At 62.9% G+C, this 57,671-nt stretch carries 47 protein-coding genes and 5 tRNA genes (2 of these 52 running past the window's edge); 26 read left to right on the top strand and 26 right to left on the bottom strand.

Annotation, left to right across the window (positions count from 1 at the left end):
* Positions 1 to 2,003, top strand: partial view of an alpha-glucan family phosphorylase gene (gene glgP / locus FEZ60_RS19115; RefSeq protein ID WP_033232719.1) — the 3' portion only. The gene continues 598 nt to the left of window position 1, outside the view; only the last 2,003 of its 2,601 coding nucleotides appear in the window; its start codon lies off the left edge, out of view; its stop codon occupies positions 2,001 to 2,003.
* Positions 2,004 to 2,052: 49 nt separating this feature from the next.
* Here the strand turns inward: glgP and FEZ60_RS19110 are convergent, their stop codons facing one another.
* Genes FEZ60_RS19110 through FEZ60_RS19100 form a run of 3 tightly spaced genes read right to left on the bottom strand, consistent with a single transcriptional unit; the run spans position 2,053 to position 6,068 of the window.
* Positions 2,053 to 4,101, bottom strand: a complete 2,049-nt coding sequence (locus tag FEZ60_RS19110; protein WP_033232721.1) for an ATP-dependent DNA helicase — start codon at positions 4,099 to 4,101, stop codon at positions 2,053 to 2,055.
* Positions 4,102 to 4,110: 9 nt separating this feature from the next.
* The gene (locus FEZ60_RS19105) at positions 4,111 to 4,725 is read right to left on the bottom strand and encodes an isochorismatase family protein (RefSeq protein WP_045066890.1); all 615 of its coding nucleotides are present in this window, start codon (positions 4,723 to 4,725) and stop codon (positions 4,111 to 4,113) included.
* The gene (locus FEZ60_RS19100; protein ID WP_033232725.1) at positions 4,725 to 6,068 is read right to left on the bottom strand and encodes a nicotinate phosphoribosyltransferase; all 1,344 of its coding nucleotides are present in this window, start codon (positions 6,066 to 6,068) and stop codon (positions 4,725 to 4,727) included. Before FEZ60_RS19100 ends, FEZ60_RS19105 begins: the two co-directional genes overlap by 1 nt.
* Positions 6,069 to 6,132: 64 nt before the next feature.
* On the opposite strand from FEZ60_RS19100, the gene clpS reads away from it, so the two are divergent.
* From clpS to rdgB, 7 genes are all read left to right on the top strand, one after another.
* Complete coding sequence (clpS, locus tag FEZ60_RS19095) at positions 6,133 to 6,462, top strand: ATP-dependent Clp protease adapter ClpS (protein ID WP_033232727.1); 330 nt, start codon at positions 6,133 to 6,135, stop codon at positions 6,460 to 6,462.
* Between the two features lie 53 nt (positions 6,463 to 6,515).
* Complete coding sequence (locus tag FEZ60_RS19090) at positions 6,516 to 7,106, top strand: DUF2017 domain-containing protein (protein WP_172936736.1); 591 nt, start codon at positions 6,516 to 6,518, stop codon at positions 7,104 to 7,106.
* A complete protein-coding gene (locus FEZ60_RS19085) occupies positions 7,103 to 8,170 on the top strand; it encodes a P1 family peptidase (protein WP_095885871.1) in 1,068 nt (355 codons plus the stop codon). Before FEZ60_RS19090 ends, FEZ60_RS19085 begins: the two co-directional genes overlap by 4 nt.
* A 55-nt stretch (positions 8,171 to 8,225) precedes the next feature.
* Entirely contained in the window at positions 8,226 to 8,885 is a 660-nt protein-coding gene (locus FEZ60_RS19080; protein WP_033232731.1) for a rhomboid family intramembrane serine protease, read from the top strand.
* A gap of 96 nt (positions 8,886 to 8,981) precedes the next feature.
* Positions 8,982 to 9,740, top strand: coding sequence for a cyclic nucleotide-degrading phosphodiesterase (locus FEZ60_RS19075; protein ID WP_045066892.1), 759 nt, complete (start codon positions 8,982 to 8,984; stop codon positions 9,738 to 9,740).
* 35 nt (positions 9,741 to 9,775) lie between these two features.
* Positions 9,776 to 10,561, top strand: coding sequence for a ribonuclease PH (rph, locus tag FEZ60_RS19070; RefSeq protein WP_033232735.1), 786 nt, complete (start codon positions 9,776 to 9,778; stop codon positions 10,559 to 10,561).
* A gap of 3 nt (positions 10,562 to 10,564) precedes the next feature.
* Positions 10,565 to 11,173: an RdgB/HAM1 family non-canonical purine NTP pyrophosphatase gene (gene rdgB / locus FEZ60_RS19065; protein WP_033232736.1), complete on the top strand. Its 609-nt coding sequence runs from the start codon at positions 10,565 to 10,567 to the stop codon at positions 11,171 to 11,173.
* Between the two features lie 62 nt (positions 11,174 to 11,235).
* Here rdgB and FEZ60_RS19060 read toward each other — a convergent pair whose 3' ends face one another.
* The 4 genes from FEZ60_RS19060 to FEZ60_RS19045 all read right to left on the bottom strand — a co-directional run bounded on the left by FEZ60_RS19060 (position 11,236) and on the right by FEZ60_RS19045 (position 12,990).
* On the bottom strand, positions 11,236 to 11,631 hold the full coding sequence (locus FEZ60_RS19060; RefSeq protein WP_033232737.1) for a DUF3817 domain-containing protein: 396 nt from the start codon (positions 11,629 to 11,631) through the stop codon (positions 11,236 to 11,238).
* A complete protein-coding gene (locus FEZ60_RS19055; protein ID WP_033233158.1) occupies positions 11,628 to 12,035 on the bottom strand; it encodes a glucitol operon activator in 408 nt (135 codons plus the stop codon). The genes FEZ60_RS19060 and FEZ60_RS19055 overlap by 4 nt, the downstream gene beginning before the upstream one ends.
* A 134-nt stretch (positions 12,036 to 12,169) precedes the next feature.
* Positions 12,170 to 12,251 (bottom strand) — tRNA-Leu (locus FEZ60_RS19050).
* A gap of 49 nt (positions 12,252 to 12,300) precedes the next feature.
* A complete protein-coding gene (locus FEZ60_RS19045) occupies positions 12,301 to 12,990 on the bottom strand; it encodes a hypothetical protein (protein ID WP_172936735.1) in 690 nt (229 codons plus the stop codon).
* A gap of 418 nt (positions 12,991 to 13,408) precedes the next feature.
* Between FEZ60_RS19045 and FEZ60_RS19040 the strand changes: the two genes are divergently transcribed.
* Positions 13,409 to 22,714, top strand: coding sequence for a type I polyketide synthase (locus FEZ60_RS19040; RefSeq protein ID WP_172936734.1), 9,306 nt, complete (start codon positions 13,409 to 13,411; stop codon positions 22,712 to 22,714).
* A gap of 11 nt (positions 22,715 to 22,725) precedes the next feature.
* Positions 22,726 to 23,118 (top strand): holo-ACP synthase, encoded by a 393-nt coding sequence (locus tag FEZ60_RS19035; RefSeq protein ID WP_033232742.1) that lies wholly within the window; start codon positions 22,726 to 22,728, stop codon positions 23,116 to 23,118.
* A 13-nt stretch (positions 23,119 to 23,131) separates the two neighbouring features.
* On the opposite strand, the gene FEZ60_RS19030 is transcribed toward FEZ60_RS19035, so the two are convergent.
* Positions 23,132 to 23,854, bottom strand: coding sequence for a TetR family transcriptional regulator (locus FEZ60_RS19030; protein ID WP_033232744.1), 723 nt, complete (start codon positions 23,852 to 23,854; stop codon positions 23,132 to 23,134).
* A 199-nt stretch (positions 23,855 to 24,053) separates the two neighbouring features.
* Here FEZ60_RS19030 and FEZ60_RS19025 point away from each other — a divergent pair, with 199 nt between their 5' ends.
* Positions 24,054 to 25,421 (top strand): dipeptidase, encoded by a 1,368-nt coding sequence (locus tag FEZ60_RS19025; protein WP_172936733.1) that lies wholly within the window; start codon positions 24,054 to 24,056, stop codon positions 25,419 to 25,421.
* Here the strand turns inward: FEZ60_RS19025 and bcp are convergent.
* Positions 25,418 to 25,891, bottom strand: coding sequence for a thioredoxin-dependent thiol peroxidase (bcp, locus tag FEZ60_RS19020; RefSeq protein WP_033232748.1), 474 nt, complete (start codon positions 25,889 to 25,891; stop codon positions 25,418 to 25,420). The two genes, FEZ60_RS19025 and bcp, sit on opposite strands and share 4 nt — an antisense overlap.
* A gap of 151 nt (positions 25,892 to 26,042) precedes the next feature.
* On the opposite strand from bcp, the gene FEZ60_RS19015 reads away from it, so the two are divergent.
* The gene (locus tag FEZ60_RS19015) at positions 26,043 to 26,264 is read left to right on the top strand and encodes a DUF3618 domain-containing protein (RefSeq protein ID WP_033232750.1); all 222 of its coding nucleotides are present in this window, start codon (positions 26,043 to 26,045) and stop codon (positions 26,262 to 26,264) included.
* Between the two features lie 64 nt (positions 26,265 to 26,328).
* Here FEZ60_RS19015 and FEZ60_RS19010 read toward each other — a convergent pair.
* The 3 genes from FEZ60_RS19010 to FEZ60_RS19000 all read right to left on the bottom strand — a co-directional run bounded on the left by FEZ60_RS19010 (position 26,329) and on the right by FEZ60_RS19000 (position 28,084).
* Positions 26,329 to 26,401 (bottom strand) — tRNA-Lys (locus FEZ60_RS19010).
* 93 nt (positions 26,402 to 26,494) lie between these two features.
* On the bottom strand, positions 26,495 to 27,916 hold the full coding sequence (locus FEZ60_RS19005; RefSeq protein WP_172936732.1) for an amidase: 1,422 nt from the start codon (positions 27,914 to 27,916) through the stop codon (positions 26,495 to 26,497).
* A gap of 95 nt (positions 27,917 to 28,011) precedes the next feature.
* Positions 28,012 to 28,084, bottom strand: a tRNA-Lys gene (locus FEZ60_RS19000).
* 246 nt (positions 28,085 to 28,330) lie between these two features.
* Between FEZ60_RS19000 and FEZ60_RS18995 the strand changes: the two genes are divergently transcribed.
* The gene (locus tag FEZ60_RS18995) at positions 28,331 to 29,566 is read left to right on the top strand and encodes an Ig-like domain-containing protein (RefSeq protein ID WP_230590052.1); all 1,236 of its coding nucleotides are present in this window, start codon (positions 28,331 to 28,333) and stop codon (positions 29,564 to 29,566) included.
* Between the two features lie 137 nt (positions 29,567 to 29,703).
* On the opposite strand, the gene FEZ60_RS18990 is transcribed toward FEZ60_RS18995, so the two are convergent.
* A tRNA-His gene (locus tag FEZ60_RS18990) sits at positions 29,704 to 29,776 on the bottom strand.
* Between the two features lie 84 nt (positions 29,777 to 29,860).
* On the bottom strand, positions 29,861 to 30,460 hold the full coding sequence (gene orn / locus FEZ60_RS18985) for an oligoribonuclease (protein WP_072782550.1): 600 nt from the start codon (positions 30,458 to 30,460) through the stop codon (positions 29,861 to 29,863).
* Positions 30,461 to 30,559: 99 nt separating this feature from the next.
* Here orn and FEZ60_RS18980 point away from each other — a divergent pair, with 99 nt between their 5' ends.
* Entirely contained in the window at positions 30,560 to 32,305 is a 1,746-nt protein-coding gene (locus tag FEZ60_RS18980; protein ID WP_033232756.1) for a helicase HerA-like domain-containing protein, read from the top strand.
* A gap of 20 nt (positions 32,306 to 32,325) precedes the next feature.
* Here FEZ60_RS18980 and lysA read toward each other — a convergent pair whose 3' ends face one another.
* The 5 genes from lysA to FEZ60_RS18955 form a co-directional block, all read right to left on the bottom strand.
* Complete coding sequence (lysA, locus tag FEZ60_RS18975; RefSeq protein ID WP_033232758.1) at positions 32,326 to 33,669, bottom strand: diaminopimelate decarboxylase; 1,344 nt, start codon at positions 33,667 to 33,669, stop codon at positions 32,326 to 32,328.
* 124 nt (positions 33,670 to 33,793) lie between these two features.
* A complete protein-coding gene (locus FEZ60_RS18970) occupies positions 33,794 to 34,231 on the bottom strand; it encodes a hypothetical protein (RefSeq protein ID WP_172936731.1) in 438 nt (145 codons plus the stop codon).
* Positions 34,232 to 34,357: 126 nt separating this feature from the next.
* Positions 34,358 to 35,161, bottom strand: a complete 804-nt coding sequence (gene cmrA, locus FEZ60_RS18965; protein WP_033232762.1) for a mycolate reductase — start codon at positions 35,159 to 35,161, stop codon at positions 34,358 to 34,360.
* A gap of 19 nt (positions 35,162 to 35,180) precedes the next feature.
* Complete coding sequence (locus FEZ60_RS18960; protein WP_172936730.1) at positions 35,181 to 37,211, bottom strand: NADPH-dependent 2,4-dienoyl-CoA reductase; 2,031 nt, start codon at positions 37,209 to 37,211, stop codon at positions 35,181 to 35,183.
* The gene (locus tag FEZ60_RS18955; protein WP_045066905.1) at positions 37,208 to 37,804 is read right to left on the bottom strand and encodes a PadR family transcriptional regulator; all 597 of its coding nucleotides are present in this window, start codon (positions 37,802 to 37,804) and stop codon (positions 37,208 to 37,210) included. Before FEZ60_RS18955 ends, FEZ60_RS18960 begins: the two co-directional genes overlap by 4 nt.
* A 98-nt stretch (positions 37,805 to 37,902) precedes the next feature.
* Here FEZ60_RS18955 and FEZ60_RS18950 point away from each other — a divergent pair, with 98 nt between their 5' ends.
* Positions 37,903 to 39,264 (top strand): MFS transporter, encoded by a 1,362-nt coding sequence (locus FEZ60_RS18950; RefSeq protein WP_172936729.1) that lies wholly within the window; start codon positions 37,903 to 37,905, stop codon positions 39,262 to 39,264.
* Here the strand turns inward: FEZ60_RS18950 and FEZ60_RS18945 are convergent.
* The 3 genes from FEZ60_RS18945 to FEZ60_RS18935 all read right to left on the bottom strand — a co-directional run bounded on the left by FEZ60_RS18945 (position 39,254) and on the right by FEZ60_RS18935 (position 42,331).
* A complete protein-coding gene (locus FEZ60_RS18945; RefSeq protein ID WP_045066907.1) occupies positions 39,254 to 40,075 on the bottom strand; it encodes a thioesterase family protein in 822 nt (273 codons plus the stop codon). The genes FEZ60_RS18950 and FEZ60_RS18945 overlap by 11 nt on opposite strands.
* 84 nt (positions 40,076 to 40,159) lie before the next feature.
* Positions 40,160 to 40,999, bottom strand: coding sequence for an alpha/beta hydrolase (locus FEZ60_RS18940; protein WP_033232769.1), 840 nt, complete (start codon positions 40,997 to 40,999; stop codon positions 40,160 to 40,162).
* 111 nt (positions 41,000 to 41,110) lie between these two features.
* Complete coding sequence (locus FEZ60_RS18935) at positions 41,111 to 42,331, bottom strand: FAD-dependent oxidoreductase (protein ID WP_116102813.1); 1,221 nt, start codon at positions 42,329 to 42,331, stop codon at positions 41,111 to 41,113.
* 160 nt (positions 42,332 to 42,491) lie between these two features.
* On the opposite strand from FEZ60_RS18935, the gene FEZ60_RS18930 reads away from it, so the two are divergent.
* Entirely contained in the window at positions 42,492 to 42,845 is a 354-nt protein-coding gene (locus FEZ60_RS18930) for a VOC family protein (protein WP_116102814.1), read from the top strand.
* Positions 42,846 to 42,891: 46 nt separating this feature from the next.
* Here the strand turns inward: FEZ60_RS18930 and FEZ60_RS18925 are convergent, their stop codons facing one another.
* On the bottom strand, positions 42,892 to 43,524 hold the full coding sequence (locus FEZ60_RS18925; RefSeq protein ID WP_239654703.1) for a TetR family transcriptional regulator: 633 nt from the start codon (positions 43,522 to 43,524) through the stop codon (positions 42,892 to 42,894).
* Between the two features lie 156 nt (positions 43,525 to 43,680).
* Here FEZ60_RS18925 and FEZ60_RS18920 point away from each other — a divergent pair, with 156 nt between their 5' ends.
* Genes FEZ60_RS18920 through FEZ60_RS18910 form a run of 3 tightly spaced genes read left to right on the top strand, consistent with a single transcriptional unit; the run spans position 43,681 to position 46,209 of the window.
* Positions 43,681 to 44,784: a ferredoxin reductase gene (locus FEZ60_RS18920; RefSeq protein ID WP_116102816.1), complete on the top strand. Its 1,104-nt coding sequence runs from the start codon at positions 43,681 to 43,683 to the stop codon at positions 44,782 to 44,784.
* A gap of 31 nt (positions 44,785 to 44,815) precedes the next feature.
* Positions 44,816 to 45,988: an acyl-CoA desaturase gene (locus FEZ60_RS18915; RefSeq protein WP_172936728.1), complete on the top strand. Its 1,173-nt coding sequence runs from the start codon at positions 44,816 to 44,818 to the stop codon at positions 45,986 to 45,988.
* A 14-nt stretch (positions 45,989 to 46,002) separates the two neighbouring features.
* Entirely contained in the window at positions 46,003 to 46,209 is a 207-nt protein-coding gene (locus FEZ60_RS18910) for a hypothetical protein (protein WP_033232783.1), read from the top strand.
* Positions 46,210 to 46,305: 96 nt separating this feature from the next.
* On the opposite strand, the gene gdhA is transcribed toward FEZ60_RS18910, so the two are convergent.
* Complete coding sequence (gene gdhA / locus FEZ60_RS18905; RefSeq protein WP_033232785.1) at positions 46,306 to 47,649, bottom strand: NADP-specific glutamate dehydrogenase; 1,344 nt, start codon at positions 47,647 to 47,649, stop codon at positions 46,306 to 46,308.
* A gap of 217 nt (positions 47,650 to 47,866) precedes the next feature.
* On the opposite strand from gdhA, the gene FEZ60_RS18900 reads away from it, so the two are divergent.
* Entirely contained in the window at positions 47,867 to 49,216 is a 1,350-nt protein-coding gene (locus tag FEZ60_RS18900; RefSeq protein WP_172936727.1) for a DUF4185 domain-containing protein, read from the top strand.
* Positions 49,217 to 49,290: 74 nt separating this feature from the next.
* Here the strand turns inward: FEZ60_RS18900 and FEZ60_RS18895 are convergent, their stop codons facing one another.
* Positions 49,291 to 51,468, bottom strand: a complete 2,178-nt coding sequence (locus tag FEZ60_RS18895; RefSeq protein ID WP_033232790.1) for a glutamine synthetase III — start codon at positions 51,466 to 51,468, stop codon at positions 49,291 to 49,293.
* A 138-nt stretch (positions 51,469 to 51,606) separates the two neighbouring features.
* On the opposite strand from FEZ60_RS18895, the gene FEZ60_RS18890 reads away from it, so the two are divergent.
* Both FEZ60_RS18890 and FEZ60_RS18885 read left to right on the top strand, forming a co-directional pair.
* On the top strand, positions 51,607 to 51,897 hold the full coding sequence (locus tag FEZ60_RS18890) for a putative quinol monooxygenase (RefSeq protein ID WP_045066912.1): 291 nt from the start codon (positions 51,607 to 51,609) through the stop codon (positions 51,895 to 51,897).
* Positions 51,898 to 51,963: 66 nt separating this feature from the next.
* Positions 51,964 to 53,490 carry an HNH endonuclease signature motif containing protein gene (locus FEZ60_RS18885; RefSeq protein WP_172936726.1) on the top strand — a complete coding sequence of 509 codons (1,527 nt, stop codon included), beginning with the start codon at positions 51,964 to 51,966 and terminating at the stop codon, positions 53,488 to 53,490.
* Between the two features lie 10 nt (positions 53,491 to 53,500).
* Here FEZ60_RS18885 and FEZ60_RS18880 read toward each other — a convergent pair.
* Positions 53,501 to 53,576, bottom strand: a tRNA-Arg gene (locus tag FEZ60_RS18880).
* Positions 53,577 to 53,667: 91 nt separating this feature from the next.
* Here FEZ60_RS18880 and FEZ60_RS18875 point away from each other — a divergent pair.
* The 4 genes from FEZ60_RS18875 to FEZ60_RS18860 all read left to right on the top strand — a co-directional run.
* The gene (locus FEZ60_RS18875) at positions 53,668 to 54,807 is read left to right on the top strand and encodes an XdhC/CoxI family protein (protein ID WP_095885885.1); all 1,140 of its coding nucleotides are present in this window, start codon (positions 53,668 to 53,670) and stop codon (positions 54,805 to 54,807) included.
* Between the two features lie 91 nt (positions 54,808 to 54,898).
* On the top strand, positions 54,899 to 55,771 hold the full coding sequence (locus FEZ60_RS18870; RefSeq protein WP_045066914.1) for a xanthine dehydrogenase family protein subunit M: 873 nt from the start codon (positions 54,899 to 54,901) through the stop codon (positions 55,769 to 55,771).
* Between the two features lies 1 nt (position 55,772).
* Entirely contained in the window at positions 55,773 to 56,246 is a 474-nt protein-coding gene (locus FEZ60_RS18865) for a (2Fe-2S)-binding protein (protein WP_092808723.1), read from the top strand.
* On the top strand, positions 56,243 to 57,671 hold the 5' portion of the coding sequence (locus FEZ60_RS18860) for an aerobic carbon-monoxide dehydrogenase large subunit (protein WP_172936725.1). Its footprint extends 959 nt past the window's final position; 1,429 of the gene's 2,388 nt are visible here — the first part of the coding sequence; the start codon lies at positions 56,243 to 56,245; its stop codon lies beyond the right edge, outside the window. Before FEZ60_RS18865 ends, FEZ60_RS18860 begins: the two co-directional genes overlap by 4 nt.

Here is a 57,671-nt window from a genome sequence, read left to right as displayed (position 1 = left end):
TAGTGATCCACGTTGCGATGCCCGGTGGGCGAGTTCTCCGGTCGCGGGTGTGGATCGCGCAGGTCGGCCGGGTGCCCCTGCTTCTCCTCGATTCGGACATCGCTGAGAACGATCCCGATCTCCGCGGCGTGACCGACCGTCTGTACGGCGGCGATCAGGATCACCGCATCAAGCAGGAAATCCTTGCGGGTATCGGTGGCGTACGTGCGGTTCGGGCGTACACCGCGGCATACGGATTGCCCGATCCCGAGGTGTTCCACATGAACGAGGGCCACGCCGGTTTCCTCGGTATCGAACGAATTCGTGAACTTGTCACCACCAGCGGGCTGGATTTCGATTCGGCGTTGGCGGCTGTACGCGCCGGTACCGTCTTCACGACCCACACTCCGGTGCCCGCCGGAATCGACCGCTTCCCGGCAGATCTGGTTCGCCACTACTTCGGCGGTTCCAACGGCGAGAACGAATCGACGCTTCTTCCCGGCCTGACGGTCGATCGCATCGTCGGGATGGGCCGCGAATCGGATCCGTCGATCTTCAACATGGCGCACATGGGCCTTCGACTCGGCCAGCGCGCCAACGGTGTGTCGAAGCTGCACGGCATCGTCAGTCGCGACATGTTCAACGGTCTCTGGCCGGGATTCGATGCTGACGAGGTTCCGATCGGCTCGGTGACCAACGGTGTCCATGCGCCCACCTGGGCGGCGCCGGAATGGATGAACGTCGCCCGCCGGATCGTCGGACAGGAGCAGCTCGAGGAATCGCGCGGCTGGGAGCGCTTGCACGAGCTGTCCGCCACCGAACTCTGGGAAACGCGCAACGACTTGCGCGGCAAACTCGTCAACGAAGTGCGTCGACGTGTGAAGGCGTCGTGGCTCGAGCGCGGCGCCACCGAAGCCGAACTGGGTTGGACCAGTGGAGTTTTCGACCCGAATGTGTTGACTGTCGGGTTTGCCAGGCGCGTGCCGACGTACAAGCGACTCACCCTGATGCTGCGCGACCCCGATCGACTGCGCGCGATGCTCCTCGACGAAAAGCGGCCAGTGCAGTTGGTGGTGGCCGGAAAGTCGCATCCCGCAGACGACGGTGGCAAGGCGCTCATTCAGCAGGTGGTGCGGTTCGCCGACGAGGCGGATGTCCGTCATCGCATCGTCTTCCTGCCCGATTACGACATGTCGATGGCCCGCTACCTGTACTGGGGTTGCGATGTGTGGCTGAACAATCCGCTGCGCCCGCTCGAGGCGTGTGGAACTTCCGGTATGAAGTCTGCACTGAACGGCGGACTCAACCTTTCCATCCGTGACGGATGGTGGGACGAGATGTACGACGGTGAGAACGGCTGGGCAATCCCGACCGCCGACGGCGTCCTCGACGACGTTCGCCGTGACGATCTCGAAGCGAGCGCGCTCTACGAATTGCTCGAACACGCGGTGCTGCCCACGTTCTACGACCGTGACGCTGCCGACCTGCCGACGCGGTGGGTGGAGAAGGTTCGCCACACACTCGAGAATCTGGGCCCGAAGGTGTTGGCGTCACGCATGGTTCGTGACTATGCAGTGCAGTACTACGCGCCGTCGGCAGAATCTGCTCGGGCTGTGGTGGCGGACAACTACGCCGGCGCGCGTGAGGTTGCCGAGTTCCGTCGGCGGATCGAATCGCAGTGGCCGTCCGTGAGCGTTGTGCAGGTTGACGGTTCCGGGTTGCCGGATACCCCGGAAATCGGTGCGACTCTCTCGCTGAAGGCTCAGGTTCGTCTCGGTGATTTGTCGGTGACAGACGTCGAGGTGCAAGCAGTCATCGGACGCGTCACTCCGGGTGAGGAACTGACCGATGTGGTCACCTTCCCGATGACGCATTTCGGTTCGGAGGACGGCATCGAGATCTTCGAAGCCGAAGTGGCGCTTCCGGTTTCGGGATCGGTCGGCTACACGGTTCGGGTTCTTCCGCATCACCGTCTGCTGGTGAACGCATCAGAGCTGGGATTGGTCACGACCCCGGCTGTGTAAACCCACTTTCTGCCCCGGACCTTGTCACAAGGTCCGGGGCAGAAGTGCGTCAGGGCCGCGAATCGCGGATACGGGTCAGTGCCTTGCGGACGACCTCGGGCTTGGTCGTCTCCCAGAACGGTGGCAATGACGCCCGCAGGTATCCGGCATACCGGGCTGTTGCAAGACGCGGATCCAGTACGGCCACAACACCTTTGTCGTCGACGCTACGCAACAGTCTGCCCACTCCCTGGGCGAGGAGCAGCGCTGCATGGTTGGCCGAGACGCTGAGGAAGCCGTTTCCGCCGTGTGCCTCGATGGCCTGTTGACGAGCCATCAGCAGCGGATCGTCCGGCCGCGGAAATGGAATGCGGTCCAAGATCACCAGGGACAGCGACGGGCCGGGAACGTCGACGCCTTGCCATAGGGACAGTGTCCCGAACAGTGATGTGGGTTCATCCTTGGCGAAGGCCTTGACGAGGGTGCCGGTGGCGTCGTCGCCCTGGCACAGGATCGGCGTGTCGAGGCGATCACGCATGGCTTCGGAAGCGGCTTTGGCGGCGCGCATCGACGAGAACAGTCCGAGGGTGCGCCCACCCGCAGCCTCGACGAGTTCGGCGATTTCGTCGAGGTAGACCGGGGACAAGCCGTCCCGGCCGGGTGTGGGCAGGTGGCGGGCAATGTAGATGATTCCGGCTTTCGCATGGTCGAACGGCGATCCGACGTCGACCGAGTTCCAACGAAATGCGTTGGCATCGGAAGGGGCTTCGCTTCCGATCGCGGTTCCGGAATCGGGGCGAACCGACGACTGCGCGGGTAGTCCCCAGTTGATCGCAAGACCGTCGAAGGAACCTCCGACGGTGAGTGTTGCGGACGTCAACACCACAGTGGATTCCGCGAACAGGCGTGAGCGCAGCAAACCGCCGACGGACAGCGGGGCCATCCGGACGGAGCGGCGGACCGATCCGCGGAACTCGTCGGACGAGAGCCAGACCACATCTTTGCGCTGGGCGGGATCTGGTTCGTCGAAAGCAGTGAGGACTCGTACGGCGCTGTCGTGAATGTCTTCCACCGAGGAGAGTGCCGCGTTGCGGGCGGCCGCTGCTTCGGGATCGGCTGCCATCATGCCGGGCTTGGCCGGGCCGATGGCTGTGCGCAGGGCCCACGCGGCATCGCGGATGGCCGCGAGCGCGGGAGCAGCGCCGTCGGGAAGCCCGTCCCAGCGTCCGGGGCGAAGTTCTTCGAGGAGTCCGGCCCAGCCTTCGCCGGCGGCCTCGAGACGATCGGCGTCCTGTTCTTCGACGATCTTGCCGCAGCGACGAGCGGCTGCGCTGATGGCGGCCGCGGTGAGCTCGTCCGTCGCGACCCCGGTCACGCGGTCGACCAATTCGTGGGCTTCGTCGATGACAACGACGTCGTGCTCGGGCAGAATCTGGATGCCTGTAATGGCGTCGATCGCCAGTAGGGCGTGGTTGGTGACCACGACGTCTGCCTTCGACGCCTCGACGCGGGCGCGTTCGGCAAAGCAGTCCTCGCCGACCGGGCACTGGTTCTTTCCGATGCATTCGCGGGACGTCACGCTGACCTGCCGCCACGCCTGATCGGACACACCTGGCACGAGTTCGTCGCGGTCGCCGGTGTCGGTGTCCGACGACCACTCGGTCAAGCGCACCACTTCACGGCCCAGCCGGGAGACTGTGAACGGATCGAACAGTTCGTCCTCCGGTGGCTGCTCGGAGGCACCGGTGTGGATCTTGTTCATGCACAGGTAGTTGTTGCGGCCCTTGAGGATTGCGAATTCCGCGCGACGCCCGAGTGGCTTCTTCAGTGCATCGGCCAGGCGGGGGAGATCACGATCGACCAACTGCCGCTGCAGGGCGATGGTGGCCGTCGACACGACGACGGTGCGACCGGACTCGACGGCATGGCGCAGGCTCGGCACCAGGTAGGCCAGCGACTTACCCGTACCGGTGCCGGCCTGGACGGCAAGATGCTCACCGGTATCGATCGAATGCGCTACCGCCGACGCCATCGTGAGCTGGCTGGTCCGCTCGGCACCGCCCAGCGCCTGCACCGCCGTGCGAAGCAGTTCGGGGACATTCGGAAGTTCATCGGCCACTGAAGCAGGTTAGTGGATACCTACGTCAGAAATATCGACGCCACTCGAAGGCGCATGTTCGTCACGGCCGCTGAGCTGCACTCCGTGCTCGCGCATCTGCGTCAAAGCCGCTTCGATCGTGGCGGTTGCCACACCCGCAGTGAGTGGCAGGAGGACTGTGGTGGCAAAGCCGGCGCGGACCGCGTCGAGTGCCGTGGCCCTCACGCAGTGATCGGTGGCAATGCCGATGACGTCGACGTCGGTGATGTCGTGTGCCCGCAACCACTCCTCGAGGGTCGTGCCGTCCTCGGAAAACCCTTCGAACCCGGAGTACGCGGCGCTGTACGCACCCTTGGAGAACACGGCAGATCCGGCGATTGATGCATCGAAAGCCGGGTGGAAGTCGGCGCCTGAAGTTCCGACCACACAGTGCACCGGCCACGTGTCGACGTAATCGGGGTTTTCCGAGAAGTGAGCACCGGGATCGATGTGGAAATCGCGGGTCGCTGCGACGGCGTCGTACTCGTGAGAGTCGACGAAGGTGTTGATCGCCGCAGCTACGGCAGCGCCGCCGTCGACGGCTAGGGCGCCGCCCTCACAGAAGTCGTTCTGGACGTCCACCACGATCAATGCACGTGCAGTCATCAGTGACCTCCACCGACAAATCGGACCGGTACCGCGGAATCTCCGCGTGAGAGCTTGAGGCCCTCCCACGGGAGGCTGAGCAGCCCGGCTTTCACGACTGCTCGGCTCTCTTCCAATGTGGGGACGCCGTCGACGGTCTTACCGCCGCGTACCAACGGAATCATCAGCTCGGTCGCGCCGTCCGCGGCGGTGAACGGCGAGGGCGCGTCGGCGGGATAGATCACTTCCTCGACCAGTGTTCCGGTCTGGCGAGCGATGCGCAGTGCTTTCTTCGCTCCGCCGCGCGACGCTTTGTTGGTACTGCGCTTCTCGACAGGAATTCCGTCCACCTCGACAAGTTTGTAGACCATGCCGGCCGTCGGAGCACCGGAGCCGATGACGAGCGAAGTGCCGACGCCGTACGTGTCGACGGGTTCGGCGCGCAGCGCTGCGATGGCATATTCGTCGAGGTCGCCGGAGACGACGATGCGGGTCTTGGTGGCGCCGAGGTCGTCGAGTTGTCGACGCACCTGGCGGGTGACCACCCCGAGGTCTCCGGAGTCGATACGCACCCCGCCAAGCTCGGTTCCGGCTACGGCGATAGCGGTTTTCACGCCTTCGGTGATGTCGTAGGTGTCGACCAGCAATGTGGTCGAGACACCGAGTACGTCGACCTGCGCGCGGAAGGCCGCGGCCTCGTCGGTTCCGTTGTCGGTGGTGTGCAGGAGGGTGAAGGCGTGGGCGCTGGTACCCGCGCCGGGAACGTCGTGGCGGCGGACAGCTTCGAGATTGGACGTGGCGTCGAATCCGGCGAGGTACGCGGCGCGGGACGACGCGACTGCGGCTTGCTCATGGGTCCGGCGTGAGCCCATTTCGATGAGCCTTCGACCGTCTGCGGCACTGACCATGCGGGCCGCAGCCGACGCAATCGCGCTGTCGTGGTTGAGGATCGAGAGGGCCAGTGTCTCGAGCAACACACATTCGGCAAACGATCCGCGGACGGAGAGGATCGGCGAGCCGGGAAAGTAGAAGTCGCCTTCGCGGTAACCGTCGATGTCGCCGGAGAACCGGTAATTGCGCAGCCACTCGACGGTGGTGTCGTCCAGGAACTTCGAGACGATCGCCAGTTCGGGTTCCCCGAAACGGAAGTGCTCGAGAGCGTCGAGCAATCGCTCCGTACCGGCGACGATTCCGTAACGCCTGCCGTCGGGAAGTCTGCGCGCGAATACTTCGAAACTGCAGGTACGGAAAGCAGATCCGTCGGCAAGCGCGGCAGAGAGCATGGTGAGCTCGTACTGGTCGGTGAGCAGAGCGGTACTCGCGGCGGCGTCACGGGTGTCGGAGATTTGCGTAGGCACGCACATAACTCTAGGCGGGAGACCACGAGGGTGGGTGTTGTCACCTCGGATCGCGCCGTACCCTGGAGACATGGTTTTCGGCTCTGCGACTGTTTCCACAACTGCCTCTGCGCCGCGCGCGGTCCCGGAGCAGTCGGAGGCTGTTGCAATCATCGAAGCTGTTGACAGGCCTTGGGTGACGATCGTCTGGGACGATCCGGTCAATCTGATGCACTACGTGACCTACGTGTTCCAGAAACTGTTCGGGTACAGCAAGGCCAAGGCCACCGATTTGATGATGAAGGTGCATTCGGAGGGCAAGGCCGTCGTGTCCAGTGGTTCGCGCGACAAGATGGAAGCCGATGTTCGGCGTCTGCACGCGGCGGGACTGTGGGCCACGATGCAGCGCGACGACACCTAGGGCTCGCTCACCTTCGACAAGTTCGATCCGATCACAAGAGGGGAGTCCGACGCGTGCGGACGTGGATCAAGAAGAACTCGCTTTCCGGAGTGAAGTTCAAATCCGAGATGGACGCTCATGAGGTGACCGTCCTGAGTTCGCTCGTAGAGTCGGTGATCGGACTGCTGGAAGATCGTGAGTCCGGCGCACCGCAGGACGAGTTGGCGGCGCTCACCGGTCTTCGAACCGGTAATTCGGAATCGCCCGACAATCCGGTTCTGGCGCGGTTGCTCCCAGATTTTCAGCGAACCGACCCCAGTAAGGCGTCCCCGAATTCCGATGATCTCGACGACGCCGGCGCCAATGTCAACGGAGCGCTGCGGAGTTTGCACGAACCCGAGATCATCGACGCGAAGAAGGCTGCCGGCAGGGTTTTGCTGGCCTCGCTTCCCGCGGACGGCGGCAAGATCCTCCTGACCCAGGAGCAGGCCGACGCGTGGCTGTCCGCGCTCAACGACGTTCGTCTGGCTCTCGGCACCAATCTCGGTATCGACGCAGACACTCCGGAAAGTTTGGATCCGGATGATCCGCGAGCACCGCATCTTGATGTCTATCACTGGTTGACGTGGATGCAGGATTCGCTCGTTCAGGCGCTCATGCCGTGATCACCACGGCGCCCGGCCCCACGGATTCGTTGACCGACATCGCCGGTTTGACTGTCGGTCATCATCATCGGCTCGACGACGACGCTGCTCTGGGGGCGGGGGCCGCGACGGGATGCACCGTTGTGCTGGCCCCGGCGGGAGTGGTTGCGGGAGTTGATGTTCGGGGCGGCGGGCCGGGTACTCGCGAAACCGATCTCCTCGACCCGAGCCATTCGGTTCAGCAGGTCAATGCCGTGCTCCTGACCGGTGGAAGTGCGTACGGCCTCGCTGCCGCCGACGGTGTCATGCGCTGGCTCGAGGAACACGGCCACGGAATCGCGATGGGCCTGCCTGGCCAGGTGGTGCCGATCGTGCCGGGCGCCGTCATCTTCGATCTTCCGGTCGGGGACTGGAAGATTCGACCTGACGCCGATTTCGGATATCTGGCAGCAGAATCCGCGTCGCGTGAATGTGCGACCGGAACAGTGGGCGCCGGTGTCGGTGCCCGTGCCGGTGGGATCAAAGGCGGCGTCGGAACTGCCAGCGTCGTGATCACAGACGGACCGGCCAAGGGGACAACTGTGTCGGCCTTGATCGTGGCAAACCCGGTCGGCTCGGTCTTCGATCCGCGTACCGGTCTGCCGTGGGGCGTCGGGTCCGAGGGGGAGGCGTCCTTCGGGATCGGCATGCCGATTCCGTGCGAGCTCGACGCAGCCAACGCAATCGGTGCCAAAGGGACAGTGCTCAACACCACCATCGGCGTCGTCGCTACCGACGCGGCCCTGACCAAAGCCGGGTGCCGACGCGTTGCAGTTGCCGGTCACGACGGTTTGGCCCGGGCAATCCGTCCGGCCCATTCGCCGTTGGACGGCGACACGATCTTTGCGCTCGCTACCGGAACGCACACGCCGGAATCGGCGATCGACGTACCGGCGGCGTTCCCTGCGGATCTGCCGATCCTCGACGCAGTCTGTGCGGCTGCCGCCCAGGTCGTGGAACGCGCGATCGTCAAGGCGATTCTCGACGCGACATCGGTGGCGGGGATCCCGAGTTACCGAGACCTGTTCCCATCGGCTTTCGTCTAGCCCGGCGAGCGCCGGTAACCTCGAAGTAGACACATCTACTGTGAGGACGCACGCGATGACGATGGATTTCAACAGTCCTGATTTCGGTTCACGGGCACCGGTTCCCGCGCCGAAACCGCCGTCGGTGTGGAAGCAGTCCGCGGTGCTGGTCGGCGGATTTGTACTAGCGCTGTACGTCATCGAGATCATCGACGTCATTTCCGGTCAGAACGTCCAGAACGCCGGAGTCTCACCGCGAACGCTCGACGGTTTGTGGGGCATCCTGTTTGCGCCCGTGTTGCACGACGACTGGGCACACTTGATCGCGAACACCATCCCCGTACTGATACTCGGCTATCTCGTTCTGGTGTCTGGCATATCGAGAGGGTTGGCTGCGACCGGAATCATCTGGGTGATCGGCGGGGTCGGAACGTGGCTCGTTGCCGGAGCGAATACCAATCACGTCGGGGCGTCGGTGCTGATCTTCGGGTGGGTGACCTACCTGTTGACGCGTGGATTCTTCACCCGGAGTTTCGGCCAGATTCTGATCGGCGTTGTTGTCTTCGTGATCTACGGCGGAGTCCTGTGGGGCGTGGTGCCCAGCACGCCGGGAGTCTCGTGGCAGGGGCATTTGTTCGGTGCGGTCGGCGGCGTCGTAGCGGCGTGGGCACTCTCCTCCGGCGATCGAGCGAACCGCGCCGGCGCTACAACACCTGCCCGACCAGCAACTTTCTGATCGGACGTGGGTCACACCCCACCGGCGGTGTGACTTCGACTCGCCAAAACGACCGGGAGCTTTTTTGTTAATGGGTCGACGTGGCAGCATGACCTTATGCGCATGACCGTCCTGGGGTGTTCCGGCAGCGTCTCGGGGCCGGATTCACCGGCTTCGGGTTACCTGCTCACAGCGCCGGGTACCCCGCCGCTCGTCATAGATTTCGGTCCCGGAGTGCTCGGGGCTCTGCAGCGTTACGCGGACCCAGGGGACGCGACGATTCTGCTCTCACATCTGCACGCCGATCACTGCCTCGACATGCCGAGCCTGCTCGTGTGGCGTCGCTATCATCCGAACCGCCCCGAGGGGCGAGCGTTGGTGTACGGCCCGACAGATACAGCGTGCAGGATCGGAACGTCGTCCGCCGAGTGCGCGGGGGAGATGGACGATATTTCCGACACCATCGATCTGAAGTTGTGGGCGGAGAACGAACCCGTCACCTTCGGTGAACTGACCGTCGTGGCAAGCCGCATGAATCATCCGCCCGAGGCGTACGGATTCCGGATCACGGACGCCGACGGACGGATTCTCGTGTACACCGGCGATACCGGAATGTGTGACAACGTCGTCGAGCTTGCTCGTGGAGCCGACATCCTCCTTTCCGAGGCGTCGTGGACGGACAGTCCTGATCGGCCGGAAGGTATTCACCTGTCCGGCAAGGAAGCCGGCCGGATCGCGACGTTGGCCGGAGTGAAGGAACTACTCCTCACCCACATCCCGCCGTGGACGTCCAGGGAGGACGTCATCGCCGAAGCGAAATCCGAGTTCGCGGGGCCGGTTCACGCTGTGTCCGCGGGAAGCGTCTACGACATCTGACGTGTTGCCTGGGGTGGGACGCTAGGCTCACGAAGGTGACTACACGAGAAGACGGCAGGGCGGACGACGAACTTCGCCCGATCAAGATCACCCGCGGGTTCACCAGCCATCCGGCCGGCTCGGTTCTGGTCGAGTTCGGAAACACCCGAGTAATGTGCACGGCCAGCGTCGAAGAGGGTGTTCCGCGGTGGCGCAAGGGTTCCGGGCTCGGTTGGCTCACCGCCGAATATGCGATGCTGCCCGCAGCTACGCATACCCGCAGTGGACGTGAATCCGTCAAGGGCAAGGTCGGTGGCCGCACCCAGGAGATCAGCCGGCTCATCGGTCGATCCCTTCGGGCCTGCATCGACCTCGCGGCCATCGGGGAGAACACCATTGCTCTGGACTGCGATGTCCTGCAGGCAGATGGTGGCACCCGTACCGCCGCCGTGACGGGGGCGTACGTAGCTCTCGTCGACGCGGTGACGTATCTTCGCGCTGCCAATCTGCTGAGCGACCCTCAGCCCATCTCGTGTGGCATCGCGGCCGTCAGCGTCGGCGTCGTCGACGGACGAGTGCGCCTCGATCTGCCGTACGAAGAGGATTCGCGTGCCGAGGTCGACATGAACGTCGTCGCCACCGATACCGGCACCTTGGTGGAAATCCAGGGCACCGGCGAAGGTGCCACGTTCCCGCGCTCCACCCTGGACAAGCTTCTCGACTCCGCGCTGGCGGGCTGTGAGCAGCTGTTCGAGATCCAGCGTCAGGCATTGGCGGAGCCGTATCCGGGTGTGTTGCCCGAACCCAAGAACCCGGAACCCAAGAAGAAGTTCGGTGCCTGAGCTGTGAGCGTACGAGTATTGGTAGCAAGTAGAAATGCCAAGAAGCTGAAGGAACTCCATCGCGTTCTCGACGCGGCCGGTGTGAGCGGAATCGAACTGGTCGGGCTCGATGAGGTGCCGCCGTTTCCGGAAGCGCCCGAGACCGGTGCGACCTTCGAAGAAAATGCGCTCGCGAAGGCTCGTGACGGAGCCGCTGCCACCGGAATGCCGTGTATCGCAGACGATTCCGGTGTCGAGATCGATGCGCTGAACGGGATGCCCGGCGTGTTGTCTGCCCGCTGGTCCGGTACCCACGGAAACGACGGCGCCAACACTGCGCTGGTGCTCGCTCAGTTGGGTGACGTGCCCGACGAACGGCGCGGCGCGGCCTTCGTCTCGGCCTGCGCGCTGGTGATCCCCGGCGGCGACGAGACCGTGGTCCGCGGTGAATGGCGCGGCGTCATCGGTCGGGAACCGGCAGGCGACGGCGGATTCGGTTACGACCCGATCTTCCGCCCAGACGGTGACACCCGCTCGGCGGCGGAACTGACTCCGGCCGAGAAGGACGCGGCCTCGCATCGCGGGAGAGCGCTGGTGCAGCTGGTGCCCGCACTGGCGGCACTGGCCGACTGATCGCACACACGAGAAAAGGCCCTGAACGTGAATGACGTTCAGGGCCTTTGCTTTACGGAGAATCAGAGGTTGTAGTCGCTCTTGACCTGGATGGTCCGCTTGTGTTCGAACACAAACGACAGGAACGGAATGGTGCCGGCCAGTGCCGTGGCAACCGTCGTGCCTGCCTTCCAGCGGGCCTTGATAGCCAGGTCGACTGTGAACACCAGGTACAGCATGTAGAACAGCCCGTGAATCTGGCCGATGTAGAACAGCCACGACGGAGCATCCGCGGAGTTTTCCAGGATGAGGTACTTGTAGACCATCTCACCGGTCAGGAACAGCAGCCACAGGCCGGTGATCCACGCCAGAACGCGGTAGCGAACAAGCGCAGAAGCAACCTTCTTCTGCTTCTCGGCCTGCGCCTTGGTGGCCTTGTCTGAGGGGGTAGCGGTGCTCGCTTCCGGGCCGGTACTCACGTAGTGCTCCTATCGGGCTCGCGAGCTGCGAGCTGCGCAAGGTAGTCGTTGTATTCGAGCATTTGGCGTGCTTCGGGGTCATCGGCATCGAGTTCCGCGTCGCCGAACTGTGCCCGGGGGCGTTGCGGCAGCAGATCGGCCGGAATCTCTCGCGGCTCCGCTGCGGCTTCCTCGGCTTCGACCTCGTCCGGATCGGCATCCTCGAGCTGAACGAACTTGCGATATGCGTACACCACAAATGCGGCGAACAGTGGCCACTGCAACGCATAGCCGAGGTTCTGCCCGCTGCCGCCCACAGCTTCGAAGCGCTCCCACTGCCACCAGCCGAGCGACAAGCAGACCGCTGCTGACACAAGAACCAGCAGGATCAGCGCAGGTCGGCTTTTTGTAGGCTTCTTCGACACACTACGACGGTACCGCAGAGCTATAGTGCCGCGCCCTGCGATCTCCGACACGGTGTCGTAGATGCCGTGCCACGGCGTGTCGTAGACACAAAAACAAAGCCCCACCGAAACGATCTCGATGGGGCTCTGCGTTGTGCGCGAGGGGGGACTTGAACCCCCACGTCCTGAGACACTGGAACCTAAATCCAGCGCGTCTGCCAATTCCGCCACTCGCGCGCGGAATTCACAGGATACGCGATTGCCGCCCCCGCTATCGACACCGCCCTCACATGGCTGGAACCGGCACCGATTTTGCCGGTCGTCGGGGTTGCTCGGCAGTGCGTTGGTACCGCCACGCTGCGTGCGTGAGAGTTGTTGCGGGGACATCCAATTCTGCAGCCACTGCAGCGAGCAGTGATGTTGCCTCCACGCCGCCCAGCGGTTCGGCGCTACCGGCTGCCTCGGTGGCAAAACGAGTCAGTAGTTCCACCGAATCGGGTGTGAGTGTGCCGGACAGGAACAGCAGCATGTCGAATGTGCGCGCTCCGAACCCTGGAACCGACATGATTGCCGCTCGATGCGCGTCGGTGTTGCCGATATCTGCACTTCCGGTGCATCCGACGGCAACCAGTGATGCGGCGCCCAGTGCGGCAGCCTCCGCTTTGGTGGAGTAGTTGCCCGGCACCCGCTGACGGTTACCGAGAATGACGGCCAGTTCGTCGCCGCGCTCCGCAAAGGCTGCCAGAGCGGAGAGGTTGTCCAGTGGTGCGTCTGACTGGCGGTGGTGACGCCACCGCGTGATGACGGCCCGCACGCCCGTCGTGGGTGTTCCGTACGCGGCGCGGGCCGAGAAGGCCGCGTCGAGGATGGCTGCTTCGGCCTCGTGTGCCCACCCATCGGTCCAGTGCGGCCACGCGGACTGTGGCAGCTCGCGTGCGATGAAGTCGATGACGATTTTTGTGGTGTCGGTACCCATGATTTCTCCCCCCGAGAAAGTTGTCCGATCGGACGCGCTGAACCTAGCGCGGGAGTCCGACAGGTTCTGGGGTGAAAGGCACGCGATGGGCCAACCGTCAAGAGGGTAACGATTTGGTAACGATAAATATGAGGAGTTCCTCAGGTTTGTGGAAATCCGCGTAACAGTCCCTGGCAGCGCGTTTGCGACCTACTCGCGAGTCACTTTCTCGACATCCCGTGAGGAAGATCACCGCGTGGAAAGTCCCGTATTTCGGGCCGTCAGCAAACGTGAGGAAATCCTCATGATCCTGTGTCAGCCTTAACGTGCACGGCAGGCGCAGACATGCCGATTCTTTCGGTCGATTTGCAAGATGTGCGCCCCGGGCAGACCCACAATTCCCACCTCGCCGCAGAGGTGACCAGGAGAGGACGTACGCGTGACGATCGATGACACGACACCTACAGGAAACGGACGCGACTCGAAGGATGGACGCCGCGTCGGCGTCGACGGGGGAGCCTCCCGCACGAACAGTAAAGGTGCCCTCGTCGATTCACTGAACAACGGATTGCCGTACGCCCTTGCCTTCGGTGGACAGGGCGCCCCGTGGCTCAGCACGCTCGAAGAACTCAGCCGCGACAACGGCCTCGAGCCGATTCTCACCGACTTGGTCAACGACGCAGCAGCGCGCCTCGCTCCGCTCGCGCAGGATCTTGTGGTGGTGCGCCCGATCGGATTCGATCCGGTCGCGTGGATTCTCGAAGCCGAGATCGTTGACGAAGAAGAAGGTGAGAAGCCGGCAGGTCCCTCTGCTGCAGCACTCACCGCAGCACCCGTTTCGCTCCCCGGCGTCTTCCTCACGCAACTTGCGGCGTTGCGTGCGCTGACTGCGCAGGGTCTCGATATTGCAGCGCATCCGCCCGTGTCCGTCATCGGACATTCGCAGGGCGTGCTCGCGACTGCTGCAGTTGCAGCTGGTGGCAACGACGACGGCGAGCTTCTTGCTGTTGCTCAGCTCGTCGGCGCCGCAGCCAGCCTGGTCGGCCGTCGTCGCGGCATCATCGCGAGCGCGTCGGGCAAGCCGATGGTCGCCGTGTCCAACGTCGATCCCGAGCGCCTCGCCGCGATTGTCGCCGAACTTGCCGAGACCACGACGGACAATCGTGCAGCAGTCCTCGCTATTCGCAACGGACGCCGCCGTGTTGTCCTCGCCGGACCGCCCGCTCAGCTGGCCCGCGTGCAGGAACATTGCGAGCAGATCGAGGCGAACGAAGCCCGCGAGCGCGATGGAAAGAAGCGTGGCGGTTCGGTCTTCGCTCCCACCTTCGACGCCCTCGACACCGAAATCGGTTTCCACCACCCGGCGCTCGCCGACGCAGTCGACCTGGTCGGCAGCTGGGCAGCGCGCTGCGGCCTCGACGCAGATCGCGCCAGCGCACTTGCGCAGGCCATCCTGGTCGACCCGGTCAACTGGGTGCAGGCCGTGAATGGTGCCATCGACGCCGGCGCGCAGTGGATTCTCGATCTCGGACCCAGCGACCAGCTGACCCGTATGACGTCGTCCTCGCTGCGTGGGCAGGGTGTTGGCATCATCGCCGCGTCCACCCGCGGTGGACATCGCAACTTGCTCACCCCCGGTGCTGCGCCTGAGGTCTCACGTTCGTGGACCGAATTCGCGCCCAAGCCTGTAGCGCTTCCCGGCGGCCGCATCGGCGTCGAGACGGCCTTCACGAAGCTCACGGGTCGCTCACCGATCCTGTTGGCCGGCATGACTCCGACCACCGTCGACGCCAAGATCGTTGCCGCCGCAGCCAATGCCGGTCACTGGGCCGAGCTTGCCGGTGGCGGACAGGTCACCGAAGAGATCTTCGAAGACCGTGTCGCAGAACTGAAGATGCTCCTCGAGCCGGGCCGCGCGGTCCAGTTCAACTCGCTGTTCCTCGATCCGTACCTGTGGAAGCTGCAGCTCGGTGGCAAGCGCCTCGTGCAGCGCGCTCGTACTGCCGGTGCACCCATCGACGGCGTCATCGTCACCGCCGGTATCCCGGAACTCGAAGAGGCCGTTGCGCTTATCGAAGAGCTGTCCGAGATCGGCATCACCAACATCGCATTCAAGCCGGGCACCGTGGCGCAGATCCGTTCCGTGATCCGCATTGCCAACGAGGTTCCGAACTTCCCCGTCATCGTTCACATCGAAGGTGGCCGCGCCGGCGGACACCACTCGTGGGAAGACCTCGACGACCTGCTCCTCGACACGTACGCCGAGCTGCGTACGCGTTCGAACCTGATCATCTGCGTCGGCGGCGGCATCGGAACACCCGAGCGCGCAGCCGATTACCTGACCGGCCGCTGGTCTGTCGGAGCCGGCTTCCCGGCAATGCCCGTCGACGGCATCCTCGTCGGCACGGCAGCGATGGCGACGCTGGAGGCCACCACGTCTCCCGAGGTCAAGCAGCTCCTCGTCGACACACCGGGTACTCCGGACTGGGTAGGCGCCGGCACCGCCGAAGGTGGAATGGCTTCGGGCCGTAGCCAGCTCGGTGCCGACATCCACGAGATCGACAACGCCGCATCGCGCACCGGACGCCTCCTCGACGAGGTTGCCGGCGACGCCGACGCCGTTGCCGAGCGCCGCGACGAGATCATCGCAGCACTCGACGTCACCGCCAAGCCGTACTTCGGTGACATCGAGACCATGACGTACGCGCAGTGGCTGCGTCGCTACCTCGAGCTGACCGTCGGTATCGACGCGGCCAAGGAATTCGACTGCGGCGCAGACCTTCAGGACGCTATCGCCGAGGCAACGACTAGCCCGTGGCTCGACATCACCTGGCGTGCTCGCTTCGGTGAGATGCTCCAGCGCACCGAGGCTCGTCTGCACCCCGTCGACCGCGGCCCCATCCCGACCCTGTTCGGCGATGCCGAGACCCTCGAGCGTCCCGAAGCTGCGATTTGCGCACTCCAGGCGTCGTACCCGGACTACACGAGCACGGTTCTGCATCCCGCAGACATCTCGTTCTTCATCTCGCTGTGCAAGACGCCGGGCAAGCCGGTCAACTTCGTTCCCGTCGTCGACGGTGACGTGCGCCGCTGGTGGCGCAGTGACTCCCTGTGGCAGGCACACGATCCGCGGTACACCGCCGATCAGGTGTGCGTCATCCCCGGCACCGTTGCCGTTGCCGGCATCACGCGTGTCGACGAGCCCGTCGGTGACCTGCTCGATCGTTTCGAGAAGGCCACGTACGACGAATTGGTTGCTGCCGGAACCACTCCGGTTGTCCTCGCGAGCCGTCGCCACCAGGATTCCGCTCCCGGTCTGCTCGACGCGATTCTCTCGGCGCCGGATCTCCAGTGGGCCGGCCGCCTGACCCAGAACCCGGTACGTCGTCTCGGCGACCTCGAAGAGTGGAGTGCCGAGTCCGTTGACAAGGCTGTTCACGCCTCGACCGGATCGAGCCTGACGGTTGTCGACGAGACTCACGTCCTGCTCTCGGTTCCGCTGGTGGCAGACAAGTCGGTCGACATCACGATCACCATTCCCAGCTCCGTTGTCGACGGCGGCGCCCCGGTCGTCACCGAGGCCGACGCTGAAGCCGCGATGTCCGCACTGTTGGCAGTTGCTGCAGGACAGGAACTGCCGACAGTCAAGAACGGCAAGGCCCGCCTCAACGTCGCGTGGGTTCCCGATCGCATCGCCGATCACGCCGGTGTCACCGGTTCGGGTCTGCCCGCCACGCTCAGTGTCAGCGGCAAGGCTGTTCCGGACGTCGTCGTCGGAGCATGCTGGCCTGCAGTGTTCGCAGTCCTCGGCGCAGCCAAGCTCGATAGTCTTTCCGTTATCGAAGGCATGCTCGACCTGGTCCACCTCGACCACACCGTCGACTTTGTCGGTGAGCTGCCCTCCGAGACAAGCATTCTCGTGGTCAATGCCGAGGTCGCCTCGGTTCTCGACACCGACCTCGGTCGCGTCGTCGAGGTCAAGGTCGAGGTCGGTGCCATGCTCGGCGAGGGCCTCGACGCTCCCGCCGTGGTCACCATGACCGAGCGTTTTGCCATCCGCGGACGTACCGGCGCAGGCGAGCTTGCCGACCCGGCGCGCGCAGGTGGATCGATCAGCGATGCCGCTATCGATACCTCGCGTCGTCGTCGCCGTGACGCGAAGATCCTGGCTCCGGTCAGCATGGGCGCATTCGCTCAGGTTTCCGGTGACCACAACCCGATTCACACGTCCGACAACGCCGCTTTGCTCGCGGGCCTCGGAACCCCGATCGTGCACGGTATGTGGCTCTCGGCTGCGGCGCAGCAGGTTGTCACCGCGGTTGATCCCAACGAGACCCGCACCCCTCCGCGTCGCCTGACCGCGTGGACCGCTCGTTTCCTCGGAATGGTCCGCCCCGGCGCCGAGATCGACGTCCGCGTCGATCGCATCGGTATCGATCAGGGTGCCGAGATCGTCGAGGTCGGTTGCCGCATCGACGGTGACCTGGTCATGGTCGCGACGGGACGCACTGCTGCACCGAAGACGATCTACGCCTTCCCCGGCCAGGGCATCCAGCGTCCGGGCATGGGCCTCGACGCCCGCGCTCGCTCGAAGGCTGCGCGCGACGTCTGGGAGCGTGCGGACAAGCACACCCGCAAGGCGCTCGGATTCTCGATTCTTGCTGTGGTGCGCGACAACCCGGTCACCGTCAAGGCCCGCGGCGTCGAGCACAAGCACCCGGACGGTGTTCTGCACCTGACGCAGTTCACCCAGGTCGCGATGGCTGTTCTCGGTGTAGCCCAGGTTGCCGAACTGCGCGAGTCCGGCACCTTCATCGAAGGCTCGTTCCTCGCCGGTCACTCGGTGGGTGAGTACAACGCACTCGCCGCTGTTGCCGAGGTCTTCCCGCTCGAAGCACTTCTCGAGGTTGTCTTCCAGCGCGGATCCGCGATGCACCAGCTGGTTCCCCGTGACGCAGCCGGCCGTTCCGACTACCGCATGGCTGCCATTCGCCCGTCGCAGATCGGTGTGTCCGACGACGACGTGCAGGACTTTGTCGCCGGTGTTGCCGAGGCGTCCGGTGAGTTCCTCGAAATCGTCAACCTGAACCTGCGCGGCAGCCAGTACGCCATCGCCGGATCCGTTGCCGGCCTCGACGCACTCGAGATCGAGATCGATCGTCTCCGTGCGGAATTCGGTGGCAAGCGCGCCTACATCCAGGTTCCCGGCATCGACGTGCCGTTCCACTCCACCGTCCTTCGCGGCGGCGTGGCGGACTTCCGCGTATGCCTGCAGGACTTGCTCCCGCACGACATCGATCCGGACATCCTTATCGGCCGCTACATCCCGAACCTCGTTCCGAGGCTCTTCTCGCTGAGCCGCGACTTCGTTCAGGAAATCGCCGACCTGGTGCCGTCGGAGCAGCTGCAGGAAGTCCTTGCTGACTTCGACAGCTACGCAACGCGCAGCCACGAACTGTCCCGGATCATCCTGATCGAGCTGTTGGCGTGGCAGTTCGCCAGCCCGGTCCGCTGGATCGAGACCCAGGATCTGCTGTTCAGTGACGAGTCCGAAGGTGGACTCGGTGTCGAGCGCTTTGTCGAGGTCGGCCTCGGCGCTGCCCCGACCGTCGCGAACCTCGCATCGCAGACCCTCAAGCTGCCGGGCCGCTTCGGCTACCCGGTCGAGGTCCTGAACATCGAGCGTGAAGCTGCGATCGTTTACGGCACGGATGTCGATCCGGCTGCTGCCGACGATGACGACGAGGTGGAAGCACCCGCCGCCACTCCGGTGGCTGCCGCCGCTGCACCGGTCGCCGCTGCACCCGTCGCGACGTCCAGCGGACCGCGTCCGGACGACATCACCTTCAAGGCGCCAGACGCCACCAAGGTTCTGATCAGCCTGTGGACCAAGCTGCGTCCCGATCAGGTCGGTCCCGCCGACACGATCGAGGCACTGTGCGACGGTGTGTCCTCACGTCGTAACCAGCTTCTGGTCGACCTCGGTTCCGAGTTGTCCCTCGGCGCCATCGACGGTGCGGCGGATGCCGACATGGGCTCGCTCGCAGCCACTGTCGACAAGCTGGCGCGTACGTACAAGCCGTTCGGACCGGTACTTTCCGATTCGATCAACGATCACCTGCGTAAGGTCTTCGGCCCCTCGGGCAAGCGTCCCGGCTACATCGCCGATCGTGTCAAGAAGGTCTGGGAACTCGGCGACGGTTGGGCGCACCACGTCACCGCAGCGGTAGCGCTCGGTACCCGTGACGGTGCCAGCATCCGCGGCGGCGACCTCGGCGGCCTGACCTCCGGCGCTCTGGCCGACGCAGCAGCAGTCGACGCAGTCATCGACAGCGCCGTTGCTTCGGTTGCCTCCGCTCGCGGCACCAGCGTTTCGCTGCCGGCAACCGGTGGTGGCGGCGGTGGAACCGTCGACGCAGCCGCTCTGGGTGAGTTCACCGAGAACATCACGGGCCGCAACGGCGTTCTGGCTTCGGCCGCCCGCCTCGTGCTCGAGCAGCTCGGACTCAGCGAAGAGGCTCCGGCCGCAACGGTCGAGGACACCGAACTGGTCGACCTGGTCTCGGCTGAACTCGGTTCCGACTGGCCGCGTCTGGTTGCTCCGGCATTCGACGCTCAGAAGGCGGTCCTGCTCGACGACCGTTGGGCAAGTGCGCGTGAGGATCTCGCTCGCATCTGGCTCGGCAGTGAGACTCTGTCGGTCGAGAACTTCATCGGTGCCGGTTCCACCGTTGCCGCACAGGCAAAGTGGTGGGCCACCCGCGCCACCGACGAAGGTCGCACGACGCTGGCCGAGGTCTACACCCGCATCGCTGATGCGGCCGTGACTGCAGAATCCGATGCACCTGAGTGGGCCGGCGAGGTCGCAGTCGTGACCGGAGCCAGCAAGGGTTCGATCGCAGCAGCGGTCACGGGCAAGCTCCTGGCCGGTGGCGCAACGGTATTCGTCACCACGTCGCGTCTCGACGGCTCGCGTCTCGGCTTCTACCGTGACCTGTACCGCGAGAACGCTCGTGCCGGTGCCGCTCTCTGGGTGGTTCCTGCCAACATGGCGTCGTACACCGACGTCGACGCACTGATCGACTGGATCGGCAACGAGGCCACCGAAAATGCCGGTGGCGCAAAGAAGCTGATCAAGCCGGCTATGACGCCGACGATGCTCTTCCCGTTCGCGGCTCCTCGCGTCGGCGGAGAACTCTCCGACGCCGGCGCTCGCGCCGAAATGGAAATGCGCGTGCTGTTGTGGTCGGTGGAGCGCCTGATCGGTGGTCTGTCGAAGATCGGTTACGACAGCGACGTCGACACGCATCTGCACGTGGTCCTGCCCGGTTCGCCGAACCGCGGAACGTTCGGTGGTGACGGTGCATACGGTGAGGCCAAGGCTTCGCTGATCGCCGTGGTCAACCGCTGGAAGGCCGAGCGCAACTGGGCCGAGCGAGTCACGTTGGCACACGCCGTCATCGGCTGGGTCCGCGGAACCGGTCTGATGGGTCACAACGATCCGATCGTCGACGCTGTCGAAGCTGCCGGTGTCCGTACCTGGTCCACCCAGGAAATGGCAACCGAACTGCTGAAGACGGCTACCGCGCAGTCGCGTCGTAGCGCAGCCACGGCTCCGCTCGAGGTCGACCTGACCGGTGGACTTGCGGAGGCGAACCTCGACCTGGGCGCCCTCGCCAAGGAAGCCGCCGCGACCGCAGAGATCGCCGAGGCAGTTGACGAAGCAGTCGACGAGAACACCATCCTCGCGCTGTCCGCACCGGCACGCATCGATGCCTCGATCAAGGCTCCGAGCTGGCCCGAACTCGATGTCACTCCCGCGGACCTCGTGGTCATCGTGGGCGCCGGAGAGCTCGGCCCCTACGGTTCCTCGCGTACCCGCTTCGAGATGGAGGTCGACGAGCAGCTCTCTGCCGCAGGCGTTCTCGAATTGGCGTGGAACACCGGACTGATCGTCTGGGAGAACGACCCCAAGCCGGGTTGGTACGACGTCGAATCAGGCGATCTGGTGCCAGAGGCGGAAATCGCCGACAAGTACCACGACGCAGTTGTCGAGCGGTGCGGCATCCGTCGCTACGTCGACGAAGGCCAGATGATCGACAACACCGCACCGCTGCTCACCTCCGTGTTCCTGGACAAGGATCTGAGCTTCGTGGTCGGCAGCGAGGCAGAGGCTCAGGCCTTCGTCGAATCCGATCCCGAGAACACAGTGGCGTCGGTTTCGGCCGAGTCCGGTGACTGGACGGTCACGCGCCGCGCCGGCACCGAGATCCGTGTTCCGCGCAAGATGAAGCTGACCCGCAGTGTCGGCGGCCAGATTCCGACCAACTTCGACGTCACGAAGTGGGGCATCCCCGCCGACATGGCCGATTCGGTCGACCGCGTCGGACTGTGGAACATCGTTGCGACCGTGGACGCATTCCTCACGGGCGGCTTCACTCCGAGCGAACTGCTGCGTTGGGTTCACCCGAGCCTGGTGGCGAACACGCAGGGCACCGGCATGGGCGGCATGACGTCCATGAGGAGCTTGTACATCGACACGCTGCTCGGCGAGAACCGTCCCAACGACATCCTGCAGGAAGCTCTGCCGAATGTTATTGCGGCGCACGTCGTTCAGTCGTACGTCGGTGGCTACGGCGCGATGGTTCACCCCGTCGCGGCCTGCGCAACGGCAGCCGTGTCCGTCGAAGAGGGCGTCGACAAGATCCGCTTGGGCAAGGCCCAGTTGGTTGTTGCCGGTGGATTCGACGACCTGAGCGCGGAAGGCATCATCGGCTTCGGTGACATGTCGGCCACGGCCAAGACGTCGGACATGCACGCCAAGGGCATCGAAGATCGCCGCTTCTCGCGGGCAAACGATCGCCGGCGAGGCGGCTTCGTCGAGTCCGCCGGTGGTGGCACGATCCTGCTCGCTCGCGGTGACCTGGCACTGGAAATGGGCTTGCCCGTTCTCGGCGTTGTCGCCTGGGCCGGATCGTTCGCAGACGGCGTCCACACGTCGATCCCGGCTCCGGGAATCGGCGCACTGGGTGCCGGACGCGGCGGAGCGGATTCGCAGCTCGCACTCTCGCTCAACGCCCTCGGCGTCAGCGCGGACGACATCGCGGTCATCTCCAAGCACGACACGTCCACCGCGGCAAACGATCCCAACGAGGCAGAACTGCACGAGCGTCTCGCCGGGGCTTTGGGTCGCAGTGACGGTGCTCCGATGTTCGTGGTGTCGCAGAAGAGCCTGACCGGCCACGCCAAGGGCGGCGCAGCTGCCTTCCAGCTGATCGGTCTGTGCCAGGTGCTCAGCCAGGGCGTCATCCCGCCGAACCGCAGCCTCGACTGCGTCGACGACAAGATGGCCGAGTTCGAGCACCTCGTGTGGGCACGTCAGCCGCTCAAGTTCGGCGAGCAGCTCCCGCTGCGCGCCGGCCTGCTGACCAGCCTGGGCTTCGGTCACGTCTCCGGACTGATCGCCGTCGTTCACCCGCAGGCATTTGTCGAGTCGGTGCCCGCCGACAAGCGTGCGGACTATGTTGCAGCCGCACAGCAGCGCACCATCGACGGTCAGCGTCGCCTCGCCAAGGCGATGTGCGGTGGCGACAGCCTGTACGAGCGTCCCGCCGATCGTCGTCTCGGCGCCGACGGAACGCCCGCAAAGGCTTCGCGTCAGCTCGAAGCGGATGTTCTCCTCAGCGAGAACGCACGCCTGGGTGAAGATCAGCGTTACCGCTCGAATCTGCCTGGCTGCAAGTAGATAATCGCAGGATGGGAGTTCTGGGTATCGGTTTCGACCTCGTCACGGTGTCGGAGTTCGCCGAGCAACTGAAACGGCCGGGAACGGCTATGCTCGACAACTTCACACCGGGTGAGCGTCGGGATTCCAATACTCGGAGTTCCGATCCGGCAAGACATTTCGCGGCCCGGTGGGCGGCGAAGGAAGCAGTGATCAAAGCGTGGTCCACTGCTCTCTTCGCCAGCCCGCCGGTGCTGGGGGAGATGATCCACAATCAAATCGAAGTCGTCTCCGACGCGTGGGGGCGGCCCAGCATCAGATTGCGGGGCGACGTCGCGAAACACCTCACCGACGTGAAGATTCACATTTCGCTGACGCACGACGGAGACATGGCCGGCGCATTTGCCGTGATCGAATCGACTTAGGGTCGAGCTGGCGTCAGCCCTCGTAGTCGGCTGTGCCGCGGCCCTTCAATCGAGATTCCTTCTCCGCCACCAGCAGGTACGCACCCATCAGACGCTTGAGTTCCACTACGGCGTCGGCGTGGCTCTGGCCGTCCTGCACGGAGAAATTCAGCATCGAATACACCACGTGCACAAGCACTTCCGCCATCATCATGCGGCGATCCCGCGGTGAGCGCGGTGTGAGTGGACCAAGCATCTTGGCGACGGTTTCCGCGAACTGCTTCTCGTGAATGACACCGGTTGCCCGCGTGGACGGCGTGGACTGCATTGCCAACCACACCTCGCGGCGGGACGGATCGGACGTCCAGAGTCCGGCCATGTGGTCGACAAAACTGTTGAGGAACCGCAGCCAATCGAGTGACGGCACTTCACCGCCGAACTGGGCCAGCTCGTGTTGCACCCCCACGAGGTCCTGACGGTTCAACTCGCACACGATGACGTACTTGTTGGCGAAGAACTGATACAGAGTCCCGATGGGCACGTCAGCACGCGCCGCGACCTCTTCGCACGTGAACGATTCGAAACCGACGTCGGTGAGAAGTTCGCGGGAGGCGGCGAGAAGGGCATCGAACTTGCGCTGGCTTCGCTCCTGCGTCGGACGTTTGCGTGGAAGCAGTTCCTGAGGTGCGTCGCTCTGAGAATTTTCGAGTGCGGGGTCCGGCCGACGGCGTACGCGGTTGCGGGTAGAGGGCTGCACAGATTCGAGGCTATCGGCATCTGCAGCAGAATTTGGCGCTTGTGGAATATCCGGGCTCACCGAAAGATCACCCGACCGACTGCTGGAAATCCGACGACGTTGCCACTCTTCGATACTAGGTGACCGAAGGTGCGCTGCAGGAGAGGGTTGCTCATCGGTGATTCGGGCACACTGGAGTCGGCGAGAAAAGGAGACCGAAATGGCCGAACAGTTGCGAGCCGCAGTACGCGAGCTCATGCCCCGCGCGCACGAGGATCTGACGCGGTTGGTTGCGTTGCGGTCGGTCGCGGATGCGCGGCAATTCCCGCCGGAAGAATGTGCGGCAACTGCCGCCTGGGTGGTTGGCGCGTTCCGCGAACAGGGATTTGCGGACGCCGAGGCGGTTGAGACGTCGGACGGTTCCGCTGCGGTAATCGGATTTCGGCCTGGCCCAGCGGATGCCCCGACCGTTCTCCTGTACTGCCACTACGACGTTCAACCGCCCGGAGACGAAGAGCTTTGGAATTCGCCACCTTTCACGCTGACCGAGCGCGACGGACGGTGGTACGGGCGAGGCGCGTCGGATTGCAAGGGCAACCTCGTCATGCACCTGACCGCACTCCGAGCGCTCGCAGCAGCCGGGCAGGCGCCGGCTGTCAACCTGCGAATCGTCGCCGAAGGCTCGGAGGAGATGGGCACCGGAGGCCTCGAAGACCTGCTGCGGCAGCGCCCCGAACTGTTCGACGCCGATGTCATGCTGATCGCCGATACCGGCAATACCGCAGTGGGGGAGCCCACGATCACGACGTCATTGCGCGGTATCGCCAATGTGGTCGTCCACGTCTCGGCGCTCGAAGGTGAGGTGCACTCCGGGGTGTTCGGCGGCCCGGCGCCCGACGCGATGACCGCGTTGGTGCAGATGCTGGCAACCCTGCACGACGAAGAAGGCAACACCACCGTCGACGGTCTTGTCAGCGATCAGCACTGGAATGGCGTCGAGTACGACGACACACAATTCCGCGGCGACGCAGGAGTCCTCGAAGGGGTCGATCTGGTCGGCTCGGGTTCTGTGGCCGACCAGGTGTGGGCGCGGCCGGCGCTCACGATCTTGGGGATCGACTGCCCGCCCGTGGTCGGCTCGGCTGCGGCAATTACGCCACGAGCTTCCGCACGGTTGAACCTGCGCGTTCCACCCGGCACGGATCCCGCCGAGGCCCAGGACTTGCTGATCGGGCATCTGCTGGCTGCGGCGCCGTGGGGCGTGCGGGTGAGCGTGGACCCGGAGGCGACGGGAATGCCGTTCGGTGCTTCCACGGGTGGGCCGGGATTCAAGCAGCTCACAGCGGCTCTGAGTGCGGCGTACGGCGCCGAAGTCGGATTTGCCGGACAGGGAGGCTCGATTCCCCTGTGTAGCGCGCTGGCGGAGCAGTTCCCCGACGCGGAGATCGCGTTGATCGGCGTCGAGGAACCGCAGTGCCGCATCCATGCCCCGAACGAGAGCGTCGACCCGTCGGAGATCGAGAATCTCGCGTACGCGGAAGCCCTGTTTTTGAGTCGGTTCGAGTCTCGAGCCGGTTCGAGTAGCTAGACGGACAGGTCGCGTCGCAACTTGGCGACGTGACCGGTGGCCCGGACGTTGTACTGGGCAACCTCGATCTTTCCCTCTTCGTCGACGAGGAAGGTGGATCGGATGACACCCTGGACGGTCTTGCCGTACATCTTCTTCTCGCCGAACGCGCCCCAGGCCTCCAGCGTCGCCTTTTCCGGATCGGAGAGCAGCGGAAAGGTCAGCTCCTCGTTGTCGCGGAACTTGGCGAGCTTGGCGGGCTTGTCCGGCGAGATGCCGATGACGTCGAGGCCCGCCCCGTTCAATTCGGCGAGGTTGTCGCGGAAGTCGCAGGCCTGCTTGGTGCAGCCCGGCGTGCTGGCCGCCGGGTAGAAGTACACGATGACCTTGCGGCCTCGGTAGTCGTGCAACGAAACTTCGTTGCCTTCGGCGTCGGGGAGCGTGAAATCCGGCGCGATATCGCCGGCAGACAATCTACTGTTCTCGGTCACGGGAATCGAGGTTAGTCGAGAAATTGCGCGCCAGGTGGGCGCGCGGGCAATCTGCTCCTCTACGGTAGAACCAGGTGTCGACGCCTTGCGTCTGCACGGACGTAGCGGCAACGAACATCAAGCGACAGCACACAGACAAGTTGGAGGACACGTGCCCAGGGACACCGAGAGCATCGAGCGCGAGATCGAGAAGGCGCGTAACCAGCTCGCGAGCACACTCGACGAACTGACGGTACGGACCAACCCGAAGCGGCTGGTCGAGAACACCAAGAAGACGGTGCTCGCCAAGCTCAACGAGCCGAACGTGAAGTACGCGTTGATCGCCGTGGGATCCGTTGTCGGACTCCTGGTCATTCGCAAGATCATTCGCTGATCACCGAACGGCGTCGGACATGAAGAAGGCCCCCATCTCGATGAGATGGGGGCCTTCTTGCAAGTGCGCCCACAGGGACTCGAACCCCGGACCCAGTGATTAAGAGTCACTTGCTCTACCAACTGAGCTATAGGCGCTCGCTCTTGCGAGACAGAACATTAGCCGACGGGCTCCTCAGTTTGCAAAACGCGTCGTCGTAATCGTGACGGCAGTTACATCGCACGTGTCTTTCAGGCCTGCGGCGGACGGGAATTCGTCCACCCGATCCGACCCTCCAGCTGATGTGCGAGCGACAAAATTGTCAGCTCGCCGTTCGGTCGCGACACCAGTTGGACGCTGAGGGGGAGCCCGTCGGTCGAAAATCCCGCCGGAACGGCCGCCGCCGGATTGCCGCACACATTCCAGATCGAGCAGTACGCCGCGATCGGCAAAGCCTTGCGGACGGCGGACAGCAGTCCTGTGCCCTCGAGTTGGCCGATCCGCCGCGGCAAGGCGGGTGTGGTCGGCATCAGCACGATGTCATACGTGTCGAAAACCTGGTTGACGGTGTGCGCGATCCGTTGGCCACGCCGGTACGCCGCCCGGCCGACGCGCCGGGGCGACGCGATTCTGCCGATCGAAGACAGTGCGCGAGTTCGCTTTTCGAGAAGATCGGGCCGATCGACGCGCAAAGCTTCGTCGCGTACGCCGCCGAGTACCTGGGGGAGGAACGACGCCGTTGCATCGGGGTATCGGGGATCATGTTCGTCGACGTGGTGCCCCAACGCGCTCAACATTTCTGCGACCGCACGAACTCCGGCAACCACTTCGGGCGCCGGCGTGACGCCGCGCACGGGGCAGCGGGTGGACACGGCAATACGGAGGGGGTGCAGCGGGGACAGCGCGCCTTCGGTGAAGCGGGCCCCGAGTGGTTCGGCTCGGTAGTCGTCCACCGGTGTGGTGCCGATAATGGCGTCGTAGACGAGTGCGCTGTCCTCGACCGAGCGGGTAAGCGGGCCGAGCGTCCCGAGGCTGCGCCACAGGTTGCCGTTCGGGGCGGTGCTTACTCGGCCGCGTTGCGCTTTCAGTCCGAACAATCCGCAGAATGCCGACGGAAGCCGGATGGAACCGCCGCCGTCGCCGCCGATTCCTGCGGCAACCATGCCCGACGCGACAGCTGCTGCCGTGCCGCCACTCGATCCTCCCGTGGATACTGTTGTGTTCCAGGGATTTCGGGTGTAGCCGTGCGCGGCGGTCTCGGTGAACGGCCAGATGCCGAACTCCGGCATCGTGGTTTTTCCGATGATGACTGCTCCGGCGTCGCGTAAGCGTCGTACCACCTCGGAGTCCGAATTCGCGATCCGAGTGACTGCAGCACCGCCGTAGGTGGTGGGTGTTCCGGCTACGTCGTTCTCGTCCTTGATCGCGATGGGCACGCCGTGCAGGAGACCGACAGGGTCGCCGGAGGCCTGGCGCTCGTCGAGTCGGGTGGCTTCGGCGATTGCTTCGTCGGCGAGGACGCGGGTGAAGGCGTTGAGTGTGGGATTGAGGCGTTCGATACGTCTGAGTGCATGTTCGGTCAATTCACGAGCCGACAGTTGGCCGCTGCGGATCAGTTCGGCTTGACCGACGACACCGGCAAATGCGACTTCCGAATCGGGCAGATCAGTCATGGCTCGCTCCATTTTGTCGGGTTCGCTGGAGTGTATTCGCCGCCCGGACACAAAAAAGATCCCCACCGTGTTTCCACGATGGGGATCTTTGCAAGTGCGCCCACAGGGACTCGAACCCCGGACCCAGTGATTAAGAGTCACTTGCTCTACCAACTGAGCTATAGGCGCTCGCTCTTGCGAGACAGAACATTAGCCGAACCGTTCCGTCGGGAGCAAATCGCCTGGTGGGCCGTCGTTGGACGGGTGGTTTCTGTGACATTGACCGAAATCGGTAACATTCCAATCGGTACGAAACGATTGATATTCGAACGTTACTCTTCGACGGGGTTTTCATGACCGTGAGTAACGACTGTGCCTGGCATCATTGACCTGGCGCAATTGCTGGTCGTTAACATGTGAAGCGGAGTCGAACAAATGAGTCGTCAGTGGTGGGGCATGTCCGTGCGTGGAGGGACAGGCCGAATCTCGAGGGGCGCCGCCATGGCCGCCGTGTCGTTGGGAGCGTTGGTTCTGGTGACCGCGTGCACGTCCAGTGGGGCTGCCGTGGACAACGAGGGCGCCGCGCCGATCGACTCCAACCCGTTGACCGAGCTCATCAAGCCGAAAGTCACCTCCACCGTCGCTGACGGCGCAATCGGTTTCTCCCCGGGCGATCCGGTCCGCATCGACGTCGCCGACGGCAGCCTGTCCGACGTTCGGATGGTCAACGCCGACGGTAAGACCGTTGCCGGCACCCTCGCGGCCGACGGAGCGTCGTGGGTGACCGCTGAACCCCTCGGCTACAACCGCAAGTACAAGATCGAGGCCCAGGCCTACGGATTGGGCGGCGCCAGCACCACGGTGACGTCGTTCACGACCAGCGCGCCCGGCAACCTCACCAAGCCGTACGTTATGCCCGGCGAGGGTTCCGTGGTCGGTATCGGCCAGCCGATCGCCGTGCAGTTCGACGAGAACATTCCGGATCGCAAGGCTGCCGAAGAGTCGATCACCGTCACGACGACGCCGGCTGTCGAAGGTGCTTTCTACTGGGTCAACAACCGCGAGGTTCGGTGGCGTCCGGAGGCGTACTGGGCGCCGGGCACCAAGGTTGACGTCAAGGTCAACGTCTACGGCCGCGATCTGGGCAAAGGCGTCTTCGGCCAGGAGGACGCCACGACATCCTTCGACATCGGTGATTCCGTGATTGCCGTTGCCGACGACAACACGAAACAGGTCACTTTCCAGGTTAACGGCGAGACTGTCATGACCATGCCCACGTCGATGGGTAAGGACAGCACCCCCACCGACAACGGTGTCTACATCATCGGTGACAGGTTCGCGAACTTGGTCATGGACTCCTCGACGTACGGGGTGCCTGTCACTTCCGCTGACGGATACAAGACTCCGGTCGACTGGGCGACGCGAATGTCCTACAGCGGCATCTTCTTCCATTCGGCGCCGTGGTCTGTCGGGCAGCAGGGTTACTCCAACACCAGTCACGGCTGCCTCAACCTGAGCCCGGCCAATGCCAAGTGGGTGTACGACAACACCAAACGCGGCGACATCGTCATCGTGAAGAACACCGTCGGTGGCACGCTTTCGGGCACCGACGGCCTGGGGGACTGGAACATCCCGTGGAACGTGTGGAAGGCCGGTAACGCGGACGTCTGAGTGCGTCCCTGAAGTACTGAAACGTCAGAATGCCCCCAGCCGATCGGTTGGGGGCATTTTCGTTCGCAGTGGTGTTTGCGGACCCAACCAAAAGAACCCCCGGAAATATCTTTCGACACTTCCGGGGGTTCCCTTTGGGTGAGCGACGGGACTCGAACCCGCGACAGCCAGGATCACAACCTGGTGCTCTACCAACTGAACTACGCCCACCATTGCCTCGGCGACCGGTTTGACCCGGTTGCTTTGACGTAGAAGATACTAGCCTGAAAGTTGGCCAGGATGCCAATCGGCAGGTCAGGCAGGCCCGAGGCCCTCTACGACGGCTGCGATCTCCGCGCTGGACGGTCCGGGAGCGGGGACAAATGCGGTACTGCGGTAGTACTTGAGTTCGCGGATGGATTCCTTGATGTCGGCCAGGGCGCGGTGCGCGAGGCCTTTTTCGGGCTGGCCGAAGTAGATTCGCGGGTACCAGCGACGCGAGAGCTCCTTGATGGAGCTGACGTCGATCATCCGGTAGTGCAGGTAGGTGTCCAGCGCGCTCATGTCCCGCGAGATGAATCCGCGGTCGGTGGCAATGGAATTGCCCGCCAGGGGAGCGGTGCCGGCGACGGGCACGTGCTCACGGATGTAGGCGAGCACCTCCTTTTCCGCCTCGGCAAGCGTGACCGTCGACTTGCGAACTTCTTCGGTCAGACCCGATTTGGCGTGCATCTTCTTCACGACGTCCGGCATTGCGGCCAGCGCGTCGTCGTCGGCGTGGATGACGATGTCCACGCCTTCGCCCAAGATGTTCAATTCGCTGTCGGTTACCAGAGCCGCAATCTCGATGAGTTTGTCCGACTCCAGCCGCAGCCCGGTCATTTCACAATCGATCCATACCAATTTGTCCTGCACCAGGAACACAGTAGTGGGCGCGGCCGGAAGGATAAGGTCTGCGGTGACATCTCGACGCGCGTAGATCTTCTTTTGTAGTGCAAATGAGGAGGGCCTTGTATGACCGTGGATCCCAAGGACGGCGCTGTTTCACTGACGCCGGCCGAGAAGGCGAAAGTGGCCAAGGCCGCTGCTGCCGAAGCTGCTCGTGTTGCTGCCGAGGCCGCACAGGCCGCCGAGGACGCTGAGCGTGAGGCTCTCGCTGCAGAGAGTGCTGCTGCGCAAGGCGCAGCCACGCCGCCGGTTCCGTCTGGTGTTGCAGCCGAGATCGCCGCGGGCTATTCGTCGGAGGGTCGGGCGCTGGAGCTGGGGTCGATTGTTGTCGACGGAGTTGCAGATCCGGCAGCCCGGGTGCGTATTCCCTTGGCCACCGTCAACCGTCACGGCTTGATTGCCGGTGCAACCGGTACGGGCAAGACCAAGACGTTGCAGGGCATCGCGGAACAGCTCTCCGCCGCGGGTGTGCCCGTCGTGATGGCGGATGTGAAGGGTGATCTCTCGGGATTGTCCAAAGCGGGGGAGAGCAACGACAAGATCACAGCTCGGGCAATCGAGACGGGTGACGACTCCTGGACTCCGTCCGGTATGCCCGTCGAATTTCTGTCGCTGGGAACCGGCGGGATCGGGATTCCGGTCCGCGCCACCATCACGAGTTTCGGGCCGATCCTGCTCAGTAAGGTGCTGGGGCTCAACGAGACTCAGGAGTCCACGCTCGGATTGATTTTCCACTGGGCGGATACTCAGGGCCTTGCGTTGTTGGATCTCAAGGACTTGCGTTCGGTCATCGCGCACCTCACCAGTGCCGAAGGCAAGGCAGATCTGAAGGGAATCGGCGGCGTGTCAACGGCCACGGCTGGGGTCATCCTGCGCGCGCTGGTCAATCTCGAGGCCGACGGTGGTGACACCTTCTTCGGTGAACCGGAACTCGAAACCGAGGACCTGCTGCGGGTTGTCGGTGGCGCCGGCGTCATCACACTCTTCGAACTCGGCGCGCAGGCCGCGCGTCCGGCGATGTTCTCCACGTTCCTGATGTGGGTGCTGGCCGACCTGTTCCAGACCCTGCCGGAAGAAGGGGACTTGGAGAAACCCAAGTTGGTCTTCATCTTCGACGAGGCCCATCTGTTGTTCGCCGACGCGTCGAAGGCTTTCCTTCAGCAAGTCGAGCAGACCGTGAAGTTGATTCGCTCCAAGGGTGTCGGCGTGTTCTTCTGCACGCAGTTGCCCACCGACATCCCCAATTCTGTTTTGTCGCAACTGGGTGCCAGGGTGCAGCATGCTCTGCGTGCGTTCACTCCGGACGATCAGAAGGCGCTCAACAAGACGGTCCGCACGTACCCGAAGACGGAGCATTACGACCTCGAGAAGGCACTCACGTCGTTGGGAACCGGCGAGGCCATCGTGACCGTCCTCTCGGAGAAGGGTGCGCCGACACCGGTGGCCTGGACCAAGATTCGTCCGCCTCGCTCCCTGATGGACACGATCGGCAACGACGCCATCACAGCCGCGGCGGCGTCGAGTCCGCTCCACCAGAAGTACGGTCAGACGATCGATCGCGAATCGGCGTACGAGAGGCTGACGGCCAAGGTGGCCGGGGCGCCAACGGCAGACCCGTCGCTGGATCTGCCGCCGTTACCGGATCTGTCGCAGTTTCCGCCGCCGCCACCGGTCGAGCCGGAGGGTCCCAACATCGCCGAGCAGATTCTCGGCAATTCTGCGGTCAAGAGCTTCCTCAAATCGGCGGCATCTGCTGCCGGTCGGGAAATCTCGCGCAGTATCTTCGGAACCGGTAGCCGCCGTAGGCGCTGACGATTCGACGCCCGCGAGTGTCAGATGCCGACCTCGCGGGCGAGTAGGTCGTTGATCGATTCGCGTCGGATCAATGGTCGTGCGACGCCACCGAGCACGGCAATCACCGGCGGCCGGCACACACTGTTGTAGGTGGATGCCATGCTGTGGTGATAGGCGCCGGTACACGGCACTCCCAACAGATCGCCCTCGTGAAGGTCTGCGGGAAGTTGTATGCCGACGGAAATTTCGTCCCCCGATTCGCAATGCCGCCCCACGACGGTCACTTCCTCGAGCGGCGCATTCGAATGTCGGTTGACCAATTCGACGTCGTAGCGACTGTTGTACAACGACACTCGCGGATTGTCGCTCATGCCGCCGTCGACGGAGACAAATGTCCTGCCGCCGCTGATGGTCTTGATGTTCGCCACGCGGTACAGCGTGACACCGGCCCGAGCGGCGATGGCCCGGCCGGGTTCGAGGACGATTTCGGGGCGGGGAAAGCGATTTCGGGTGCAGGCGTCATCGAGTGATTCGTCGATGACAATTGCCAGTCGAGTCAGGTCGAGTTGCGCGTCACCGGGGACGTACGGGATTCCGTGCCCGCCCCCGAGATCGAGTTCGGTGAGGATGATCCCGTGAGAACGACGTATGTCGTCCATTTGCGCGATCATCGTATTGATCCCGGAGCGGAAATGTTCGGGATCGGTGATCTGCGAACCGAGATGGCAATGGAGGCCGATAAGTTGGAGGTGAGGCGCTGCGCTGACGGCGGCAACCGCACGATCCAATTCTTCGGAGAATGCCGGCAGGCCGAACTTCTGGTCGACGATGCCGGTGGCCACTGCCTTGTGTCCGTGAATGTCGATACCGGGCGTGACTCGGATCAGTACTTTCTGCGGCCGGGTGCAGACCGAGGCCAGTCGTAGTGCTTCGCTGTGGGAGTCGAGAACTATCCGCCCGACACCCGCGTTGACGGCTACTCTCAGCTCTGCGACAGATTTGGCGTTGCCGTGCAGGATGATTCGTGCCGGGTCCACACCCGCTGTCAGTGCGATGGTGAGTTCGCCGGCCGAGCAGACGTCTACCCCGAGCCCCTCGTCGGAGACCCATTTTGCCATCGCTCGAATCATGAGAGCCTTGCCCGCGTACACGATTTCCGCGTCGGGGAAGATCTCGCGATACATCCGGCAGCGGTGGCGCACGTCGGCCTCGTCGACGACATAGGTGGGGGTTCCGTACTGGTCGGCGATCTCTTCGAGGGAGACGTCGCCGATGCAGATGCGTCCGCTCTGATCGTGGCGAGTGCTGATGGGCCACAAAGCCGGATCCAAGCGCGGTGTCATCGCGCTGCGTAGGGACGGGAAGATGTCGAGAAGCGTCACGTCGATCTCCTGAGGGGGACCCGCTCGGTGCGGGGCTACCAACAGATCTACTCCGGAAAAGTGCCGGTGGACCTTGTCTTGACGGGTATTTGACGGGGATACGACTGAGTTTGACGGCGTCCTTTTATGTCGTTCGTCGTCGCTTCCAGCCGAACCAACCGAGCGCCGCCAGCAGCGCAACCGCCGCGACACCGCCAACGACCGCTGTTTTGTCGATATAGACGCCGATAGACGGAGTACCGCCGGCTTCCGGAACATAACCTGCGCCGTAGACGGATTCAACTGTTGCCTGGACGTCGAAATCGGTTCCGGTATAGGGGGCGCAGCTGTATCCCTCGTATTCGGCGTCGACGTCGTAGGGTGCCGACAGGAACATCAGTCGTTCGGTACCGAGTACGTAGCTTGTGCCGCAACCATTCCCGTTTGCGAGTGTTCCCACCGACGTCACGGACGAGACATCACCCTTGTAGACGCGACTGACGTCGAACAGATAGGTGTCCTCGAACCCGTCCGAGGATTTCTCGGTGGGCGTGCCGAGGAAGATGGTGCTGGAGACACTCACTGCCTCTTGCGGCGACTCGAAGGAAACACACGAGCACGCGTTTGCCGTGGTGGGTAGCAGTAAGGGCAACCCTCCGGTCGTGAGAAGGATTGCCCCTACAGCCAACGAGCGAGAAGTTCGGATGACTCAGCCGCCGAGCTTCTTGTAGAACGTGCCAACGATCGGGGCGACAACTGCGCGCGGGGTGTAACCGCCGGCGACGGACATCGCCTTGCTCAGGATGCCCGGGACAACGCGCATCTTGTTCTCGGCCAGACCGTCGAGGGAGACCTTGGCCGTGTACTCGCTCGAGATCCAGAAGAAGTCCGGGACCAGCTTGTCGACGATCGAGGCCTCGGCGGGGTCCGGGGTCTCGGTGCGAACCGGTCCGGGGGCGAGGAGAGTGACGTTGACGCCGCTGCCTTTGAGTTCCCCGCGCAGGGATTCCGCGAACGTGTTCACGAAGGCCTTGGTGGCGGCGTAGGTCGCATTGTTGGGAATCGGCATGTTTCCGGCGGCCGATCCGACCATCAGGATGCCGCCGGACTTGCGCTCGACCATTCCGGGCAGAACGGCCAGGGTGAGATCGTGCACCGCGACGGCGTTGAGTTCGACCTGTGCGCGCTCGTAGCTCGGGTCGAGCTCGGCTACCGGCCCGAAGGTGGCGATACCGGCGTTGTTGCACAGGATGCTGATCTCACGCGTGCCCAGTTCCTCGACCAGGACGGCACGGGCCGCGCTGTCCGAGAGATCGCAGGCACGAACCTCGACGTCGACGCCGTGCTTGGCGCGAAGTGTCTCGGCAAGACCCTCCATGACGTCGCCGCGTCGTGCGACCAGGATCAGGGAGTGTCCGCGGGAGGCCAGATCAGTGGCCAGTGCCTCTCCGATTCCGGAGGAGGCACCGGTCACGACGGCGCGGGCTGTGGTGGTGGGTGTCGGCAGGCTCACGATCAGTCAGCGTAGTCGGTCAGATCTTCGCGGCCAGTCGTGTGCCCTGTTCGATGGCACGTTTTGCATCGAGTTCGCCGGCTACGTCTGCCCCGCCGATGATGTGGGTCACCATGCCGGCAACGGTCAGCTCGTCGACGAGATCGCGCACCGATTCCTGTCCGGCGCAGATCACGATGGTGTCGACCTCGAGGAGGCGAGGCTTCTCGTGCTTCTCGCCGAAGGTGATGTGCAGGCCGGCGTCGTCGATTCGTTCGTAGTTCACGCCGGAGAGTTCGTGCACACCCTTGTTCTTCAACGCGGCGCGGTGGACCCAGCCGGTAGTCTTGCCGAGGCCGGCTCCGATGCGTCCGGGCTTGCGCTGCAGGAGGTAGACCTCACGCTCCGAAAGCTCCGGGATGGGTGTGGTGAGCGCTCCCGGTGCCATCTCGGGTTCCGTGACGCCCCACTCCTGCTTCCATTCCTTCAGGTGCAAGGTGGGTGATGTTGGGTGAGTGAGGAATTCGCTGACGTCGACGCCGATACCGCCGGCTCCGATCACAGCGACGGTCTTGCCGACGGGCTTGCCCTCGCGGACCACCTCGGCGTACGTCAGTACCTTCGGATTCTCGATGCCGGGGATGTTCGGGACTCGCGGCGTCACTCCGGTGGCGACCACTACCTCGTCGAAGGATCCGATGAGATCGGCTGGAGTCACGCGTGTTTCAAGCTTGACGTCGACGCCGGCAAGGTCGAGTTGCCTGGTGTAGTACCGGATGGTTTCGGTGAATTCTTCCTTGCCTGGGATCAACTGCGCGATCCCGAACTGGCCGCCGATCGTGTCCGACGCCTCGAACAGGGTGACTGTGTGGCCGCGTTGGGCGAGATTCAACGCTGCAGAGAGACCGGCAGGTCCGCCGCCGACAACAGCAAGATTCTTGCTGCGGCGGGTGGCGGAGAGAACGAGCGTCGTCTCGCGTCCCGCGCGTGGATTGAGCAGGCAGGACACATGTTTGCGCACAAAGGCGTGGTCGAGGCAGGCCTGGTTGCAGGCGATGCAGGTATTGATCTCGTCTGGTGCTCCGCGTTGTGCTTTGTTTGCCCAGTCGGGATCGGCCAGCATCGGGCGGGCCATGGAGATCAATTGCGCGTCGCCGCGGGTGAGAATTTCCTCAGCCGTCTCGGGCATGTTGATCCGGTTGGATGCGACCACCGGAATGCTGACGTGCTTTTCGAGTTTGCCGGTGATGTCGACAAAGGCGGCGCGGGGTACGGAGGTCACGATAGTGGGCACCCGTGACTCGTGCCAGCCGATGTCGGTGTTGATGATCGTGGCGCCCGCAGCTTCGATTTCCTGTGCCAGAGTGACGATTTCATCCCATGTCTGACCGCCTTCGACCAGATCGGCCATAGACAGGCGGAATACGACGATGAAGTTCGGGCCGACGGCGCGACGGGTGCGTCTGACGATCTCGACGGCCATGCGTCGACGGTTTTCGGAGCTACCGCCCCATTGATCTTTACGCTTGTTCGTGCGCTCGCACAGGAACTGGTTGATGAAATAGCCTTCGCCGCCCATGATTTCGACGCCGTCGTATCCGGCGGATTGAGCGAGCTTGGCGCAACGGACGTAGTTGCGGATCTGCCAGCGCACTCCACGATCAGTGAGCCGCCGTGGCCGGAACGGGTTGATCGGCGCTTTGATCGACGACGCCGACACACTGAACGGTTGGTAGCTGTACCGACCGGCGTGCAGGATCTGCAATGCGATCTTGCCACCTGCGTCGTGTACTGCCTTGGTGATCCGGCGATGGCGGCGCGCTTCGATCTTGTTGGTCAGCTTGGCGCCGAAGGGAAGAAGCCAGCCGGTGCGGTTGGGGGCGTAGCCGCCGGTGACGATCAATCCGACGCCGCCGCGCGCGCGTTCGGCAAAGTACTCGGCAAGTTTGTCGATGTCTTTGGCCCGGTCCTCGAGACCGGTGTGGATCGAACCCATGACTACCCGGTTCTCCAGTGTGGTGAACCCGAGGTCGAGGGGTTCGAACAGGAGGGGGAACTGCGGAGTGGTCATGGCTGCGGGTGTCCTTCCGAGTTGCTGGCAGCGGAGTTGTTGTCGGCAGAGTTGTTGTCGGCAGGGGGTAGGGCGTCCAGAATTTCCTGGCACCAGTCGACAAAGCCCTCTTCGACGCGGATGCCGCCGCGCAGAACGAGATACTGATGCAGGGGTGATCCGGAGAGAGCTGTGGGATTGGGGAAGTCGCGTTTCTCGATAAGTCGGTAGACGTCGAGTCGGGAGGCGTGGCCGTCGCGGTGGCGAGCGACTTCGTCTCGAAGTGCGGGGATGTCTGCGCTACCGGCGGCGCGGATCTTCACGGCCAGTTCATTACGCAGATGGCTGGGTTCGGACGGTTCGGCTATCCAGCGCGTCAGCTCGGCGCGGCCGGCTCCGGAGACCCGATACACCTTCTTGTCCGGGCGCCCGTCCTGAGCGACGGTTTCCACCTCGAGCCACCCGGCTTCGTCCATCCGCTTGAGTACGCGGTAGATCTGCTGGTGCGTCGCGCTGTGGAAGAACCCGATCGACTTGTCGAATCGACGGGTCAGGTCGTAGCCCGACGCCTCCTGCTCGGTTAGCGAGGTGAGGAGCGCGTGTTCGAGTGCCATGAGTGAAGTATGTATGCACCTCGTTCCATATGCAACCAAGTGCATACCCTGAAAAGTTTGCCCTGTTTTGTCCCTCTCGCTCGAATAGGCTCGCGATCATGAGCGCAGAGTCGACAAGTACGCAGGCGGAACCGCCCGCAGGGATAGGCGCCGCGGCGACCAAGAGTCAGGTGGTTGCGTGGGGGCTGTGGGACTGGGGATCGGCCGCATTCAACGCGGTGATCTTGACTTTTGTCTTCTCCGTTTACCTCACCGACGCCGTGGGCGACGATCTGCCCGGCTCGGTGTCGGCCACAACATGGCTCAGTTGGGCACTCGGAATCGCCGGATTCTTCATCGCGATTCTTGCTCCCGTCACCGGACAACGGTTCGACGCGTCAGGCAAGCGCAAGTGGTCGTTGGCGATCCTCACCGGCATCACCGTTCTGTCGATGGCTGGGTTGTACTTCGTCGAGGACAACTATCGGTATCTGTGGCTGGGGCTTGTGCTCCTCGCCGTCGGTTCGGTGATCTTCGAACTGGCCGGAGTTCCGTACAACGCCATGATGCGGCAGGTGTCGACGCCGGAGAACTTGGGCCGCGTGTCCGGGTTCGGCTGGGCCATGGGTTATTTCGGTGGAATTGTTCTGTTGTTGCTCTGCTACTTCGGGTTCATCGTCGGTGACGGCGACACGCGAGGTTTTCTGGGATTGACCACCGACGGCGGCCTGAACATCCGGATGGTGGCACTGCTTGCGGCGGTGTGGTTTGCCGTCTTCGCGATCCCGGTGTTCTTCAAGGTGCCCGAGTTGCCTACGCCCGACGCAGATCCGGGTGCGGCAAAGGCGGGGTTCCTCGATTCCTACCGCGTGCTGTGGCGCGACTTGCGCGAACTGTGGATCGTCGACCGTCGCACTATCTGGTACTTGATCGCGAGCGCCTTGTTCCGCGACGGACTCGCCGGGGTGTTCACTTTCGGTGCTGTCCTTGCCGTGAATGTGTACGGCATCAGTGCTGCGGACGTACTGTTGTTCGGCGTTGCGGCCAACGTTATTTCGGCCATCGGCGCCTTGGTGGCAGGGCGATTCGACGACCGGATCGGGCCCAAGCAGGTCATCACCGTATCGCTCGCGTCGATGATCGTGGTCGGTGCAATCTTGATCGCGGTGTCCGGGCCGGTGATGTTCTGGATCTTCGGACTCGCGCTGTGCTTGTTTGTCGGGCCGGCACAATCGTCCGCTCGAACGTTCCTGGCGCGCATCACTCCGCCCGGTCGTGAAGGTCAGCTTTTTGGTCTGTATGCGACCACAGGCCGAGCAGTATCGTTTCTTGCGCCGACACTGTTCGGCCTGTTTGCGTGGATATTCGGTGCCGATCGCGCCGGCATCGTCGGACTGTTGGTGGTTCTTGCTGTGGGCCTGGCTGCCCTGTCGCTGGTCAAGGCGCCCGAAGGCGACAGTGCGGAGGTTGTCAGTCCTTGAAGTAGACCAATTGGTGGGTGGTGGCCAGCAGTTCGCCGTCACTGCCCCATAATTCGGCGCTCTGATCGAAGTAACCGTTACCGAAACGCTGGGTGCGTGCGGTTCCGAGGACGGAGCGATCGGACTGCCGGGCCAGCGCTGCGGCGTCGGCATGGAAGTAGATCGTCAGCGATACGGTTCCAGCGGGAGCCATCTTGCCGCGGCGCAGGAACACTCGCGGAAAGAACACATCGCACAACGAGGTCAGCGAGAAGAAATCAAGCGCGCGCGGCGGGCTGTCACGAACCCAGAGAGTCGAGACGGAGTCGGGATGCTCGCCGGATTCCAGATCGGGGATTGCGCCCTCGATAAACCGCATTTCGTAATTCTGAGCCCAAGCGATGAACTCGGGGAACGGTTGCGCAGGAACATCTTCTGCAGCCGGCACCGCAGGCATCTCGATTTCCGTGGAGTCCCAGGTATCGCGGCGGAGGCCGAACACAGCTGTTGCGGTAGTCGCCACAGTGCCGTTCTGAGCGAGTTCGATCCACCAATGCTGTGTCGTTCGGTTGGTGCGCACCGGACGCGCAGTGATCTCGAACTGGCCTTCGGCGATCGGGCCCGCAAAATTGACCGTCAGCGACAGTGGTTCACCTAGGCACTCGGGGTGCCGCTGAACCGAGGCCAGCAACGTGGCCGAGGTGATTCCGCCGAACGGGCCGACCATGTTGTTGTATGCGGTACTGGTGTGCCCGGTCGAGAGACCCGGCGTAATGGATTCCAGGTCGACTGCGGCATCGAACGGATGCGGGGGTGCAACGGTTGTGGTCACGACAAGCTCCTGACGGTGAAATCGGTGTAGTAGGCAGTCAGTATATGTATGACAACCTACATAGAAGCTCAGGTGTAGGTCGGATCAGGCTCCCGCTCGCCGGATTATCGCGTCCGCCAGTTCCTCGGCGCGTTCCTCGGGTACCCAGTGACTGCCGCCCTCCAGAACCACAAATTCGTACGGCGCATCCACGAATTCACCGCATCGTTCCGCTGCGGCGCGGCCGAGTGCGGTGTCGGCCGTACTCCAGACGTACGTCGTCGGAACAGTGGTGGGGGCTATGTCTCCGAAATCGCGAGTCATGGCGCGATACCAGTTCAATGCGCCGGTCAATGCCCCATCGCCACTGAGGATGCGAATATGTTCGTCGGCGAACTCGGGATCGATCTGGCCGTCGAACATCGCCCGCAATCGTCGGAAGTTGTCCTCCGACAACACCTTTTCGGCCTTCCCTTCCTGGCGGAGCAGTCGGATGTACGTCGAGCGTTCCTTTTGATCCTGGTCTTCGCGCAGTGCCCAACCGAAAGCGGTGGGGTGGGGAACAGAGATTGCGGTCAGGCTGCGAATTCGCTGTGGATGCCGTCCCGCAACCTGCCAGGCCACGGCGGATCCCCAGTCGTGGCCGACAAGATGAGCGTCGGGCAACCCCAGGGCGTCGAGCAGGCCGACGGTATCGGCAACAAGGTGCTCGATGCGATAGGCGTCGACGCCGGAGGGACGGGCATCGGGCGAATATCCGCGCTGATGCGGCGCTATGACGCGAAATCCGGCGGCCGTCAGTAGGGGAGTCACTTTGCCCCAGGACGCGGCGCTTTCGGGGAATCCATGCAAGGCAAGAAGCGGGACGCCGTCGTCCGGACCGGAAATCAGGACGTCGAATGTCAGGTCGCCGACAGGAATCCGAAACGTATTCGTGGAGGACATGGTGCCACCGTACGAGGCAACTCCGGATCCACACCACACTTCGGGCTGAATTGATGACCGGCGGTCGCCTCAGCAGGCGATACGTTTGGGGGAAGGTGTGCGAAAGGCAGACTACTGGTGTCCGCGGGCCGGCCGTGTCTGTAGTTCTGGTGCGGCGGCGGTCAGTAGGGCGGCCCGATCGCGGGTCAACGGCGGATAGATGCGTTGGGTGTTGATGGTGTTCTTGGTGGCTTTGGCCTGTGCGCCGGTCGCCACAACTTGCCGATCCCAGCCTTCGGTGTAGACCGCACCTGCCGGGCCTAGGTCCAAAACCGTGACATACCACGGGATGCGGAGGGCCAGCATCGGATTGCCGAGCAGGTCGCCGATCACGTTGTACCCGGCGTAGCGGCCCATCGGCCGGCTGTGCTGGCAGGACATCACCGACTGATGCTGATTATCCATCTTCGCGGTGGCGACGTCGCCGGCAGCGAATACGCCTGGTACGCCGATCACCTGGAGATAGTCGTCGACCGGGAGCCGTCCGAGCCGATCACGTTCGACCGGGAATTGCGCGGTCAACGGGTTTGCCTTCATGCCGGCACACCAGATGACCGTCGCGGCGGGCACCATCTCATCCGAAGACAGCGTGACCCCGCCCTGGTCCACCGTGGTCACACTCATCCCGGTCAGTGTCTCGACTCCGGTGTTGGACAATGCCGCTTCGATGACCGGCCTCGCCGACGCACCCATATCCGATCCGACGTTGGGGTTGTGGTCCACCAGCACCACGCGCGAGGTCACGTCGGTGCCAAACAGGGCAGTGAGCCGGCCTGGCAGCTCGCAGGCGGTTTCGATGCCCGTCAGGCCGGCCCCGACCACCACCACGGTCGCCGCGGCGGGTGTGACGGGTCCTTCGGCCAGCAGGGTCAAATGAGCGTCGAGTTTCATTGCGCCGTCGTAGGTATCGACGTCGAACCCGAACTCCGTCAGACCCGGGATATCGGGCCGGGCTACACGGCTACCCGCAGCCAGAACGAGGCGGTCGTAGCCGTACGTCTGTGACTGACCGCCGACGTTTGCGGAGACGGTCCGCGCACCGGTGTCGATTGCGGTCACCTCCGCGGTGACATAGGCGATCCCGGCCGGGTTGAGGACATCGGCCAGCGGGATGCGGCAGGCGCTGAGATCGGCCTCGTAGTTGCGCACCCGGATGTCGTGGAAGGGCTGGGCGCTGAGCACCGTGATCGACACCTGCGCGGCCGGTATCCCGAGTTCGTCGAGCCGCCGAGCAGCGCCGAGCGCGGCCCATAATCCGGCGAATCCGGAACCGATGATGATGACATCGCTCATGCGTCGAGGGTCTCACGGATTGCGGCAGAACAGGTGTGTGCTGCGTTGGAATGTTCGCGAACGCTGCGATAAGAGAAGCAATTCGCCGATGACTTAGCCCGGTCTGTCAGGTCAGTATCTGAGTACGAGCGCCATTTTTTACGTCGAGAGGTACAACCTTATGTCGATCGATCATGTTCTTGCTGTTGTCCCCGTTCGAGACCTCGCAGAGGCAGTGCAGTGGTACTCGAGTCTGTTCGGACGCGGGCCTGACAATCGCCCGATGGTGAACTTGGCAGAATGGCGTGTGACTGACACCGGATGGGTACAGGTCACGGTGGACACTCGCCGTGCGGGTCTGGCGCTGCTCAACTTTGCCGTGGACGACCTCACGACTCACCGTGAGGCGATCGGTGCGCGAGGACTGACGCTGGATGCGGTGGTGGATGCAAACAAAGGTGTGCAGTTGTCGAGCATCAGCGATCCTGACGGCAACACCCTGACATTCATCGGCGGGTTCCGGATCCACTACTGACCGGAACTACGCCTCGTGTACGAGTTCGTAGTGTTCGACTCTGTTTCTAGGTTCGAGAGGGATCCCAGGTAGCCATACCCAGAATGATCAGCCGCAACTGCTTTTCGGCCCGCGCGATTACAGCATCTTCGCTGGGATATCCCGGCGAGCCTGCGTCGAGGAGTGCCACGACGGCGGTGAACATCACGCCGACGATCAGGTCGGCCGCAATTTCAAGATCGTCGTGTCGCCAGTTTTCCAGCCCAGCCATTCGGGAGAGGTCGACGGTGAGTTCGCTGACGAACAATCGCATCTCGGTGTTGATGGCGCGTCGTATCTCGCTGATGCCGCCGTAGCGTTCGCGGCAGAGGAAGCGAAACTCGCGCTCGTGTGAATGAACCTGGCGGACAAGGATATCGAGTGAGGTGCCGGCGTTCTTGGGGCTGGGGTCGCGCCTGGCGTCGCGCAACATTTGCCGAAGCATGCGCATGCTCTCCTCGACCAGGACGACTCCGAGGTCTTCCATCGAGGCGAAGTGCCGATAGAAGGCCGTGGGGACGATGCCCGCCTCGCGGGCCACTTCGCGGAGGCTGATGCCGGCAAAACTCCGGTCGGCGAGGAGATCCATCGCGGTATCGAGCAGCGCTTGGCGTGTGCGCTCCTTCTTGGCTGCGCGATTTTCCGGCTCAGCCTTGGTCACGATGTACGAGTGTAGATATCGGCACGGTGGACTCTTTCTGTGGATCGCGTAACTCACGTCACATTCATCTTGACATATACCTGTGTGCACCTGTCACACTATTATCAGTGAACATTTGTACACTGAAATTATGCAACCTGGAAGGAGTGGCTGACAATGGCATCAACCTCCAAGACTCTGGCCAGACGCGGGCTGGCCCTGATCGAAGCCATGGCTGCTCCGCATCAGATCGATCGGTACCTCGAACTCGTCAATCCCATGGCGACGGTGCGCGACATTCGCGCGCAGGTCGTATCGGTCGACCATCCGACCGCTGATTCAGTGACATTGACCCTGCGTCCGACGCGCCAGTGGCGCGGATTCTCTGCCGGACAGTTCGTCCAGGTAGGCGTCGTGATCGACGGGGTGCGTCATACCCGCTGCTACTCGCCGGCTGGTTCTGCGTCCAGCCGTGATGGCCTTATCGAACTCACAGTGAAAGTCCATCCCGGTGGGCTGGTGTCGCAGTATTTGAATGCGCATGCCGAACCGGGACTTGTAGTCAGCCTGTCCCAGGCCGACGGTGTTTTTACGCTCCCCATCGAACGGCCCTCCCACATCCTCCTGATCAGCGGTGGCAGTGGAATCACCCCGGTGATGTCGATGCTGCGTACCCTCGTCGACGCAGAACATCGCGGCGAGATCGTGTTCCTGCATTACGTGAACACCAAGAAGGATGTGTCGTATCTCCACGCGTTGAAGGCCATCGCTGAGCGGCATCGGAATGTGAAACTGGTACTCGTGTACACCGAATCCGGTGGGGGAGACCTGGACGGTTTCTTCGACAACACGCACCTGAGCGCGGTCGCGCCCTGGATTGCCGATCCGGAAACGGCAGATGCGCAGGCATATCTCTGTGGACCACCCGGACTGATGCACGGAGTGCGCGAGGTCTTTCGTGAACTCGACATCGAGCACCTGCTCCATACCGAGGAGTTTGCGCCCGCCGCAGCTGAACCCGGCGCCGCAGGCGGCGAAGTAGCGTTCACGAAAAGTGGAGTGGCGGCCGAAAACTCAGGCAAAACCCTCCTCGAACAGGCGGAAGCCGCGGGGCTGAGTCCGGAATACGGCTGCCGGATGGGCATCTGCTTCTCGTGTACCTCCGTCAAGAAGCTCGGCCGAACACGCAACATTCGCACCGGTGAGACCGACGACGAACCCGACAAGAAGATCCAACTCTGTGTCAGCGCACCCGTCGGCGATGTCGCCGTGGATATCTGAGCGAAGACACCTACACTTTTTGGAGACTGTCATGTTTGGACTTTCCCTTTCTACACTCCCTTTCCTGGGCAACGGACCTGATAAGGACCCCGACGCTCCGGTAGTACTCACCTTCGACCAGGTCGAGGAAATCGGCCGTGAGTTGGATGCGATCCGGGATCGCACGGTGGCATCGCTCGGCGCCGAGGACCGCGAATACATTTATCGGATCATCAAGGCGCAGCGTGGTTTCGAGGTTGCCGGTCGAGGTCTGATGTATCTGGGCTTCTTGCCGCCGGTGTGGCTCGCAGCGGTGGGCGCGCTGAGTATCTCGAAGATCCTGGACAACATGGAGATCGGGCACAACGTCATGCACGGTCAGTACGACTGGATGCGTGAACCAGGCCTCAATTCCGAAGTTTTCGAATGGGATACGGTGTGTCCGTCGGACCAGTGGCGTCACTCGCACAACTACATGCATCACACCTACACAAATATTCTGGGCAAAGACCGGGATATCGGATACGGCATTCTGCGTATCGACCCAGCCCAAAAATGGAACCCCTATTACCTCGGTAATCCGGTGTGGGCGTTTGCCCTGATGATGCTCTTCGAGTGGGGCGTCATGATGCATGATCTGGAGATCGAGAATGTCCTCGCCGGCAAGCGGAAATGGTACGACGTCAAACCGCTGATCAAGGGTTGGTGGAAGAAGGCAGGCAAGCAGGTCCTCAAGGACTACGTTATCTTCCCGGCTCTCACCGGACCGCTGTTCGTCACCACTCTGGCAGGAAATGTCACCGCAAATCTGGTCCGGAACGTATGGACCTACTCGATCATCTTCTGCGGCCATTTCCCCACCGGCGTACAGAGTTTCACGGAGGACGAGACGGCCGAGGAGACTCGGGGGCAGTGGTATGTCCGTCAGATGCTCGGCAGTGCCAACATCCAAGGCAGGCCGTTGTTCCACATCATGTCCGGCAACTTGTCCCACCAGATCGAACATCATCTGTTCCCGGACCTGCCCGCACATCGGTACCCGCAGATTGCGCCTGAGGTCGAGGCGCTGTGCGCGCAGTACGGTTTGCCGTACAACACGGGTGGCTTCTGGAAGCAGATCGGATCGGTATGGGGCAAGATCTTCAAGTTTGCCTTGCCGCCTGGAATGATCAAGTCACAGAGTCTTACCGGTGTTATTGTCGAACGCCAGAGAACCGTAGCCTGAGAGGCCCACATGTGATGGTCGGGAAATTTGAACGTCGCAAAGACACCGTCCAGGAATTGACTGAATCGGCGGCCACGCACGTCGGATCCATCGCGATGATCATCGCCGGTGCAGTCCGCGACGTGACCCGGGAAATCGGGGACTGGGTATCCGACGGTATCGAAATGCGTGAGGCGGCAAAGAAAGCCGCCGCCGACGACACAACCGAACCACCGACTTAACTGATCCGGCAACGCTGATCCGTCAACACTGTTTCGTCAACGCAAAGGACGCCCCCACAACAGTGGAGGCGTCCTTTGCCGGTTAGACGGTACTTCTTAGATAACGCCCAGCGAGATCATGGCGTCGGCGACCTTGACGAAGCCGGCGATGTTCGCGCCGTGCACGTAGTCGCCAGGCTTGCCGTACTCGGCAGCCGTGTTGATGGTGCGGCTGTGGATGCCACGCATGATGCGGGCGAGACGCTCGTCGGTGTACTCGAAGCTCCAGGAATCGCGTGACGCGTTCTGCTGCATTTCGAGAGCCGAGGTGGCGACGCCACCGGCGTTTGCTGCCTTACCCGGAGCAAACGCGACGTTGGAGTCGCGGAAGAGAGCGATGCCGCCGGGGGTGGTGGGCATGTTCGCGCCTTCGGCAACAGCCTGAACGCCGTTGGCGATCAAGGTCTTTGCGGCGTCTTCATCGAGCTCGTTCTGGGTTGCGCAGGGGAGTGCAACGTCGCACGGCACGTCCCAGATGGAACCGCCGGCGATGAACTGCGCGTGCGGAACGGCGTCGGCGTACTCGCTGATGCGGCCGCGGCGAACTTCCTTGATCTCCTTGAGGAGGTCGAGGTCGATGCCCTTCTTGTCCACGATGTACCCCGAGGAGTCGGAGCAGGCGATCGCGACGCCGCCGAGCTTGTGGATCTTCTGGATCGCGTAGATGGCGACGTTGCCGGATCCGGAGATCACGACGTTCTTGCCTTCGAGGTCTTCGCCCTTGGCCTTGAGCATTTCGGCGACGAAGTACGCAACGCCGTAGCCGGTGGCCTCGGTGCGGACCTGAGACCCGCCCCAGGTGATGCCTTTGCCGGTGAGAACACCGGACTCGTAGGTGTTGGTCAGTCGCTTGTACTGGCCGAACAGGTAACCGATCTCGCGACCACCGACGCCGATGTCGCCGGCCGGAACGTCGGTGTATTCACCGATGTGGCGCTGCAGTTCCGTCATGAAGGACTGACAGAAACGCATGACCTCTGCGTCGGTGCGACCCTTGGGATCGAAGTCCGATCCACCCTTGCCGCCGCCGATGGGCAGGCCGGTGAGGGAGTTCTTGAAGATCTGCTCGAAGCCGAGGAACTTCACGATGCCCAGGTTGACACTGGGGTGGAACCGCAGGCCGCCCTTGTACGGGCCGAGTGCGCTGTTGTACTGGACGCGGAAGCCACGGTTGACGTGAACATTGCCGTTGTCGTCGGTCCACGGCACGCGGAAGATGATCTGGCGTTCCGGTTCGCAGAGGCGCTCGATCAGCCCGGCGTCGGCGTAGCGCGGGTGGCGCTCGAGTACGACGTGGAGGGATTCGAAAACTTCGGCTGCAGCCTGGTGGAACTCCGGCTCACCTGCATTGCGAACCAACACCTGATCATAAATCTGCGCTACGCGGTCACGTACGGACACCGCTCACCTACCTGACATTGTGAGTACTTTTTTACATTTCCGTTACATAGTAGGCGCCTTTGTTGCCCAATCCGGCATCCGTTGGGCGAAGGTGAAATCCGCCACACCGGGTTTTTCCGGGAAATCAAGTGACCGTTTTATAACGATTTGCTCTTCTTTCACTCTGTTAACACTGCGCTGGTGGTTTGCTGGCGGAGCGAACAAATAGACAGAGGGGATGCGTGTGCGCTCGAAACGGTCTGTGTCAGCGTTGTTGTCCATAGGTGTAGTCACGATTGCGGCAACCATCGCGTCAGCCCCAGCGGCATCGGCGATAGGTGGACCGTGTGGGGCAGGCGGTACCGGTTCGCTTGGCTCGCTGACGGGTTCGATGACGGGTTCCCTCTCGGGCTCTGCCGGCACGGGATCGCTGGTCAATTCTTTGCCCTGGATCACGGGCGCACCGAACGGCGCATTGCCCGTATTGACCGGCCGGACCAAGGCAATCGAAATGGTGACCGGCCCTGGCAGCCCGAACGACACGATCAACCGGTTCAACGTCTCGGGTACAGACCTCGGAATCATGTGGGACAACGGGCTTTCCGGAGCTGACCACAACGTGTTGATGGCATTCGGTGACACTGTCGGCGACTGCGAGGTCGACGGCGACGACTGGCGCAGCAATGTGCTCTTCCGCAGTAGTAACACCGATTTCCAGGACCGGCTTCGGATCGACAGTTCACCCAAGGACCTTCCGAATCACTCCAAGGAGATCATCCCCGGATTCGGCATTCCGTTCGAGTTCACCACGATCCCGACGGCCGGCATCTCCTACGGCGGTGTGCAATACATCCGGTTCATGTCGGTTCGTACGTGGGACGAGCCGGGCGCCTGGACAACCAACTACTCGGCGCTGGCCTACTCGACGGATAACGGCGAGAACTGGGACATCGATCCCGTGACGGTACGCGCCAACACTCCTGGCCTCGACATTCCGGGAATTCCGGCTGTGTCCTCGATCAACGAGAACTTTCAGCAGAGCGCGTTCGTCGACGGTGGCGACGGCTATATCTACGAGTACGGCACACCGTCGGGACGCTTCGGGAAGGCAGTTTTGGCACGTGTCCTCGGTGCAGAACTGCGAAACCCCCTTGCCTACACGTATTGGGACGGTTCGGGTTGGAGTGCGAACTCCGACGACGCGGTGCAGGTCATCAAGGCCCCGGTCAGTGAACTCGCGGTGCAGTGGAACGACTATCTCGACAAGTACGTCGCGATGTACACCAGCGCGGACGGCAGCCTCGTGATTCGGCAGGCCGATCATCCGGAGGGTCCGTGGAGTGGCACGCAGACCCTTCTGAGCGGATATACCCTGCCGAGCCTGTACGGCGGGTTCATGCACCCGTGGACCTCCCGAACCGGCAACACTCTCGAGTTTGTCGCTACAACGTGGGATCGCTACAACGTGATCTATATGCAGACAGACCTGACGGGCATGAAGATGTCGTCGTCGGATTCGCGCGACCGGCCGGACCCCGCGACAACCGGTGAGGCTCAGCTCCTGGAGATGAGAATGCCCGCAGAATAGAAATATGGAATAGAAATATGGCATAGCAATATGGCCTGCAACCGGAATTCGGTTGCAGGCCATATTCTTTGTCGTCAGAGGATGTAGAGCATTTCCTGATAGGTGGGAAGCGGCCAGTGGTCGTCCGCAACCATGGTTTCCAGGAGATCCGCAGCGGTGCGAACATCCGCCATGGCCGGCATCAAAGCCTCCTGCGCATGCGTGGCTGCCTCGAGCGGCGAGTCGTGGGGAATTTCCTTGATCGCCGCGCGCAAAGCGGCAAGTGCTGCCCGAAGAGCGGTCACCGGTTCGGAAACCTCGGTCAGCGGTGCTGAATCCGGTTCGAGGCCGGCAGCCTTCAATGCGACGAAGTTCTGCGCGATCTCGGTCTGATGGCGGACCGCTGCGGGGAGAATAAGCGTCGTGCCGATTTCAACCGCCAGGCGTGCCTCGACGCCGATGCTCAGCGCGTACTGCTCGAGGCCGACCTCGTAGCGGCTGTGCATCTCTCGATGGTTGAAGACGTTGTACTTGTCGAAGAGCTCCAAAGCGGATTCGGAGATGAGTTCGGGCAAAGCGTCCAACGTGGTCCGTAGGTTGGGCAGTCCGCGTGCTTCCGCTTCGATCTGCCAGTTTTCCGAGTAGCCGTCACCGTTGAAGACGACGGCACCGTGGTTGGTGATGATGTCGGTCAGCAGGTTCTGAACCGCGGTGTCGAAATCGGCACCGTCGGCAACTGCCGTTTCGAGTTCGGTTGCCATGTAGTCGAGAGCTTCGGCCATGATCGTGTTGATGGTCACCATCGGACCGTTGACGGTCTGCATGGAACCCGGAGCGCGGAACTCGAACCTGTTGCCGGTGAAGGCAAATGGGCTGGTCCGGTTGCGGTCGCCGGGATCAGTGGGCAGAACGGGGAGCGTGTCGGCACCGATCATCATGGTGCCCTTGTCCTTCGACGACGTCGCAGCGCCCTTCGCGATCTGCTCGAAGACGTCGGCCAGTTGGTCGCCGAGGAAGATCGAGATGATCGCGGGCGGAGCCTCGTTGGCGCCGAGGCGGTGATCGTTGGTAGCCGACGCCACGGAGGCGCGCAGGAGTCCCGCGTACTTGTGGACGGCGCGGATCACAGCTGCACAGAACACCAGGAACTGAGCATTGTCGTGCGGATTATCGCCGGGGACAAGCAAACTGCCGAGTTCCGAGTTACCCAACGAGAAGTTGACGTGCTTGCCGGAGCCGTTGACACCGTCGAACGGCTTCTCGTGGAACAGGCACTCCATGCCGTGCTTCTTGGCGACGGTCTTGAACGTGGTCATCAAGAGTTGCTGATGGTCGGCGGCGATGTTGCCGCGCTCGAACATCGGCGCGATCTCGAACTGGCCGGGAGCAACCTCGTTGTGACGGGTCTTCGCGGGAATGCCGAGTTTGAACAGTTCACGTTCGGTATCCATCATGAAGCCGAGGACTCGCTCGGGGATGGCGCCGAAGTAGTGGTCGTCGAACTCCTGGCCCTTGGGCGGCTTGGTACCGAAGAGCGTGCGGCCCGCATTGAGCAGGTCGGGGCGGGCGAGGAAGAAGTGCCGATCGATCAGGAAGTACTCCTGCTCGGGACCGCAGAAGGACACAATCTGCTCGGGTTCGGTGTGGCCGAACAGCTTCAGGATGCGTTCGGCGTGCACGCCCATCACCTGCTGCGAACGGAGCAGTGGAGTCTTGTGGTCGAGCGCTTCGCCGGTCATCGATACGAAAACCGTAGGGATGCAGAGGGTATTGCCGTTGGGATTCTCGAGAACGTACGCGGGGCTGGTCACGTCCCATCCGGTGTATCCGCGAGCCTCGAACGTATTGCGCAGGCCGCCGTTGGGGAAGCTCGACGCATCCGGCTCGCCCTGGATCAGCGTCTTGCCCGCAAATTCGGCGAGCGCAGACCCGTCGCCGACCGGCTCGAAGAAGCTGTCGTGCTTCTCAGCCGTCAGTCCGGTCAGTGGGTAGAAGACGTGCGCGTAGTGGGTGGCGCCCTTCTCGAGTGCCCAGTCCTTCATGGCCGATGCAACGGCGTCTGCAACCGCCGGGTCGAGGGGCTTGCCCTGTTCGATCGTGGCGATCACGGACTTGTAGATCTGCTTGGGCAGGCGCTTCTGCATCACCACTTTGTTGAACACGTTGGCGCCGAACACCTCGCCGGGAGCTTCGTCGCCTGAGAAACTCACGACGGGAGGTGTGTAGGCCTCGACGTCCTTGATCGCTTGCAGACGAACTGCATTTCCACTCATCTACGTACCCCTCGCGCGGCCCAGGGCAGCTTGTTGCGACCCGATTGCCGATCACTTTACGAACCTTCTGTATCGGGAATGTTTCACAGACATTGCGCCTGCTCTCGACTTGTCGGTGGGTTCGGGCAGGATTGCCGAATGTCAGCGATCAGGGTGTTGGTGGGCAGTGCGGTCGAACCGGAAAATCTCGCGCAGGTCATAGATATCTACCGCGAACTTGTTCGCGAGACCCGCAAGGAGAGCGGCTGCATCAGCTACGAATTGCTGCAGCAAAGCGACAATCCCGGCGAGCTGATGTTGGTGGAGGAATGGGAATCCCAGGCCCACCTGGACGCTCACACGCACACCGATCATTTTGTGCGGTTGGTTGCGGCCCTGGACAGGTTGGAGAAGGCTGCGCCGGCGCGGGTTTATTCAAAAGTGTTGTGACGCAGATATTCCCATAGGTATTGATTGCTGTTAGAATCGAATGTACGTTCGAACTGGGGGGTGTTGATGAGCGGCATTGTGGATGCATTGGTCGAAGGACATGCTTCCATTGCGCGCGCCCAGTTCCTCGAGGTTGATGCCGTCACGTCGCTGTATTTCGAGCGGTGCTCCGAGGATGAGAATGCCGGTCGCAATGCCGCGGTTCAGGGTGAATTCGTACATGTCGAAGTTGCGTTCGTTCTGAGTATCACCGAATATGCGGCGACGCGGATGATCTCGTTGGGGTGCGATCTGCGCTTGCGGTTGCATCGGGTGTCTGCGGCATTTGCGTCGGGAGAGATTGATCTCGGTAAGGCGACAGCGCTTTCGGATGCGCTGGCCAATGTGTCCGATGATGCACTTGATCTCATTGAACAGTTACTTCTGGACGGCGCCGACAAATGCAGCAGCAGCAGGCTCAAGGCCCGAGCGCGCAGCCTGATCGCACGCCATGATCCGGAAGGTGTGCGCGCTCGGCGGCGGCGCGCGCAGGAAGACCGCGATGTGCGGATCAGTGCAGGCGTTGACGGTATGTCGACGCTCGACGGTGTGCTGCCGGCGGTTGGTGCGCACATCGTGGCGGCAAAGCTGCAGACGATGTCGCGGCAGGTATGTGCGCGCGATCCTCGTACTTTGGCGCAACGTCGCGCCGACGCCTTGGTAGCGCTGTCGGAGGGGCGAGCAGTTCTCGCCTGTGCATGTGGCACTGATTGCGGGCGGGATGTGGAGCCGGTATCAGCCCCGTCGCAAGCGACAATTCTGGTGGGCGTTAATGTTTCCACGTTGCTCGGCTTTGATGATCTGCCGGCTTTTCTGCATGGGTACGGTGCTATCGATGCGGAGTTGGCGCGGGAAATTGCGGCCGATGCTGTGTGGCGGCAAGTGCTGACGCTCTCGGAGAAGGATCGTCATATTCTCTGCCAAAACCTCACGGGAACACATGGTTTCAAGGCTGGTGGACCTGTACTCGGAGTGGGTAGGCGGTCGAGCGCACCGTTAGTGTCGCCTGCCGCCGTTGCAGCGCGGAAGCGGTACCGGGAGGAGCGGACGTATCGACCTTCGGCTGCGCTTGCGCGGACGGTCCGGACCCGCGACGGTACGTGCCGGTTCCCGAATTGTGGTGTGCGGGCCGAGAATTGCGATCTCGATCATACTGTGGCGTTCAATCACGAGAATCCTGACCGCGGTGGGCTCACCACGGAGCAGAATCTGGCATCCGTGTGCCGCAAGCATCATCGGCTCAAGACCTGGGGGTACTGGACCGTGCGGCAGATCGGAGGTGGCCAACTCGAATGGGTCGCACCGACTGGTTCTCTTGTCGTGACGAAGCCGCGGGGTGCGTTTTGTGATCCCGATGTGCAGTCCGATGAAGTCGAGCGGTTCCGGCTTACGGAAAGTCATGTGGTCGAGCGATTGTTCCGATGCCATGGTCGTGGCGTCGAGGCAGATCTCGAGTTCATGCTCGATTCCACGGTGGCGGGATGGCGGCGACGGCGACCACTTGCTCGCGCTGCGATTCCATCCCACGTGGTGAACGAGCCACCACCGTTCTGACCAGAAAGTATGGTGCCCCCGGCAGGATTCGAACCTGCGACCAAGAGATTAGAAGGCTCTTGCTCTATCCCCTGAGCTACGGAGGCGCGGAGACGATATTACCTTCCCCGTGACGGCGCTCGATCACCCCCGTCTGGAATACGCTCGATAGGAGAAGACACCGAATGGGAGCTGCAGATGCGGGATGTTCTGTCCGAACTGATGAAGGTGTGGCGAGCCGACGGTACGGCAGGTGTCGGAACAGTGGTGCGGACGTTCCGGTCAGCTCCCCGGATGCCGGGCGCGTCGATGCTGGTGGCCCCGGACGGTTCGGTGACGGGCTCGGTGTCGGGTGGGTGCGTCGAAGGTGCCGTGTATGAAACAGCCACGGAGGTAATCGAATCCGGTGTACCGACCCTCGAAAGGTACGGCGTTGCCGATGACGACGCCTTTGCGGTGGGGCTGACATGCGGCGGCACGATCGAGGTCTTTGTCGAGGCTGTGTCGAGGCAGACGTTCGACAGTCTCGAGAGTGTGGCCACCGACGTCGAGGAGCATCGCCCGGTAGCGGTGGCAACAGTCATTGCTCACCCGGATCCGTTCTGGGTGGGCCGACGCCTGGTGATACGACCGGACATCACGGACGGTTCGATCGGATCGGCGCGCGCGGATTCCGCGGTGACCGACGACGCTCGTGGCCTGTTGGCGGCAGGACGTACGGAAGTGCTGACGTACGGACCGGACGGTGAGCGTCGAGGTGAGGGGATGCGGGTTTTTGTCGCGAGCTACGCTCCCCGCGCCCGGATGCTGGTATTCGGGGCCATCGATTTTGCGGCCGCGGTTGCCAAGCAAGGTTCATTTCTCGGGTACCGGGTGACGGTGTGCGACGCCCGCGAGGTTTTTGCGACTCCGTCGCGGTTTCCGACAGCCGACGAAGTGGTGATCGACTGGCCGCATCGGTACTTGGCAGCACAGGCGGAAGCCGGGGCAATCGACTCACGCACGGTCATCTGCGTGTTGACTCACGATCCGAAATTCGACGTGCCCCTGCTCGAGGTTGCGCTCCGACTACCGGAAGTCGGGTTTGTCGGCGCGATGGGTTCGCGTCGCACACATCAAGACAGGCTCGAACGATTGCGCTCGGCAGGTGTCACCGACCTCGAGTTGGCGAGGCTGGCGAGTCCGATCGGTCTGGACCTCGGCGCGCGAACGCCGGAGGAAACCGCAGTGTCGATCGCGGCGGAGATCATCGCGCTTCGGTGGGGTGGTGAGGGCAAGCCGCTGAGCGGGTTGGAGGGCCCCATTCACCGCAGTTCAGGGGAATCCGAGAGCCGCTGACCTGGGGAATTGTGAGGCAGCTGATGGGCCCCTTGACTCGCTGTGACGCTCGGCAGAAGCTGAGATGACAGTCGAATGTGGGGTGCATCACATGCAGGTTCCTGGGCCGTTCGAGTACGAGCGGGCAACCGGTATCGACCACGCCATCGGATTGCTGGAGCGACTGGGCGATCAGGCGCGCGTTGTTGCGGGCGGACACAGCCTGCTTCCGATGATGAAGCTGCGACTGGCAAACCCCGAGTATCTGATCGACATCAACGACTTGGCCGAGGAACTTGGCTACATCACGTTCGGGGACGGACACGTTCGGATCGGCGCGATGGCGCGTCATCGTCAGTTACTCGAATCCGACGACCTTGCCAGCGCCTTCCCGATCTTTCGGGACGCGGAAAAAGTGATCGCCGATCCGGTGGTGCGAAACCGCGGAACCATCGGCGGTTCGTTGTGTCAGGCCGACCCCGCGGAAGACCTCAGCACCGTGTGCTCGGTGTTGGAGGCGACGTGCGTCGTACGTGGTCCTTCGGGAACCCGCGACATTCCGATGGCGGAATTTCATGTCGGCCCCTATGAGACGGCCCTCAGCACAAACGAGATTCTGGTCGAGGTTCGGATTGCGAGCAGGGCCGACAGTTCGAGCGCGTACGCAAAGGTGGAACGGCGCGTGGGGGATTGGGCGATCACTGCTGCGGGTGCATCGGTGTGGATGGAAGGCGGCGCGATTAGGAGAGGACAGCTCGGCCTTACCGCGGTCAATTCCGATCCGCAGGCGCTGGCCGCGATTTCCGGATATCTGGAGGGCAAGGCGCCGTCCGAGGAGGTCTACCGGCGCGCCGGGGAGATGGCCGAGCAGGCCTGCGAGCCCGTCACCGATCAGCGCGGAAGTGCCGACTACAAACGCCACCTCGCAGGCGTACTGACCGTCCGCACTCTGCGAAGCGCTGTGACCAGGATTGGGGAAGACTGATATGCGGGTATCGATGACGGTCAACGGTGAGCCGGTGTCGGAAGACGTGGAACCGCGCATGTTGTTGGTGCATTTCCTGCGAGACCAACTGCAGCTCACAGGAACTCACTGGGGATGTGACACCAGCAATTGTGGGACCTGCGTGGTGACGGTGGACGGGGAACCGGTGAAGTCGTGCACCATGCTCGCGGTTATGGCCGACGGTCACGAGATCGGAACCGTCGAAGGTCTTGAACGAGATGGTGTGCTCGACCCCATTCAAGAGGGATTCATGCACTGCCACGGATTGCAGTGCGGTTTTTGCACTCCCGGGATGATGATCACCGCGCGAGCGCTCCTTGATCGCGATCCTGACCCTGACGAACTAACAATCAGGGAAGCGATTTCCGGTCAGATCTGCCGCTGCACGGGATACACGACGATCGTGCGCTCAGTGCAGTGGGCAGCGGCGCATCCGGTAGGAGGTGCGTCATGACCAGCGTGGACTCGGCGCCTGAGTTGGAGGTCAACGACGGAAAGCCGTGCGGGCATGGACGAATGCTCCGAAAGGAAGATCCCCGCTTCATTCGAGGTCAGGGTCACTACGTCGACGACGTGCAACTGCCTGGCATGCTGCATCTCGCAATTCTGCGTGCGCCGGTGGCACACGCTCGGCTGGTGAGCATCGATACCACTGCGGCGCAGGAACATCCGAAGGTGAAAGCGGTGGTGACAGGAGCGGATCTGGCCGCGCAAGGTCTTGCATGGATGCCGACGCTGTCCAGCGACGTGCAGGCGGTACTGGTTACCGACAAAGTGCGCTTTCAAGGGCAGGAGGTCGCATTTGTGGTGGCCGAGGATCGGTACTCGGCGCGGGACGCCTTGGAACTGATCGAAGTCGAATACGACATCCTCGATCCGGTGATCGACGCGCGTACTGCATTGTCGCCGGACGCACCGGTGATCCGCACCGATCTCGACGGCAAGACGGACAATCACTGCTTCGACTGGGAGACCGGTGACAAAGCTGCCACCGACGCGGTGTTCGCTGCAGCCGACGTTGTGACAAAACAGGAAATCGTCTATCCGCGTGTGCACCCGGCTCCGATGGAAACCTGTGGGGCAGTTGCCGATTACGACCGTGTGTCCGGAAAGCTGACCTTGTGGTCCACCAGTCAGGCGCCGCACGCGCATCGCACTCTGTACGCTCTAGTTGCAGGTTTACCCGAGCACAAGATCCGGGTGATTTCCCCGGATATCGGGGGCGGGTTCGGAAACAAGGTGCCGATCTATCCGGGGTATGTGTGCGCGATAGTCGCTTCACTCGTGACCGGGAAACCAGTCAAGTGGATGGAAGATCGCAGCGAAAACCTCACCAGCACAGGATTTGCCCGCGACTACATCATGCTCGGGGAGATCGCGGCAACCAAGGAAGGCAAGATCCAGGCCATCCGTACTCATGTGCTGGCCGACCACGGGGCATTCAACGGAACGGCGGCGCCCACCAAATACCCGGCCGGTTTCTTCGGCGTCTTCACCGGCAGCTACGACCTCGAGGCTGCATACTGCGCAATGACGGCGGTGTACACGAACAAGGCTCCGGGCGGAGTTGCCTACGCGTGCTCCTTCCGGATCACCGAGGCGGTCTACTTGGTGGAACGGTTGGTCGACTGCCTGGCGTTCGACCTGGACATGGACCCCGCGGAACTGCGATTGAAGAACCTGTTGACGCCAGACCAGTTTCCGTACACGAGTAAGACCGGCTGGAAATATGATTCGGGCGACTATGCGACAACCATGCGCAAAGCGATGGACATGATCGGCTACGACGCCCTACGACGCGAGCAAGCCGAGAAGCACTCGCGCGGCGAATTGATGGGCATCGGCATGTCCTTCTTCACCGAGGCCGTCGGCGCGGGTC

The sequence above is a fragment of the Rhodococcus sp. MS16 genome (assembly GCF_013277795.1).
GTDB lineage: Bacteria > Actinomycetota > Actinomycetes > Mycobacteriales > Mycobacteriaceae > Rhodococcus_F > Rhodococcus_F globerula.
This window is presented reverse-complemented; position numbering and strand designations above follow the sequence as displayed.

Coding starts and splice junctions, on each gene's coding strand:
- FEZ60_RS19105 (WP_045066890.1), bottom strand. CDS start 4,725: ATGACTGCACGTGCATTGATCGTGGTGGACGTCCAGAACGACTTCTGT.
- FEZ60_RS19100 (WP_033232725.1), bottom strand. CDS start 6,068: ATGTGCGTGCCTACGCAAATCTCCGACACCCGTGACGCCGCCGCGAGT.
- clpS (WP_033232727.1), top strand. CDS start 6,133: ATGGTTTTCGGCTCTGCGACTGTTTCCACAACTGCCTCTGCGCCGCGC.
- FEZ60_RS19080 (WP_033232731.1), top strand. CDS start 8,226: ATGACGATGGATTTCAACAGTCCTGATTTCGGTTCACGGGCACCGGTT.
- FEZ60_RS19075 (WP_045066892.1), top strand. CDS start 8,982: ATGCGCATGACCGTCCTGGGGTGTTCCGGCAGCGTCTCGGGGCCGGAT.
- FEZ60_RS19045 (WP_172936735.1), bottom strand. CDS start 12,990: ATGGGTACCGACACCACAAAAATCGTCATCGACTTCATCGCACGCGAG.
- FEZ60_RS19035 (WP_033232742.1), top strand. CDS start 22,726: ATGGGAGTTCTGGGTATCGGTTTCGACCTCGTCACGGTGTCGGAGTTC.
- FEZ60_RS19025 (WP_172936733.1), top strand. CDS start 24,054: ATGGCCGAACAGTTGCGAGCCGCAGTACGCGAGCTCATGCCCCGCGCG.
- FEZ60_RS19005 (WP_172936732.1), bottom strand. CDS start 27,916: ATGACTGATCTGCCCGATTCGGAAGTCGCATTTGCCGGTGTCGTCGGT.
- FEZ60_RS18995 (WP_230590052.1), top strand. CDS start 28,331: ATGAGTCGTCAGTGGTGGGGCATGTCCGTGCGTGGAGGGACAGGCCGA.
- FEZ60_RS18980 (WP_033232756.1), top strand. CDS start 30,560: ATGACCGTGGATCCCAAGGACGGCGCTGTTTCACTGACGCCGGCCGAG.
- FEZ60_RS18960 (WP_172936730.1), bottom strand. CDS start 37,211: ATGACCACTCCGCAGTTCCCCCTCCTGTTCGAACCCCTCGACCTCGGG.
- FEZ60_RS18955 (WP_045066905.1), bottom strand. CDS start 37,804: ATGGCACTCGAACACGCGCTCCTCACCTCGCTAACCGAGCAGGAGGCG.
- FEZ60_RS18950 (WP_172936729.1), top strand. CDS start 37,903: ATGAGCGCAGAGTCGACAAGTACGCAGGCGGAACCGCCCGCAGGGATA.
- FEZ60_RS18940 (WP_033232769.1), bottom strand. CDS start 40,999: ATGTCCTCCACGAATACGTTTCGGATTCCTGTCGGCGACCTGACATTC.
- FEZ60_RS18935 (WP_116102813.1), bottom strand. CDS start 42,331: ATGAGCGATGTCATCATCATCGGTTCCGGATTCGCCGGATTATGGGCC.
- FEZ60_RS18930 (WP_116102814.1), top strand. CDS start 42,492: ATGTCGATCGATCATGTTCTTGCTGTTGTCCCCGTTCGAGACCTCGCA.
- FEZ60_RS18920 (WP_116102816.1), top strand. CDS start 43,681: ATGGCATCAACCTCCAAGACTCTGGCCAGACGCGGGCTGGCCCTGATC.
- FEZ60_RS18915 (WP_172936728.1), top strand. CDS start 44,816: ATGTTTGGACTTTCCCTTTCTACACTCCCTTTCCTGGGCAACGGACCT.
- FEZ60_RS18910 (WP_033232783.1), top strand. CDS start 46,003: ATGGTCGGGAAATTTGAACGTCGCAAAGACACCGTCCAGGAATTGACT.
- FEZ60_RS18900 (WP_172936727.1), top strand. CDS start 47,867: ATGCGTGTGCGCTCGAAACGGTCTGTGTCAGCGTTGTTGTCCATAGGT.
- FEZ60_RS18895 (WP_033232790.1), bottom strand. CDS start 51,468: ATGAGTGGAAATGCAGTTCGTCTGCAAGCGATCAAGGACGTCGAGGCC.
- FEZ60_RS18890 (WP_045066912.1), top strand. CDS start 51,607: ATGTCAGCGATCAGGGTGTTGGTGGGCAGTGCGGTCGAACCGGAAAAT.
- FEZ60_RS18885 (WP_172936726.1), top strand. CDS start 51,964: ATGAGCGGCATTGTGGATGCATTGGTCGAAGGACATGCTTCCATTGCG.
- FEZ60_RS18875 (WP_095885885.1), top strand. CDS start 53,668: ATGCGGGATGTTCTGTCCGAACTGATGAAGGTGTGGCGAGCCGACGGT.
- FEZ60_RS18870 (WP_045066914.1), top strand. CDS start 54,899: ATGCAGGTTCCTGGGCCGTTCGAGTACGAGCGGGCAACCGGTATCGAC.
- FEZ60_RS18865 (WP_092808723.1), top strand. CDS start 55,773: ATGCGGGTATCGATGACGGTCAACGGTGAGCCGGTGTCGGAAGACGTG.